The following is a 57299-nucleotide window of genomic DNA, read 5'->3' on the forward strand; positions in this document are numbered from 1 at the left end:
GAATTAAAATTAAGAGCAAGTTGGGGTTATACAGGTAATAATATTATTGAGCCATATTCTACAACAAATTTATTAACCGATCAATATTATTATGATTTTAATGGAACTGTAGCAAATGGTTGGTTACCAGGAAAAATCGCAAATCCTTACTTAACATGGGAAAAAACAAGAGAATTTAACGTTGGATTAGATTACGGATTCTTTAAAAACAGAATTACAGGATCGATTGATATTTATGATAAATTATCAGATTACTTGTTAATGAAACAACAATTACCTTACGAAACAGGATGGACATATATTAATGGAAACATCGGATCTGTAAGTAATAAAGGGGTTGAAGTTGCATTAACAGCAAAAATTATCCAAACTAAAAAAGTAAGTTGGGAAACGACATTTACATTCTCTAAAAATGTCAACAAAATCAAATCAATATATGGTCAAAACACAGTGGATGATATTGGAAACAATTTATTCATTGGAGAATCTATTCATTCGTATTACAATTATGTGTTTGATGGCGTTTGGCAACCAGATCAAGAAGCTGAGGCGAAGAAATATGGTCAAACAGTTGGTCAAGCAAAAGTAAAAGACATTAATGGAGATGGAAAAATAACGGTTGATGACCGCGTTATTTTGGGATCATCAGATCCGGATTGGTCAGGAAGTATTTTCACAACGTTAAAAGTTGGACAATTTGATTTGTCTGCTTCTTTAATTACAAATCAAGGTGTTTTAGCATATTCTCCTTTCCACGAAAACTTTACAAACGTGTATGACAGAGGTCGATCTAAAATTGATATGGACTGGTTTGTTCCAACAAATGACGCTGGATTACCTGCTCAATTCTCTAATACCGCTCCGCAACCATATAATGAAGGTACTTATTGGAAAAACAATAAAGTTGGCTATTATAGAGATGCTTCTTTTGTGAAGGTGAAAAATATCGCCTTAGGATACACATTTGACAAAAATACTTTATCTAAAATTGGATTATTCAATTCTCTAAGAGTTTATGCTAATGTAATTAATCCATTCGTTTTCACCGACTATAATGGTTATGATCCTGAGTGGGCTACAGCAAATTTTGGAATTGGACGCGTAAGTTCTGTTACTTATCAATTGGGATTAAATGTTAAATTTTAAGAAGTTTTAAAGATGAAAAAAATCGTTATATTATTACTAGCTTTAAGCACAACATATTCTTGCAGTGATTTTTTAGAAGAAGAAAACCTTTCTAACGTAGCTGCAGAACAATACTATACAACCGCAGAAGGATTTACTTCATTGGTTAATGCAAATTATGCTCAATTAAAAAATATTTATGGAAAAGAGCCTTGGCTTTTTGTCGCAGGAACAGATTTATATGCAAGAGGAAGAACAGCTGAACCACCAGGTTTAAGTCAATACACAGAACTTAATGCTTCGTCAGAAGGAGTAGATCATCTTTATAAAAATTGCTATACGGCTATTCAAGCTGCAAATATGGCATTGTATTATTCAGATAAAACAGCAGCTTCTTCTAACTTAAACAAGCAAATTGGAGAATTAAAATACCTAAGAGCAAACGCCTATTTCTTGTTGGTACAAACCTATGGAGATGTAAGTTTGGTTACAGAATATATTAATACACCACAATTAAGTTTTGATAGAACTTCTTCAAAAGACGTTTATCAATTTATTATCAAAGAATTAGAAGAGTCATTAAAATTAGTTGGAAATACGGCTTACAATGGGCATGTTAATACAAAAGCTGTTCAGCATTTATTAGCATTAGTTCACTTAACACGCGGTTACGAAACTTTTGGAACAAATGATGATTTTACAACAGCAGCTCAATATGCAGATAACGTTATTGCTGGGCAAGCTCTTTCACTTTCGTTCGAACAATTGTGGAAACCTGGCAACGAAATCAATGCAGAAACTATTTTTTCTGTTCAATACAGCGCAGCTTCAACAAGTACAGATCCTTTTAATTTAGGTCATGCACAAAGTAGTTATTTTGGACCATATCATGGTGGATCAGAAGTTGCAGGTAAAGCTCCTTATCGTACATATAGCTTATGCCCTACTCAGTTTGCACTTGATTTATACACTCAAGATGACACACGTTGGAACGCAACTTTTATGGGTGAAGTATATGATCGTTATTTTGATTATTTTGATGTAAGCGATCATTCAACTTTAACTGTAAAGCATTATTACGAACCTAAGTGGTTTGCAAAAAATGATACATATAAGGCAAACTATATTGCAAAAAATCCAGGTGTAGAATATCATAGTTATGGAACTTATGCTGCAGAAAGCAATCCTAATTTTGATTATCAAACGATTCCTGTAAAGAAATTTGATGATCCAAAAGCTCCATTTGGAAAATTTACAAACACGAGAGACATTATTCTTTCAAGATTGGCCGATACTTATCTTATTGCTTCCGAAGCATATCTAAAAGCAGGAAATATATCTACAGCATTACAACGAATCAATGAAGTTCGTAAGCGAGCTGGTGTACAAAATGTAACTGCATCAAACATGAATATTGATTTTATTTTAGATGAAAGAGCGAGAGAAATGTTAGGTGAATATAACCGTTGGTTTGATTTAAAACGTACAGGAAAATTAGTTGAACGTGCTTCAAAATATAATTTCTTGATTAAACAATCTAATTTTAATGGAAATAATGGTCAACTTAAAATACTAAGACCTATTCCTCAGGCTGCAATTGACTTAAATCAAAATTCAAATTTCAAACAAAATCCGGCATATTAATACTATATCCGTAAAATAATGATGTTCTTTTACAAAAAAGAGCATCATTTTATCAATAACAAATTATTTTTATAATTTTTATTTTATTATTAATAATAATAATTTTACTTTAGTGTTTTCTATACACCTTTATATTTAATAATGTAATCGATTACGCTAAAAATTATTTAGTTTAACAGAAGAAACACAAAACCACACATATGAGGATATCTAAAATTAAGTTATTCACGCTTTTGCTTCTACCAATTGCGAGTTTTGCGCAAGAAGAAATAAAAGTTTCCGGAACAGTTAAATCATCTATTAATAATTCACCTCTTAATGGAGTTGACATTTATGTAGATGGGACAACGTACGAAACAATTACAGATGAAAATGGATTTTATGAAATTGTTGTTCCAGATAACTCGACTTTAACCATTACCTATGATGGTTATGAAATACAGACTATTCCTGTTAATAAGAAAGGAACAATCGATATAAAACTGAAAGATCTTGTTGCAACAGAGCAACAAAATCTAAATGAAGTTGTTGTAATTGGATATACAACTGTAACACGTGATGAATTAACAGGTTCTGTGGCAAGTGTAAATGCTGATCAGATAAAAGATATGGCAGTAAATTCTGCTGCTGAAGCTATACAAGGTCGATTAGCTGGTGTACAAGTTAGTATGTCCGAAGGTGCACCAGGAGCTGATGTTACAATTAAAGTTCGTGGAGGCACATCGATTACACAAGACAACAGCCCTCTGTATATCGTGGATGGAATACAAGTAGAAAATGCCTTATCTATTTTATCTCCACAAGAAATTGCAAGTATTGATGTTTTAAAAGATGCAGCTTCTACTGCTATTTATGGTGCGAGAGGTGCAAACGGTGTTGTGCTTATTACGACAAAAAGTGGTTTCAACATGCCTACACAAGTTACTTATTCTAATTATACTGGATTTAGAGAAATTCAGAATAAGTTAGAAGTAATGACTCCGTATGAATTTGTACGTTATCAGTATGAATTGTATAATATTAATAATGATGAGCAATTAGCAGATTCTTTCAGAAAAAGATATGGAGATTTTAACGATATAGATATCTATAAAAGTATGGAAGCGAGAGATTGGCAAGAAGAAGTTTTTGGTAGAAAAGCTTTTTCTCAAAATCATAACGTTTCGATTGTTGGTGGAAATAAATCGACTGATTTCAGTTTAAATTTAAATCACATCAACGAAGATGGAATTATGCTGAATTCTAGTTACAAAAGAAATTTAGCAAACTTCAAATTAAATCATAAAATCAGCGACAAAGTAAAAACGGGAGTTAGTTTTAGATATAGTAAAGATAAAATCATGGGAGCTGGTACTTCAAATACAGGTTCTCAATCAAATAACAGACTTCGTAATTCAGTGAGATATCAACCTTTTGCTGCTCCAGGAAACGAATCGTATGTTGATTTCTTCGATCCAGATTATTATGCACAAACAAACCTTACAAGTCCTGTTTTGCTAGCGAATAATGAAGTAAGAGAAGACGAAAGACAAAACCTTTTGATGAATGGTTACTTGTCTTGGCAAATTGTCAAAGGGTTAACCTTCAAATCTGTTTTTGGTTATGTACAAACAGATCGCAATGACAATAGTTTTTACGGAAATATCACAAGTGTTGCAATGGCAAATGCTAATCTTCCTGTGGTTGATATGCGTGCAAGTCAAACAAGAAGAATTTCAAATTCAAATACATTACAATATTCACCAAGATTAGGTTCTACTCATAAACTAGATGTAATGATTGGACAGGAAATTGTAAAAACAGACGGAGAAACATCAAGAACGTATATCAAATGGTTACCAAAAAATATTTCGGCTAATCAAGCATTTTCTAATTTGCAAAGTGCGGTTCCTCCAGCAGGAATGGTACAAGATCCAGTTTCAACATCAGTAAATGTGGATCGATTGGCTTCGTTTTTTGGACAAGTTAATTATTCGTTCAATAAAAAATATATGTTAACACTTTCTGTCAGAACAGACGGATCGAGTGTATTCTCTCCTGATAATCGTTATGCTACCTTCCCTTCTGCTTCATTTGCTTGGAATGTTGCAAGAGAAAATTTCTTAAAAGATTCTTCTTGGATTGACGAACTAAAATTACGTTTAAGCTATGGTACTTCGGGTAATAACCGCATTGAGCCATTCTTATATTCAACATTCTTTAGTAGTTCAAGTAACTGGGGATATTCATTTGATAATGCTGTAGTTCCAGGTTTAGCTCCTAATGAAAGGTTGGCAAATTCGGGTGCAAAATGGGAAAAAACAATTTCTAAAAACATTGGATTAGATTATACTTTATTCAATAAACGTGTTTATGGTAGTATCGATGCTTATGTAACAAATACAAAAGATTTATTATTATTGGCTAAAATTCCGCAAACAGGCGGATACGAATACCAATATCAAAACTCTGGTGAAACGGAAAACAAAGGAATTGAATTTACAATAGGTGCTGATATTGCGAAATCTAAAAACTTTAAATGGAATGTAAACTTCAATATTTCTCATAATCAAAATGTTATCAAATCTTTAGGAAAAGATGTAACTGGTGATGGTCTACAATACTATTATCAATCATCTGGATGGGTAAATAATTTGCAAGATTTCAAAGTTGAAGTAGGTAAACCTATCGGACAATTCTATGGTTATGTAACAGACGGATGGTACAAAGTGAGCGATTTCGATTACAATCCATCAACTCAAAAATATACATTAAAAGCTGGTGTTGCAAGCAATTCTGCTGCGGCATTAGGTTCAAAAGATGTGCGTCCTGGAGATTTAAAATTGAAAGATTTAAATAACGATGGAATAATTGATGATAATGATAAAACAGTTTTAGGAAATGCTCAACCTAAATTCTATGGTGGATTTAATCAACAATTTCAATGGAAAAATATCGACCTAAGTATGTTCTTCACTTATTCTGTTGGTAATAAAGTTTACAATGCCAATAAAGTTGAGTTTACAACACAATATTTATACCGCGACAACAATATGTTAAAAGCAGTTGCTGGAGCTTGGAGAAATTTTGACGATAACGGAAATCGAGTAACAGATCCTACACAATTAGAAGCTCTAAACGCAAATGCTACATTTTGGTCACCTCCTTCTGGAAATTATATTTTACATTCTTATGCCATCGAAGATGGATCTTATTTAAGATTAAGCAACGTTACAGTTGGTTATTCTTTACCAGAAGATATGTTAGCAAAAACGAAATTTATTAGCAAAGTAAGAATCTACGCAACAATCAATAATTTATTTACAATTACTGGTTATTCTGGTTATGATCCTGAAGCAAATACAAGACGCACAAGTCCTTTAACTCCTGGAGTTGATTACGCTGCCTATCCACGAAGCAGATTTTTCTTAACAGGTATTAATGTTACTTTCTAATCTCAAAACACATCAAAAATGAAAACAAAAACAATTATAAAAATATTAGGCGTTAGCATCGTTTTATTAACAACAACATCATGCGATGATTATTTGGATGTTAGTAGCCCTTCCAATACTTCCGAAATAGAGGTTTACAACGATGCAAGTTACACTTACTCTGCTTTGGTTGGCGTATATAATCAATTGGCTGGTGATAATGGTTACGGAAACAGAATTTCTTCTATCATTGGACAAGCTGCAGATGATTTCAAAACATCAGGTGATTACAATTGTAACGATCGTCGTGGAATTAGTATGTACAATGCATGTCCTACAAATCCAGAATTAGACAAACCTTTCCGTCAATTATACACAGGAATCGAAAGAGCAAATTTATTAATTTATAATATTCCGACATCTGATGTCTACAAATCTGGAAGTGATAGTGACAAAAAGTTAATGGATAGATATTACGGAGAAGCATTGACGTTAAGAGCGCAATATTATTACGAATTAATCAGAAACTTTGGTGATGTTCCATTTCAAGATAAACCATCTTCTCAGTACGAACATATTTTCCTTCCAAAAACTGATCGTGATGAAGTGTATGAAGTTTTATTAAATGATTTAGAAACTGCTTCAAAAGTTATTCCATGGAGAGCCGAATCTGGAGATCCTACAACACGAATTACAAAAGCTTTTGTGAAAGGCTTACGTGCTCGTATTGCACTTGCTAGAGCTGGATATTCGTTGAGAAGACAGCCTGTACAGATGGTTAAAGGAACAAATCCAGAAAAATATTACCAAATTGCTCGCAACGAAACGTTTGACATTATGCAACAACGTGGAAGTCATAATATCAATCCAAATTACGAAGATGTTTTCCGTGCTATTCACGAAGGTCGCATGGATAATACAAACGAAATGATTTTTCAAGTAGGTGCTTTTGGCGGAAATGCGCGAACTGATAGTAAACTTGGTTATTACAACGGATTACGTCATAATGCAGCTTCTAAATGGAATGGTGGTGGCGGAATAAATGCTTTACCAACTTATTTTTATGAATTTGATAAATATGATCAAAGACGAGATGTCACAATCAATGCGTTCGAAATTAATGCTGATGATTTAACACAAGTGGTTAAAATTGACGCTTTAACAGACGGAAAATTCAGAAAGTCTTGGACAAAAGTAACAGGTCCTTCTCAAAATGTTGGAATCAATTGGCCAATTATGCGTTTTGCAGATGTTTTATTAATGTTTGCTGAGGCAGAAAATGAATTAAACGGTGGACCAACGGCTGCTGCAATAGATGCTTTGAGAGAAGTTAGAGCAAGAGCTTATGCAAACAATCCTGATAAAATGCCTGCAGTTACAGCGAATGGCTACCAAGGCTTTTTTGAGCAAATTGTACACGAAAGATTATTGGAATTTGGTGGAGAATCTATCCGAAAATATGACTTAATCAGATGGAATCTTTTAGGTCAAGTAGTAACAGAAACTCGTGCTAAATTGCAAAATTTATTAGATGGAACGGGAGAATATGCCAATGTACCTAAATACATCTATTATAAAATTGGGAAATACGATCCAACACAGACAGCCCAAAAAACTGTTTTGAGTTTAGATACTTATTTTGTTGGAAATGATAAAACAGAATTGTTCTACACTCCTTCTGTTGCTTCTACTCCAACGGGATATACACGCATAAACTGGCAAACAGGAATGGTTGCGACAATGATTAACGACGAACGAAAAGGTTGGTTACAATATTACAAACCAAATCATTCAGAATTGTTGCCAATCTATCAAGATATCATCAATACAAATTATAATTTAACACAAGATTACGGATACTAAAACACAATTATTATGAAAAAAACTTTTTATAAAATATTGATTATAGGAACAGTATTACTTACTGCAAATGCTGTAATCTCTTGTAATGATGATGAATTTCAGTCAGAATCTAACGATCCAATGAGAATGTTTACACCATTGTCTTTATCTGCCGAAAATTTTGAAACAGAAACTAAAGTCACATGGTCACCTTCTCTGTATACTAATAATATTGACGAAACTTATACAACAGAAGTTTCAAGCGATTCGTTATTTACAAATCCAAAAGATATCATTTTAACAAAAAAAACAGATTCTGCTGGAGTTGTTATTACGGATCAAGAAATTCCCGTGAGAAAAAATTTCTTTATACGTGTTAAAACAAATGCTTACGAAAACAGACCAGAATCTCACTGGTCTGTTAGTAAGCGAATTAAAATTATTGGAATCCAAATTTTGCATCCTATTTATGATCCAAATATTCTGGAGAATCAAGCAACGGTTAGTTGGGATGTAACTGCTGGAGTAACTGAATTGAGATTTCAAGCATATACACAAGTTTCTGGTCAGGATCCTGTTTATGTTAGCGATCCTATTATAAGTCAAATTACAAGTAGCGAAGCTACTGCTGGACTTAAAACAACAAAAGGGCTTAATCCAAGTACACGATATACAGTCGAAATTTATAAAGGAAATACAAGCGTTGGTTCTCAGAATTTCACGACTAAATCGTCTACAAGTTATAGTGTTATTGCTAATTCTGGCGATGATTTAATCACCTTGATTAACAATGCAAAAGATGGTGATATCATTGGATTAAATCCTGGTAAATATGATTCTGGAGATAAATTGTTTGCAATTAATGCGAAGAAAATTTCATTGATTGGAATTTCTGGAAATCCAGAAGATACAAAAGTTTCTTTCAAAGAATTTACGTTAAATGATACTGGGGCTGGTTTACATCTAAAGAATATCGAATTAGATGGAAGCGCAAATACGGCAGATTATTTAATCAATTTGACAAGCAGCAGCAGCAATGGTGCGAAGGCTAATTTTGCAAATGTATTGATTGAAAACTGTATTGTAAGTAGTGTTAAAACCTCAGCTTTCAGAGCAAATAGAGGTCCAAATAGCGGATATGTAATGGATAAATTTGAGATTAAACATTCTTTCTTCAAGAATTTCCCAGCTTCATCTTACGGATTTTTACATTTAGACAAATTAGTTTTTAACGAAGTTAATATCGAAAATTCAACATTTACAGAAGTTGGAGATTTATTTATTCGATACAGAGAAAGTATTACTACGCCATCTGCTAACGCAACAATTAATGTCAACAATTGTACAATTAATAGTTTTGGACAAAGTTCTTCTTTTCCACTATTAGACAATAATAACGTGCCGATCAAAGCTAATTTTACCAATAATATTATTGCAAATTCGCCAAGAGTTGGAGGAAGTTTATCGAGTAATAATTTAATTCGTTTAGCTACTTCAAGTACAGCTGTTTTTACGTTCAACAATTTCTATAATTTGACGAATGGTAAAGCAGCTGATTTACAAAAACTTGTTTTTCCTACTGGAGGAGTAACTTCTACGAATAATCAAGACAATGCTCTAAATTGGACAAACACAACAATTGATTTTACATTACCAGTCAATTCTCCATTAAGAACTGCATCTTCTACAGGTGCTGCGATTGGAGATCCAAGATGGTGGAATTAATTAAACGATAAAAAATGAAATCACACATCGCAATTACATTTATATTTTTAATTCATTCATGTTTATTTGCACAGAATTTACCTGCTTTTCCTTCTGCCGAAGGATATGGCAGGGACAGNNATGGCAGGTACAGTTCTGGTGGACGAGGTGGAGAAGTCTATATTGTCACAAATCTCAACGATTCTGGTAAAGGAAGTTTACGATACGGAATTCAAAAAAAATTGAGCAGAACAATCGTTTTTGCTGTTTCTGGAAACATTATATTGCAATCTCCTTTGGATATTAATTACGGAAATATTTCTATTCTTGGACAAACTGCTCCTGGAGATGGTATTACGGTTTCTAATTATCCTGTAACCATCAAATCTGACAATGTAATTATTCGTTACATGAGATTTCGTTTAGGCGATTTAGCAAAAGTAGAAGGTGATGCTTTGGGTGGTCGAAATGCACAAAATATAATCATAGATCATTGTTCGGTAAGTTGGGCTACAGATGAAAACATCTCGTTTTATCGTGTCAAAAATCTTACAATTCAATGGTCTATCATATCAGAAGCTCTTAATAAATCTGTTCATATAAAAGGAGCGCATGGTTATGGTGGAATTTGGGGTGGTGAGCCTGCAAGTTTCCACCACAATCTAATTATGAGTAACAATAGTCGAAATCCTCGTTTTAGTGGGTCAGAATCAACGGTAAATCCTGAAGATGAAATGGTTGATTTTCGTAATAATGTAATTTTTAATTGGGGCGCAAATTCTATTTATGGCGGAGAAAAAGGAAAATATAATTTGATTAATAATTATTTCAAATCTGGACCAGCCACAAAACATAAAAATAGAATTGTAAATCCTTCTATTCCATATGGTAAATTTTATGTCAACGGAAATTTTGTAAAAGGTTATGCTGATATAACAGCAAATAACTGGAATGGCGGTGTACAAGCCGATGAACCTTTAAAAGCAAAAGCTGAAACTGAATTTGGTAAAAATGAAATTATCACTCATTCTACTGAAAATGCCTACAAAATGGTTCAAGCACATGCGGGAGCAAGTTTAAAACGCGATGAAGTTGATAATCGATTAATTGGTTATTTAACAAACGGATATCCAAAAAATATGACCGGAATTATTGATAGTCAAACAGAAGTTGGTGGATTTCCTACGTTAAAAACATACAATATTCCTACAGATACAGATCAAGATGGAATGGACGATGAATGGGAAAAAAGAAATAATTTGAAAGTTGGTATTAATGATGCAAACGGTTACAATTTATCAAGTCAATATACCAATTTAGAAGTTTATGCAGAATCGTTAGTTTCAGAAAAGATTAATTCAGCGAATAACAAAGTCAAAGATTATGATTTTATTGTAGCGAAAGATGGTTCTGGTCAATTCAAAACTATTCAAGAATTAATTGCTGCACTACCCGATTTTAGTCGAGTTCCTGTAAAAGTTTTGATCAAAAATGGAGTTTATAAAGAAAAAATTACCTTACCTCCTTCTAAAACGATGATTAATTTTATTGGCGAAGATCAACACAAAACCATTTTGACGTATGATGATTACGCATCAAAATTAAATAATATTGGTCAAGAAATTGGAACATCTGGTTCGGCTTCATTTTTTATTTTTGGAGACAATTTTTCAGCCGAAAATATAACATTCGAAAATAGTGCAGGCGAAGTTGGACAAGCTGTTGCTGTTCGTGTTGATGCAGATAAAATAAAATTTACAAATTGTCGGTTTTTAGGAAATCAAGATACATTGTATTTGGTAAAAAGCGGAAGCAGACAATATTTTAACAACTGTTACATCGAAGGTACAGTCGATTACATTTTCGGAGCAGGAACCGCTTATTTTGAGAACTGTCAGCTAAATAATAAAGGGAAAGGATACATTACAGCGGCATCAACGACAGAAGATCAGAAATACGGTTTCGTTTTCGAGAATTGTAAAATTTCAGGAAACAATCAAGATTCTCATCATTTGGGAAGACCTTGGCGACCTTTTGCTCAAACTGCTTTTATCAATTGCGACATAGATTTGTCTGTTAAAGCGGAAGGTTGGAACAATTGGGGAAAAGTTGCAAATGAATCTACAGCTCGCTACTCCGAATATAAATCTACAGGTAAACATATCGCAAATAAAAGAGTTAAATGGAGTCGTCAATTAACTGCTCAAGAAGCTTTAGCATTCTCTAAAAATAATGTTTTGGGTGATTGGATCGTCAATTAAACTCCTCACTAATTTTAAAAATTAATACGTATGAAAAAAATTATTGCCACAATAACAACATTAATCCTTGTCACTTCTTGTAGTAACAGATTGGTTCAACATGAAAACAATGGATTTACCTATTCCGAAATTTCTATAAAAGAAGGTGGAAAATGGGTAGATGGAAAAAGAGGTCATAAAGAATATGAAGGCGGAACATTTCGAAATGTACAAGAACATACGCTTGATCCACAACATACCGATCATGCTTTCGATATTCGATACGAAGGTCCAGGTTGGGAAAATCAAAATGTTGGTTATCGCTTGTATTTGGATTGGAGAAATGCGGTTGATATTTTCGGGAAAAAGGTAAAAACACAAGTTTTGCAAGATGTTGGACAAGATGGTTTTGATTCTTATCACGAACCTCTTCCTTGGGGACAAGATATCTTGAAAGCTGGGAAATCGCTTGGAATTGGTGGTTTTGGGCGATTAGTGAATGATACAGTTGCGCATTTGCATCAAGTTGAGAATACATATGTCAAAGTAAAAAACAGTAAAAATGTTTCGAGTTTTGAAATTGATTATTCTAAATGGAAAACTGCGGATCACACAACAGATGTAAAAGCAAAAGTTTCGATTTATCCTTATGATCGTTTTTCTAAATTTGAATTGAAAACTTCTGTCTTAACGAATGGTTTAACAACTGGTTTGGTAAAATTCAAAAATATTCCGTTGCAGCAAAAGAAAAGCGCAAATGGAAGTTGGGGATATATCTCAACTTACGGAAAACAAACTTTAGTTGACAAAAATGATTTGCTTGGAATGGCAATTTTCTATAAATCGGATGAGGTAGAAAAATTAGTAGACGGAAAAGATGATCATTTAATTGTTTTCAAACCGACAACCAAAACAATGACATATTATATTTTGGCAGCTTGGGCACAAGAGCCAAATGGACTTAAAAACGAAACTGAATTCTACAATGATTTGAATTCGAAATTAGTTCAATTAGAAAAGTCTAATCGTTTATAAATAGTTGATAATGAAAAATATTTTAAAAACAACGGTTTGTGGTTTGATGATAATCTCGAGTACGTCTTGTATCAGTCAGAAAAAAAATACAGAAGATATTCTTGTCAATCCAAAGTTAAAATGGTCAGAACGAATGGCAATTTCAGAAACTATTCGTTTCCCTGATCCTACACTTTTAGATTTTCAAAACAAGCCACGTTGGAGTTATACAAATGGATTGGTTTTAGACGCTATGTACAAAGTATATGAGCAAACAAATAACCAAACTGTCTATAATTATATCTACGATTATGCAAATAGAATGATTGATTCGAACGGAAAAATTGATACGTATAAGTTCGAGAATTATAATTTAGATATGATCAAATCTGGTGACGCAATTTTTGATTTATACGAAAAAACAAAAGAAAAGCGTTTCAAAATTGCAATGGAAACGTTGGATAAGCAATTAGAACAACAACCAACAACAACGGAAGGCGGATATTGGCACAAAAAAATCTACCCAAATCAAATGTGGTTAGATGGTGTTTACATGGCCGAACCTTTTCATGCAAAATATGCAACAAAATTTCAGAGCGCTACTGATGCGAAGAAATCTTATGATAAAATTGTTTTACAATTTGACTTAATCGAAAAATATAACCGCGATCCAAAAACTGGTTTATATTATCACGGTTGGGACGAAAGTAGAAAAGAAAAATGGTCAAATAGTACAACAGGTCTTTCTCAACATTTCTGGTCGAGAGGAATGGGTTGGTACGGAATGGCTTTGGTCGATGTATTAGATTATTTGCCAAAAGATTATCAAGGTCGTGATAAATTAATCAAATACCTTAATCAATATGCGGAAGCGATTGTGAAGGTTCAACATTCTTCAGGGACTTGGTATCAAGTTTTGGATCAAGGAAATAGAACAGGAAATTATTTGGAAGCTACAGGTACTTCAATGTACGTTTATACGTTAGCAAAAGGTGTTAACAAAGGTTATTTGCCAAAATCATACATGAAAAATGCCAAAAATGGATTTGATGGAATTTTAAAAGAATTTATTCAAGTCGATGAAAAAGGTATTGTAAGTTTAGAAAAATGCTGTGCTGTTGCAGGTTTAGGAGGAAATCCTTATCGCGATGGTTCTTACGAATATTACATTAGTGAAGAAATAAGAGCAAATGATCCAAAAGGAACTGGACCATTTATATTAGCTGCATTAGAATTAAATCGTTAATCGCCATGAAATCAACATTAATTCTCCTATCATTATTAGGATTAAATTTCTTGCCAATACACGCTCAAAAATCAAATGTTTGGGTATCAGATTTAGGAAATGGGACGTATAAAAATCCTGTTTTACATGCAGATTATTCTGATCCTGATGCAATTCGTGTCGGTGATGATTTTTTCATGACAGCTTCCAGTTTTAATGAAGCGCCAGGTTTACCAATTTTACATTCAACTGATATGATTAATTGGAAATTGGTCAATCATGCCCTACCCGATGTTTTTCCTATCAAACATTTTAGTACACCAAAAAGAGGCGATGGTGTTTGGGCGCCAAGTATCCGATTTCACAACAACGAATATTATATTTATTGGGGCGATCCAGATTTCGGAATTTATATGGTTAAAACCAAAAATCCTTTCGGGAAATGGGAAGATCCAATTTTAGTTGAAGAAGGAAAAGGTATTATTGATACATGTCCGTTTTGGGATGAGGACGGAAATGCCTATATCGTGCATGGTTGGGCAGGAAGTCGCGCTGGCGTAAAAAGCCTTTTGACAATCAAAAAAATGAATGCGGAAGGAACAAAAGTCTTAGATAAAGGAAAACACATTTTCGATGGACACGAAAATCACCCAACTGTCGAAGGACCAAAAGTTTATAAACGCAACGGTTTTTATTATATTTTTGCTCCTGCAGGTGGTGTAGCTACTGGTAGGCAATTGGTTTTACGTTCAAAAAATATTTATGGACCTTATGATGAAAAAATTGTTTTAGAACAAGGAAAATCAACTATCAATGGACCTCATCAAGGTGCTTGGGTGGATACAAAAAATGGAGAAGATTGGTTCTATCATTTTCAAGATGCAGATACGTATGGACGAATTGTTCATCTTCAACCAATGAAGTGGATCAACGATTGGCCGTTTATTGGTGTAGATCAAGATAAAAATGGAATTGGAGAACCTGTTTTGACATATAAAAAACCTACAATTTCGAATAAATCTGAAATTATAAATCCTTCGGAAACGGATGATTTTAAAGGAAATGATATTGGATTACAATGGCAATGGAGTGCAAATCCTTCAATTGTTTGGTACAGTAAGTTAGCAAATCAAAATTTTCTTCGTCTTTTCTCGATCAAAGTTCCTGAAAATTCGAATAATCTTTGGACGGTTCCTAATTTGTTAACGCAGAAATTTCCTGCACCAAATTTCACAGCTTCAACAAAAGTAAAACTTACGCCTGAAGATGCTACAGAAGGGAAAACTGCTGGTTTATTAATCATGGGAACAGATTATCAATCTTTAGTTATCACAAATAAAAAAGATGGATATTATTTACAATTGATTCGTGCAGAAAAAGCAGAGAAAAATAATCCCGAAAAAATTCTATCCGAAGTAAAATTATCAACTAATGAAGTTTTCTTGAAAGTAAAAGTGAGCGAACCAAACGGAATTTGTCAATTTAGTTTTAGTGAAAACGGAAAAAAATATACATCAATCGGAGAACCATTTCAAGCTAAACCAGGAAAATGGATTGGAGCAAAAGTTGGTATATATAGTATGAGTTCTCAAGATGCGAAACGTGGTGGTTATGCTGATTTTGATTGGTTCAGAATAGATAAAAACGAGAAATAATGAAGACAAAACAATTTTTATATACTTTAATTTGCTTCATTACTATGTCAATTTTTTGTCATGCACAAAAAGGAAAATCAATCACAATTTTCTTAATAGGAGATTCAACTGTTGCAGATTATACAGGCGATTATGATCCTGGTAAAAACTATATGAAAAACAGATATCCAATTGCTGGTTGGGGACAAGAATTTCAACCATTTTTTGCAAAAGATAGCGTACAAGATGTGAAACATTTAGCGAATAAAAATATCATCGTCAAGGATAAAGCAAAAGGTGGTCGAAGTACGCGTACTTTTTTTCAAGAAGGTAGATGGCGAGAGGTCTATTCACAACTAAAAGAAGGTGATTACGTGTTGATTCAATTTGGACATAATGATGCCGCCGAAGATAAACCAGAACGATTTGTAAATTTAGAAGGTTACAAGGAATTTTTGAGATTATATGTGGATCAAACAAGAGAAAAAGGTGCAATTCCGATTATTCTAAGTCCCGTTGCAAGAAATTATCCTTGGAAAAATGGAAAGCTAGAAAATGTACATGGCGAATATCCATTTGTCGCTAAAGAAATTGCAAAAGAAAAAAATGTTGCATTCTTAGATTTGAATCAATTATCAATGGATTTTTTTAGCCAAAAAGGACAAGAATATGTAACAAAAACCTATTTCATGAATTTTGGAGCGAATTTGTACGATGCTTATCCAAATGGACAAAAAGATAACACACATTTTCAAATTGCAGGCGCAAAAGCTGTCGCATCAATTGTTTTCAAAGAATTCAAAACTATCATTCAAAACAAAAACATTAAATAATGAAAAAATACATAAAACTACTTACAGTTGCGTTAGCAATTGTTTGTTCTACTCATTTATCAGCTCAAGTTGATGAGAATATTTACAAGGATATTGAGTTTAATATGCCGAAAGTAAAAGAAACTTCGTTCCCAAATCGTATTGTTTCAATTGCTCAATATGGCGCAAAATCGGACGGAATTTTCAAAAATACAGAAGCAATCAACAAAGCTATTTCAGAAACAAGCGCGAAAGGTGGAGGAAAAGTTGTTATTCCGCGCGGAATTTGGTTGAGTGGTCCTATCGAAATTAAAAGTAATATCAATTTACATTTAGAAGATGGCGCTTTATTGATTTTTAGTAAAGATTTCAACGATTATCCTTTGGTTGAAACAAGCTTCGAAGGTCTAAATACAACGCGTACAGCTTCTCCTATTTCTGCTAAAAATGCGCAGAATATTGCGATTACAGGAAATGGAACAATCGATGGAAATGGTGATGCGTGGCGTTTTGTAAAGAAGGGTAAAATGACAGATTCTCAATGGAAAAATCTAGTTGCGTCTGGCGGAGTTTTATCAGATGATAAAAAAACGTGGTTTCCAAGTGAAGGCTCTAAATTAGGTTATATCAGCAGTTCTAATTTTAATGTTCCTGATAAAATCAACAAAGAAGATTTAATTAAAGTAAGAGATTTTTTACGCCCAGTAATGGTTAGCATTGTCAATTCGGATCGTGTACTTTTAGATGGTCCAACGTTTCAAAATTCACCTGCATGGAATATTCATCCATTAATGAGTTCGAATATTATCATTCGAAATTTGAATGTTAGAAATCCTTGGTATTCGCAAAATGGAGATGGATTGGATTTAGAATCTTGTAAAAATGTGTTGATTTACAACAATACGTTTGATGTTGGTGATGATGCAATTTGTATCAAATCTGGAAAAGATAAAGATGGTCGCGATCGTGGAATTCCTACTGAAAATGTAATTATCAAAAATAACACAGTTTATCATGCGCACGGCGGATTTGTGATTGGTAGCGAAATGTCTGGTGGCGTTCGTAATGTTCATGTTTCTGGTGCAACTTTTATCGGAACAGATATTGGTTTAAGATTCAAAACGACTCGTGGACGTGGTGGATTAATCGAAAATATTTATATCTCTAATATTGATATGATTAATATTCCTGCGCAAGCAATTGGTTTTAACATGTTTTACGAAGGAAATTCTCCAATTGTAGAAGATGATCAAAATGCAGATGACGAAAAAAGGAATGATAAAAAAGTTCCTGTAACAGAGGAAACCCCAACAATTCGAAATATATTTTTCAAAAACATTAATGTTGTAAGTTCTCACGAAGCTTTGTTTATCATGGGACTTGCAGAAATGAATATTAAAAATATTGTGGTTGAAAATTCTACTTTCGACACAAAAAAAGCTTTAAGTATTATTGATGCTGATGGAATTCAACTGAAAAATGTAAAATTCAATTACAAAGACGGAAAAGCGGTTACAATTTTTAATAGTAAAAATGTTGATTTAAGCACTACTGAATTCAAGTCTGCTACAACTCCAGAAATTAAGATTATTGGTAATGAATCTGATAAAATTAAGTTACCAAAAGCATTTGATAAGAAGAATGTAACAAGTTCTAAAGAAGTCAAAAAGAATGCAGTTATCAATTAAAAAGATTTTGTTTGTTTTTATGATGCATATGGTGATAGCCTTCGGTCAAGTTGAGAGACCGAAGGCTTCGCCTTATACAATCGAAACGACTTACAAAAAATTAAAGAAAAATTACCCTTTTATTACGCCGATTTCTTCGAAAAACTTTGAAAATATAAATGCTTTTGAGGATATAATTTATCAAGAAAAACATCAATTAAAAGCTGATATTTATCAACCAAAAAATCAAACTAAACCCTCTATAGCAATTGTTCTTGTACATGGTGGAGGTTGGATTTCGGGTAGCAAAGAGAATCAAAAACCAATGGCTCAAGCGTTGACTTCAGCTGGTTTTGTAACAATGGCGATAAATTATAGATTAAGTGATGTTGCAAAATATCCAGCTCCTTTAGAAGATATGGATGATGCAGTTAATTATTTGATAAATAATCGTAAAAAATACAAACTCGATCAATCTAAAATCGTTATTCTTGGCGCTTCTGCTGGTGCTCAATTGGCAACACTTTACGGCGTAAAATCAAAGAAAATTGCTGCAATTATAAATGTTGATGGAATTGTTTCTTTTATTCATCCCGAAGCTGAAGAAGGTACTTATGCCATTTATTTTTTCGGTTATACGAAACAAGATAATTTTGAACTTTGGAAAGAAGCTTCTCCTTTAGAATATGTTACTTCTAAAACGCCTCCTACTCTATTTATCAATAGTTCACAACCGAGATTTCGAGCTGGTAGAGATGATATGATGAAAAAATTAAATGATTATCATATTCTAAATGAAGCATACGAAATTAAGAATTCGCCCCATTCTTTTTGGTTGATGAACCCTTGGTTTGATGAAACGAAACACTACATTATTGATTTTTTAACGAAACGATTTAACAAATGAAAATCATTCAATTCATTTTTATAGTTTGTTTACATTTCATCTTTATCAATGTAAATGCTCAGTACAAAACAATTACTGTTGCAAAAGATCAACAAGCAGATTTTACATCTATTCAAGAAGCTATTAATTCTTTGAGAGATTTAGGACCTGATCAAGCTTTAATTCTTGTTAAAAATGGTGTTTATCACGAAAAAATTAGAATTCCTTCTTGGAAACATAAAATAACGATAAAAGGTGAAGATTCGGAGAAAACTATTATTACTAATAATGATTTTTCTGGAAAAATAGATGGTTTAACAAATCAAAAAATGACAACCTATAATTCCTACACTTTTTTGGTTGAAGCAGATGATATTCAGTTAGAAAATCTTACGATTCAAAACGAAAGTTGTAACCAAGGACAAGCTGTTGCGTTGCATGTGGAAGGCGATAAATTTGTGGCAAAAAATATTCGATTATTAGGATGTCAAGACACATTGTATACTGCAACAAACAGAAGTCGTCAATATTATCAAAATTGTTATATCGAAGGAACGACAGATTTTATTTTTGGTGAAGCAATTGCTGTTTTTGAGAATTGTACCATAAAAAGTTTGGCTAATTCTTATATTACAGCTGCGGCAACACATCAAGAGCAAGAATTTGGTTATGTTTTTTTCAATTGTAGTCTTATTGCAGAAGACAATTTGACAAAAGTTTATTTGGGAAGACCTTGGCGTCCTTTTGCCAAAACAGTTTTTATACATACCGAAATGGGAAAACATATTCTTCCTATTGGCTGGAACGAATGGAAAGGTGATGCAATGTTTCCAGATAAAGAAAAAACAGCTTATTATGCAGAATATAAAAGTAAAGGTTTAGGAAATAATCCTCAAAAAAGAGCAAGTTGGTCGCATCAATTAACCGAAAAAGAAATACAAAAATATACCATCGAGAATATTTTTAACGGATGGAATCCAAAGCAAAATTAACATGAAAAAAATAATTTTATCAACGATATTATGCTTGTTTTTTAGCATATCATTCGCCCAAAAAAGAACCCTATTTCTTGTTGGAGATTCGACAATGGCGAATAAAGAAAATCCAACTAAAAATCCTGAACATGGCTGGGGACAACTTTTGCCTGAGTTAATGAATTCTGATTTAGAAATTCAGAATCATGCGACAAATGGAAGAAGTTCTAAGAGTTTTAGAATAGAAGGAAGATGGAAAAAAGTTCAGAGTCAATTGAAAAAAGGTGATTATGTAATCATTCAATTTGGGCATAACGATCAAAAAATTGAAGATTCTGTTCGTTACACAAATCCTGTCACTCAATATCGCGCAAATTTGGAACAATATGTTACAGAAGCTCGTGCAAAAGGTGCTATTCCAATTTTAATGACTTCTATTGTTCGTCGAAATTTTAATGAAAAAGGCGTTTTGGTTGATACACATGGTTTATATCCTTTGATTGTGAGAAATGTTGCAAAAGATTTGGATGTTCCGTTTGTTGATATGCAATATTTAACAGAGAAATTGGAAATAAAATATGGTCCAGAAAACTCTAAAAAATTGCATTTACATTATCAACCAAATGAAATTGATTATTATCCAAAAGGCAAAGACGATGATACACATCTATCAAAACTTGGAGCCGAAGAAGTTTCGAAATTAGCGGTTAAAGAACTGATCAAGCTAAATATTGGCTTAGAGAAGTATGTTAAAAAATAAGTTTTTAGTTTTTATTTTAAATCAATACCCCTCAACAAAAAATTTTGAAGAGGGGTATTTTTATATTTTTTTTTAAAAAATTATTAGTCAACAATTATTCGATTATTTACTTTTTTATTTCCAATTATTGATTGATTAATAAAATTGAAAACTTCATCCAAATATTGTTTTCTCAATCCAGACCATTCATGTTTTCCTGAATTAGAGAAAATAGCAAAAGATGCTTGACTATATTTTCTATTTAAATCCTCTAAAGTAGCAGAACCATTTAAAGGAAAAAAACCTGGTTGATTATCCAAACAACTTCTGTGCGGCGCATTGTAAGCTGGTACTACATCATCGCTTAAACCATGTACATAAACTGTTGGCAAAACACTCGATTTTGTAACATAACGGTCGTCTACAATCGCTCCGGCATAACTTACTAATCCATCAATTTTAACTTGATTGAATTGATTTCCGTACCATAAATCTCTCAAATAATAAGCATTTAGAATAGTTTCTGCTCCTGCACTACTTCCTCCTAAAATTAATTTATTAATCGAAAATTTAAGTTCTTTTGAATTATTTTGAATAAAATTTAGCGCAGTTAAAACATCAAAAGAGGCTTCTTTAAAAATCATCAACTTTTCTTGTTTTGGTAAATCACACCCAAAACCAGCCGAAGAATTTGCCAATAATCTATACGAGATAGAAACAGCTATGAAACCTCTTTCTTGAGCATCTTTCATTCGTTCAATTTCTTCTTTATCCGCTCTTGTTCCTCCTGAAAATCCTCCTCCGTGTACCCAAGCAAATACATTATAGGATTGATTCTCTTTATAGTTTTTCGGATAATAAATATCAAACGCTAAATTATTTTTTTTATCATATACTATCGTTTTCTGCGCATATGTATAACTTATCATTAAAAATAAGGCAACTAAATATTTCATTTTTCTTCTATTTTAAATAAAAATTGCTTGACTTTAACTTCTTACGTCGTCAATTTGTCAAGCAATTTACTATAAATAATTTTCCCTTTAATTATTCTATTTTTTTACGAAATAATGATTGTGCTAATCGAATGTTCTTGCGAATTTACCTCAACAGCTTCTCCTTCTATCCATAAATTATATTGATATGGTTTATCTGTTTGATTCATCACAACCACCACAACTTTTCCGTCTTTGTTTACAAAAGAAGTCGTCATTAAATCTGAACGATTAGACGATGCTGCAATTCTTTGCGCACCTGGACGAATAAATTTTGAGAATTGACCTATGTAATAAAACGAATTTGTATATGTAACTTGTCCATTTCTAGTGTCTCCATGAATTGGTGCAAAACAGAAATTTCCTACGTGATTTGGTCCTCCTTTTTCATCCAACAAAACATTCCAATCTGTCCAAGCAACTGTACCTGAGTTAAAATCATTCATCATATTGTAACCATATTTTTCACCCAACGCCCAATTTCCCATTTGATTGTAATCAAATTGTTCTTTACAACCTTCTGTAAAAATTAAATTAACATTTGGAAAAGCTTCGTGAGTTAACGCTACATTATTGAATAAGTTTACACTTCCGTTCCATGTTTCATACCAGTGAAAACCAACTCCCCAAACATATTTAGCAGCTTCAGGATCATTCAAAATAGTTGAAGCACGTTGATAAATTAAATCACGGTTATGATCCCAAACAATAATTTTTTTATCTTTTAATCCCTTTTGGTGGAAAGTCGGACCTAAATTCTTTTTCAAGAAATCACGTTCTTCTTCAGCTGTATAAATACAAGATTCCCACGTTTGCGTCGCCATTGGTTCGTTCTGAATAGAAACTCCCCAAATTGGTAAACCAATTTTCTCATAATTCTCGATGAATTTCACAAAATAGTTAGCCCAAGTTTGGTAATATTCAGGTTTCAAAGAACCTCCTTTCAACATACTGTTATTCGTTTTCATCCAAGCTGGCGGACTCCAAGGACTTGCATATAAACGATAAGCGTCTTTCATTTCCGCTTTTGCCATTTTTATCATCGGAATTTTATAATTCAGATCATGTCCAATGTCAAAAGTTTTCAACTCTTTATCATTGTCTTTTACATACGTGTAACTATCGCTCGAAAAATCACTCGAATTTATTGTTGTTCTAATCAATGAATAACCAATTCCTTCTTTTTCGCTATAATAAGCTTTGATAATTTCTTGTTGAGTTTTCTTTGGCAATTTTGCTAAAACTTCCGCAGAAGCATCTGTGATTGCACCTCCAATTCCTTCAAATTTTTGGAATTTACGTTTTGGATCAATAAAAATCGCAATATCCGTTTCTTTTGGTTGCGGAAATTTTTTGACTGCTACTTTATCTGTTGATTTTGTAATTCGTTGATTAGTATTTTTTGCAGTTGTATATATTTCGATTTTCTTATTCGATAATTTAAAATCTTGCGCATTTACGGCAAAATAATTTAACAGCAAACCTGCAATAACAGGATATTTCAAATGTGATTTTGTCATAATTATTATTGAATTAAAAATTTGGCTAAAATTGGTAAATGATCTGATGGATATTTGAAATCATAGAAATCATCAATCGTATTGAAACTTTTACACGTTACTTTTGCATTCTTTTTGTAAAAAATGTAATCTAAAATTTCCGTTCCTTTTACATTGAATTTGAAATCTTCCCATGTAAAATCTGGTCCATAAACCGTTTGCGCATTAAGGCGAGTATCTAAATATTTATTTTGAATATATTTTACAGAAGCATCATCATGATTCATGTTAAAGTCTCCCATAAAAAATGCTGGATAATCTTTTTTACTTGTTAAATCATGAATTAATTGATCGATTAATTCTAACGATTTTTGACGCGCAACTTTTCCAACGTGATCAAAATGAGTATTGATTACCCAAAATTTCTTCTTTGTTTTCTTGTCTTGAAATAATCCATAAGTGATAATTCTGTTGTATGCTGCATCCCAACCTTTTGATTCTTTTTCTGGCGTTTCTGACAACCACATTGTTTTTTGTTCTAAAACTTTGTATTGATCTTTTTTATAAAAAATCGCCGAATATTCAGCATTTTTATCACTTGAACGAGGTTCTCCGATAAAATCTAATTGTGAATCATTTTGTTTGATAAAATCTAGTTGAGGAACTTGAGCTTCTTGTACACCAACAAAATCAGCGTCATAATATTTGATTAAATCAACCAATTTTTGTTTGCGAATATTCCAATGATTTGCGCCATCATCAACAGAGGCTAATCTAATGTTGTAAGACATAATTGATAAATTTTGTTGAGCAAAACCTATCATTGTCATGATTAAAACTAAACTTAAACTAATATATTTTTTCATGTGTGAATTTTTGTAAAAATCCAAGTAAGCACTTACATACTTACTTGGTTGAGAAATAAAACTAAATTTCTAACTATATATGAGGAATTTAATCAACTAAAGTAAAACTTGTTTTAAGTGAAGCGTTAGAATCTCCTCCAACAAAAATGTCGAAATCTCCTGCTTCTGCAACATAGTTCATATTGATATCGTGGAATTTTAAATCTTCTGGAGTTAATGTAAACGTAATTGTTTTTGTTTCTCCTTTCTTAATCATGACTTTATCAAAACCTTTCAATTCACGAACTGGACGCGTTACACTTCCTACTAAATCACGAACATATAATTGTACCACTTCTTCTCCATCGTAGTTTCCTGTATTTTTAACATTTACAGTTACTTTGATTTCATCTTTTCCATTTTTCATTGTTGATTTGTTCACTTTTAAATTACTATAATCAAACGTTGTATAACTTAAACCGTAACCAAATGGATATAAAGGCGAATTTGGAGAATCTGTGTAACGAGATTTATATTTTTGCTCTGCATCACTTTCTCCTAAATAAGGACGACCTGTATTTTTTTGATTGTAATGAATTGGAATTTGACCAACAGAACGAGGAAATGTCATAGGTGTCTTAGCCGAAGGATTATATTTACCGTATAAAACATCTGTAATCGCTAAACCTCCCATTGTTCCTGGATACCATGCATATAAAATTGCATCCATATTATCATTCTCCCAAGAAATTGTCATTGGACGACCAGACATTAAAACTAAAACAATTGGCTTACCAAGTTTCTTTAATTCTTTTAATAATTCTTTTTGATTTCCTGGTAAATCTATATTTGTTTGAGAAGCCGCTTCACCTGTTTGGTTTTCGTTTTCTCCCATAACCGCAACAATTACATCTGAGTTTTTCGCTATATTAATTGCTTCTTGGAAACCATCAGTTTTAGACGAATTAAGTTCTGTTCCTTGTGCATAAGTAATTTTTGCATTTTTACCTAAAACATCATTCAAACCTTCCCAAACAGACCATGCTTTTCCATAACGATCTCCACGTGCAGCCCAGTTTCCAATGATATTTTTCTCATCTTTTACTAATGGACCAATAACTGCAACTTTTTGAGATTCCTTTAATGGTAAAATTTGTTTATCATTCTTTAATAAAACCATTGATTTACGTGCAACATCACGAGCTTCATTTAAAAACTCTTGTTTCATTACCGTTTCTTTCTCACGTTTTGAATTTGAATATCGATATGGATCTTCGAAAAGTCCTAAGTCATATTTTGCTTCCAAAATTCTACGAACTGCAGTGTCAATCACATCTTGTTTTACTTTTCCTTCTTTTACCAATTTCGGTAAATGATTAAGAAAAGCACCACTCATCATATCCATTTCAATACCTGCTTCAACCGATTTTAGAGTTGCTTCTTCCAAATCTTTTGCAATTCCATGAGGAACTAATTCCTGAATCGCAGTATAATCTGTTACAACAAAGCCTTTATAATTCCATTCTTTACGTAAAATTTGATCGTACAAATATTTACTTGCTGTAGAAGGAACTCCTCCAATTTCGTTGAAAGACGTCATAAAAGATCCAGCACCAGCATCAACAGTAGCCTTGAAAGGAGGTAAAATATAATCTCTTAAGAATCGATCCGAAATTTCTACCGTTCCATAATCACGTCCAGCCTGCGCCAAAGCATATCCTGCAAAGTGTTTTGTACACGCTAAAACGGTATTCAAATCATATAAACTTTTACCTTGAAAACCATTAACACGCGCAATTGCAATTTTACTTCCTAAGAAAGTATCTTCACCAGCACCTTCAGAAACACGCCCCCAACGAGGATCAAAACCGATATCAACCATCGGGGCAAAAGTCCAATGAACTCCACCAGCAGCTGTTTCTTCAGCAGCAATTCGAGCCGATTTTTCAATAGCTTTTAAATCCCAAGAAGAAGCTTCTCCAAGTGGAATTGGAAAAATTGTTTCGTATCCATGAATCACATCATATCCAAAAATTAATGGAACCCCAAGACGTGTTTCTTCAACAGCTATTTTTTGTAACTTTTTGGTAATATCTGTTGTCGTTGCGTTAAACACAGACCCCATCATACCTTGTTTCGTGTATTTTATATAATTTTTATCAATTGCAGATCCTGTAACATCACCTCCGTCATAGGTATATTGTACCATCTGCCCTACTTTGTCATCAATTGTCATTTGAGCCATTACGTAATCAATAAATTCTGATTTCGATTTTGATTTATCAAACTTTATTTTTTGCGCATAAGTATTGAATGCTAATCCTAAGAAAGCAATTGAATAAATTAGTTTTTTCATTTTTTTGATTTTAATTCGAGGCTGTCGTTTTGAATTTCAGTTTATCTAAACCTCTTTGTACATCTTCATTTTGCATAAACAATTTCCACAATAATCCAGAGCGATAATTCTCTATCATTGGTGTAATTGTTCCTTGATCTATCGCCAAATATTTTGTAATCACTCGATCATTTTTTACATCAACCGCATCATACGGACCTGCTACTCCAATCAAGCTTTTGTTTTGTTTTTCATAAATAAACTTCAAGAAATCCATAGATTCTTTTGGTGTATATGGAAAAGATGATAATGCTGCTGTAGGAGTAATTACATTATTGTCATTTAATGGAGAATGAGCTGTATAACCTTCTGTTCCATCTGGATTGAAGGTATAACTTGCTGTTAATCCCCACATATTTTTTTCGTACTTCTTGAAACTCTCCGTTTTTTGTTGATTGTAGATGTAATGAATCTTTGCTTGATTTTTCACCACTTTTCCATAATCAATACCAATTCCATCTATCAAATTGTTCGGATTAAGTCCAATAAAAGAATATTGTGCCCAAAATAATGGACCTACATTTTTATCAGCTCCATTATGCTTTACAATCAATGGAACTCCGTATGCAGAATCATTTGATTTTATATCTCCATTTCTCGTCCAACCTTTATAATAAACTTCTGAATTGATAGAATAATTTGGTGAAGCCGCAGCAATAACATACGTAATCATGGTTTCATCAAATCCTTTTAATGGAAAATTAATTTTCCATTCGTAATTTGGTGACCAATGCCAATACAACACATTTTCTCCACGTGTATAAAAATTGAAATCGATTTCTTTCCAAAGTTGATCAGCTAATTGCGAAATCTCTATTTCTTTCTCATTTTTAGAATCTTTGAAATATTCTTTCAAACAAATTAAACCCTGAGCAAGAAATGCAGTTTCTACCAAATCACCTCCGTTATCGTAAGTACTAAAAGCTTTTACTTTACCTGTTCCGCCATTCAACCAATGTGGCCAAGCACCATGAAAACGATCTGCTTTTTGTAAAAATTTCAATCCTGTTAAAATTCGTTCAGTTGCTTCTTTTCTTGGAATAAATTCGCGATCAATCCCAACAATTAAACTCATTAATCCAAATCCTGTTCCTCCTGTTGTAATGATGTTTGAATCATTTTCTGGATAAAAACCATCAGGATGAAAACGTTCTCGAGCTAATTTTGAATGAGGTTCAGCATAATCCCAAAAATATTGAATCGTCTGTTTCTGAACTTTATCTAACAGCTTATTTTCTTGTTTTGTTTGAGCAAAAGCACTTGCGCCACATAAAAGAGCGCAAGTAACTATTGTTTTATTTAATTTAACCATTACCAACCTGGGTTTTGAGTCATTGTTGGAGTTTGAATAATTTGTCCATTTGGAATTGGAAACAATTCGTGTTTTCCAGTAACGAAAGTTTTACCATTTTTCGCCATCATTTCTTTTGCTTGACCAGTACGAACTAAATCAAACCAACGATCATGCTCAAATGCTAATTCTAAACGTCTTTCATTCCAGATTTTTAATCGTAATTGATCTTTAGACATACTTGCTACTGGAGCTAACTTAACACGTGTTCTAACGCGATTAAGAGGTGTTAAAGCGTCTTGACCAATCTCGTTTGCTGCTTCAGCTTGAATTAATAAAACTTCAGAAAAACGAATTACACGGATATTTTTGTCACCATCAGCAGAACCAAGATTCGCACTTGAATATGCTTTTTCGTTATACATCGGGTTTTCTACAGAAGTTGGAACTAAACGACCGTCATATAAAGTTTCACCTCTAAAAATGATTGTTGCATCACGACGAATAGCATCTCCTTCAGCATTAAAAGCATCTAATAAATTTTGAGAAGGAACATTGAATCCCCATCCCCAACCTCCAGTACCACGAGCACCTTGAGTTTCTGAATATTGTTGAACACCATGCGCAACAGCATCTCCACGAGCTTGAATTTCAAATAAAGATTCTTTACCGTTCTCAGTTTCTTTTCTCCAAGTTGTTGCGTAATCACTTTCTAAATCGTAAATACTAGAATTAACAACAGTTGTAGCCATATCGTATGCTTGTTGATTTTTTCCTTGGTATAAATATACTTTTGCTAATAAAGCTTGAGCAGCTCCTTTTGTTGCACGTCCTAAATCTTTTGCAGCATACTCATTTTTAGTAGGAAGTTTTGATATTGCATCTAATAAATCTGCTTCAATGTATGCATAAACTTCTGCTTTTGGTTTACGTAGTGCATAAGATGCTGGTACATCTAATTCTTGTATCACAGTATCTCCAAACATACGAACCAAATAGAAATAAGAAACAGCTCTCAAAAATTTTGCTTCCCCAATTAATCTATTTTTTTCTGCATCTGTAATTGATGATTCTGTCGTATATTTTATTGAATATGACGCTCTACCAATTGTTTTATAAAAACGTTTCCACATTGCTTCAATAGAACCTGTTGTAGAACTATGTAATAATTCGTCTAAATCTCGTTTATCTCCACCATTATCTGTAGAAGAACTTCCTTTATCTGCATTATCAGAAATCATTTCAGTAACTCCTAACCAAGAGAATGCATAATCCCAATCTGTAAACATTCCGTAAATACCATTCACATATTTTTCTGGAGATTGAGAAGCTTGATCATCAATTGCAATATTTTCTTGAGAATCAACATTCAAAAAATCACTTGTACAAGAACTTAATGTTCCGATTGAAAGAATAGAAGCTAATGTTACTATTTTAAATATATTTTTTTTCATTTTTTTAAAATTTTCTAGATTAGAATTCTACGTTTAATCCAACTAAAAATGTTCTAACATTTGGATATGCAGAGAAATCCATTCCTGTTGTTCCATAAGGACTTCCATCGTAACGTTTTCCTTTTACATTATCTAAAGTTAATTCCGGTGTAAATCCTGAATACTTCGTAATCATGAATACATTTTGAGCACTAACATATAATCTTAAGTTTCTGATAAAATCAATTTTATCTCTAAAATTATATCCTATTGTCATGTTACTTAATTTGAAGTAATTACCTTTCTCTAAATAATAAGAAGAAGCAACTTGATCACGCTCCGCTCCAGGATGAGAATTTGTACTACCAGCTCCTGTCCAACGATCATTGAACATATCAACTGTTATATTTTCTCCTCCTAAACGTGTGTTTTTGATACCATTGTAAATCTTATTACCACCAGCTCCATAACCACTAATCGTTAAATCGAAGTTTTTATATTCTAAACTAACATTAATTCCGTAGTTATATTTTGGAATATATGATCCCATAAATTTTTTATCACGATCATCAATAACTCCATCTCCATTTTGGTCTTTGTAACGTAAATGTCCTGGGCGAGCACTTGATAAATGAGCATTGCTATTTATTTCATCTTGTGTTTGCCAAACACCTTCTACTTCATATAACCAGAAAGAACCCAGTGGTTGACCAGCTTCTAAACGTTTTGCAATTTGTCCATTTCCTAAAGAACCCCCTGTCATTCCAGAATATCCTTCTTTAACAGACTTCACTTCATTTTCGTTGTAGTTGAAGTTACCACCAATCGAATATCTTAATCCTCCAGCTGTTTCATTACGATAATTTAAAGCAATTTCAAAACCTTGATTTACTACTTTTGCTGCATGATCATAAAAATCTTTTTCATAAGGAGATGAACCTATCTGTTTAATATTTAAGATGGCATTTTTCGTTGTCTTATTGTAATAATCTAAACTTCCTGATAATTTACCTTTCAATAACTCGAAATCTAGGCCAGCACTCCATTCATCTACAATTTCCCATGAAATATCATAAGCAGGCGAACCGATATAAGCTCCATAAATTAAATCTTGACCTGGTCCAAATACATAATTCGCATTATCACTACCTGTAGAAGTTGTAATTGTTGTATAGTTGTATGGCACATCTGCATTACCTAAACGTCCCCAACCTCCACGAAGTTTTAAGAAAGAAATTACATTACTATCTTTTAAGAACTCTTCATTAGAAATATTCCAAGCAGCAGAAACAGAAGGGAAAGTTCCCCAATATTTTTCGTTTTGTTTAAACTGGCTTGAACCATCTCTACGAATAATTCCAGAAACGTAGTATTTATTTGCGTAATTATATTGTAAACGAGCAAAATAAGAAGCATAAGCAATTGGAGTATAATTATTTTGATCCATTGCAGCTTTGTATTGTCCAGAAGCATGATGAGCAGACCAATATTGTTCTTTATCAGGAACATCATATACTGTGATATCTGAATATTGACCAATACCCATTTTTTCAGCAGATACTCCAGCAACAACATTGAACGAATGATCTCCAAATTTGCGATCAAATGTTACGAAGTTTTCCCATGACCATCTAAATGTTTCTACATTATTTAGATTTAGAGAGTTATTCATATAAGTTGAACTCGCAGGATTCTTCGCTTTTAAACCTTCAAACTCAGCAGCAGTTCTAATTGGGTTACCAGCAATCCATCTTTCTTTAATTGGATTAAATTCTCTGTATTTGTACCAATATTTTGTTCCTCCAGCACGAGAAGTTACTGTTAACCCTTTTGTAAGTTTCAACTCTGCTTCTATATTTCCTTGAAGTGTAGTAGAATTAGCTTTTTGATTATCATAATACAATGTTGACATTGGGTTACCATGAGAGTTCAAATTACTTGTCACCTCTCCAGGTTTTGCAACATATGTTACTTCTCCTGTTGTTGTATTAAAAATTGGTAAACCCCATCTTCCGTTATCATATTTTACAGGAACCAATGGTGATTGACGGTAAGCTACATCAAATGCTCCATATGGTTTAGGATTCTCTCTAGAAAAAGTAGCACTAACATTTTGTTTAATCTTTAAGATTCCATCAAACAATTTATAGTCATTATTACTACGAACAGTTGTTCTTTTGAAGTTATTTCCTTCTAAGATTCCTTTCTCTTCGAAATTATTAATACTGAACATGTAATTAATATTTTCTCCAGCGCCAGCTAACGAAACATTATTACTAATTAATTGTCCTGTGGTTAACATTTCATCAAACCAATTCGTGTTATATTTTTGATTTGTAGAAATCAAAGAACCTCCTGTTGCTTTTCTTTGTTCATTAAAATAAGTTATGTACTGATTAGCATCAGCCATATCTACCATATTCATAGTATTTCTTACTCCAATATATGAATCATAATTAACTCTAATCTTTCCTGTTTTACCACGTTTAGTTGTTACAACAACTACACCGTTTGCACCACGAACTCCATAAATAGCTGAAGATGCTGCATCTTTTAAAACATCAATTTTTTCAATGTCATTTGGATTAATATTGTTAATATTTGGAACAATTAATCCATCCACAACATATAAAGGAGCCTTCCCTCCTAGGGCTGTACCCATTCCACGAACCAAAACAGTTGGTGTACCACCTGGAGTATCCGTATTAATGATATTAACACCAGCTAATTTCCCCTGCAAAGACTGCATGGCAGTTGTACTTGCAATTTGCGTAATGTCTTTAGCATTAGCTGATGACACAGCTGATGTAAGATCTGATTTCTTAACAGTACCATATCCAACCACAACGGCTTGATCTAGTATAATAGAATCACTTTCGAAAGGATCTCCTATCTGTATAGAATCGTTAGTAACTTGGGCATTTACACAGAAAGACCCGAGAATAAATAATGGAAGAAAATATTTTTTCATTCTATTTCAATAAATGGTTATTTCAAAAATAGAATGTTTTAACACTTGATTAACAAGTAATAATTTCAGCTAGAATAACTTTCTGAAAAAATAAAACATATAACACTAAATATCAAATAATTATGTAGTATTATATTTACAATATGATGTAGTTATGATGTAATTTATTTTCCGATATTTAAAAATTAATCATATATTTATTTAGGTTTATTTCAGAAGGAATTTGCATTTTTTTGCGTAATCTATATCGTTGTAGTTCTACCGATCGATAATTAAGGTGCATTAAAGGAGCAATCTCTTTGGTTGATAAATTCATTCGAAGGAAAACACACAGTTTTAAGTCTTTTGCTGTTAAATTAGAATATTTCTCAGCTAATCTCTTAATAAAATCTTGGTGAATTTCCTGAATATTTAATTCGAAATTTTGCCATTCATTTCTGTTGTAACTATATTCCGAAAACGTTTTCTCAAATTTCTTTTTTAATTTTTTATTGATTTCATTCATTTCCAATTGAGAAAACAATTGATTAATTTCTAAGATCATAGCACGTTGATTAGCTAATTTCAAAGCTTGTCCTGCCAATTCTGTAGATTTCGTTTGTAAAGAAGTTTCTAAATATTGTTTTTCTTTATGATGATTCAATTCTTTTAACTCTTGTTGATGCTTCATTTCCATCAAATTCAATTCATATTCAAATTGCTTTTGTTTAATTCTGAAACTTTGTTTCAACTTCATTCTGTTATATTTATAAATAGCCAAAATCGATCCAACAATTAATAAAATATAAAATAATATCATCAAATTTGATAAATACCAAATCTTCTTAACCCGAAAATCAAAATGATTCAACTCCACAAAATTTCCATCTTTTAGAGCATAAATAGACAATTGATATGAACCGCTTTCTAATTGTTTATAATTAATTATAGGCTGATTAAGCGGTTGAATTTTAGAGTTATTTAATTGATAATACAATTGATAATTTGCAAAATCATCATTCAAAATTGAAACATAAAAATCTATATAATTATTTGAATACTCAATATTAGGTTCATTATTCAAAACCGTTTGATTGATTTTTGCTTTAATTTTTACCTTTGGTAATTCGCGACGTATAGATTTTAAATCATATTTCAATAATCCGTTTTCGAGGTTAATGTATAAAAACTGATCGTTGATTTTAGCCGTTAAATTGTCATCAACCAATTTTCCATCATACAATTTTTTGGGAATTAAATAATGAATCAATTTATTCTGTTCCACTTTAGAATAATACAGAATATTATCCGCTTCAACTAAATAACGATTCTCTTTTAAATAACGAATTCGATTAATATTCTTTAATTTCGAATCTAAATTCTCATCAGAAAATAAGTTTTTATTTATATCATAACGGACTAAATGTTGATCATCAATCAATACAAAAACCTTATTATCTTCGAGAATAGTTTGCGGATTAACTAATTTTTTATGTTGGTAAAATATCTCCTTTCCTGTTCTATTTTTAAGATCAAATAAATATAAACCACCATTTTTTCCTGTTCCTAAAATTTTATTTTCAACAATAATAAAATCAATAATTGGAATAGTTAAACTGGAAACTTTACTAGATTCTTCATGAGAACCTTGTATATATTCATTGATTCCTGTAAAAGATGATTGATATAATTTATTTCCATATTTGATCAATTTAAAACCTCCATTTGTAGAAGAAATCTTATTCAATAGTCCTGAATAAATGTAAGTTCCCCAACTATCCGAAACATAAATTGTATTATCAATATTTGTTACATTCCAAATTAAACCTTTCTCGAGAACTGAATTTGTTTGGTTTAGAGTATTCGAATAATTATAAAATCCGTGATTTGTTCCCAACAAAATATTGTCTTTGTAAAAATCGAACGAAAAAACATTTCCTAAATGACCATTGTAATCATATAATAGTTGAGTTTTGTTTTTCAATTCTATTTTCGAAATACCTTTATCCGTTCCAAGCCAAGCATTTCCTTTAGAATCTATTCTTATATTTTGGATTGTATTACTGATTAACCCAGAGTTTTGATTGTAATTTTTGTAAGAATTAGTTTTTAAATCATATACATAAATCCCATTATTTGAAGTTCCAATGATTAATTTATCTTCTAATCGAATCATTTTTAACACTAAATAATTCTTTAGCATTTTATTGAATTCCACATTGAACTCTTGTAAACCAGCTGTTTTGTTGTACTTGAAAATTCCTTCTGTTAATGTACCAACTAAATAATCATTATCATATTTTTCTATTCCATGAATTACAATTGATTTACCTTTTTCAATTTCAAATAACGGCTCAAAATGTCCATTATTAAATTCGAAAATACCTTTAGAAATAGTGGCTACTAACATTTTACCCTTCACCAGATAAACGTAAGAGGAAAGCGCAGGTAATTTATATCGTTTAACCGTTTTACCATCAAATTGAAAAAGATAATTGAACGATTGAAAATAAATAGAACGATTATGATAAAATATTTTCCAGATTTCTTCTTGTTCTAACCCTTCAAAACTTTTGAATTTATCTGAAATTGAAATATAAACTTTCTTTCCTTCAATCGTTTTCCAATATCCAAAATTATTTAATGCACCTGAATACAATACATTATTCATTGTAAAAACAGAACGTATAATTGTTAAGCTATTTGGCGAATATTTTTCCCAAAAATTACCATCATATTCTAAGATATTTCGATTGTTCGCAAAATATACTTTTCCTTGCTTTTTATTTTCTGTAATATCCCAAATAGGCGATTCGCCCAAATATTCGCTTTTAGAGTAATTCGAAATAATTGGCGCAAACGATTGAGATTTGCTATAAGTGGAAACAAGTAAAAATAGAATAAATAAGCTTCTCATTGTGCAATAAAAAAGACCGTAAAAACGGTCCTTAAAAATAGATTATATTTCTGAATTATCTTATTTAAATTCGACATCAAAAACTTCAGCAAAATGTTTCTTCGTAAACGCTTTTACTTCGTTCATATCTACCTGATGTCCAAGTTCTCTTTCTAATGAAGCTACAGCTTTATCCTGAATTCCGCATGGAACAATGTATTCAAAATAACGCAAATCTGTATTCACATTTAGCGCAAAACCATGCATCGTTACCCAACGGGAAGCCTTAACGCCCATTGCACAAATTTTTCGAGCAAAAGGTCGACCAACATCCAACCAAACGCCAGTTTCTCCTTGCGAACGCTCACCTTTTAGTCCATATTCGGCAATAGTTTTGATAATAACTTCCTCCAAATTGCGCATATACAAATGAATATCTGGCTTGAAAGTATCCAAATCCATAATAGGATAACCAACTAATTGTTGCGGTCCATGATAGGTAATATCTCCACCACGATTCGTTTTCACAAAAGTTGCATTTATTTCATTTAATTTATCACTCGAAGCTAACATATTTTCTAAATGTCCACTTTTCCCAAGCGTGTAAACATGCGGATGTTCTATAAAAAGTAAATGATTTTTAGTGTTTTTAAAATCTGAACTTCCCTCCTTTTCTTGCGCTCTGTTATATTGTTTTACGGCTATATTTTCTGCTAAAAGACTTTCTTGATAATCCCAAATTTCTTGGTAATCTCTGTTAATTCCTAAATCTTGGAATTCGACAATTTGTTTCATTTCACAATGTGTTTCGAATGTCAAATTTACGAATTTTTAAAAGAAATTAATCCTCTAATTCTACTGTGAAATTATTTAATTCAGGTTCATTTAGTAGTAATAATGGTTTTCAGCAATTCATTAATGATTGAATAAAAATCTTTATCTTTGGAATTCTAAGAAATCGATTGAAAAAAATAATCAAATAAAAATGAAGAAACTATTCGTTAAAGGATCTATTTTAATGGCTTTGTTTGCAAACTTTAGCGTTTTTGCACAACAAAGTGGTGGAATGTGGATTCCAACAGAATTGAATGAAAAGGAAATGAAAGACATGGGATTGAAAATCTCATCAAAAGACATTTTCAGTAATGGAGATAAAAGTATCAACAATGCAGTTGCTCACTTTGGTGGCGGTTGTACGTCAGAAGTTATTTCTCCAAATGGTTTATTACTAACTAATCATCACTGTGGTTATGGAGAAATCCAAGCACATTCATCTTTAGAAAATGATTATTTAACAGATGGTTTTTGGGCTAAAGAGTTGAAAGACGAATTACCAAACGAAGGTTTAACAGCGACTTTTATTGTAGATATTAAAGATGTAACTACTGCAATTTTAGCTGGTGTTAATGATAATATGTCGGAGAAAGATCGTAACAAAATCATCAAGAAAAATATTGAAGATTTTAATGCAAAAACTAAGACAGAATCTTATCGTTCAGTATTTATCAAACCTTTTTACAAAGGAAATAAATATTACCAATTTACGACAGAAACATACAAAGATGTTCGTTTAGTTGGTGCGCCACCTTCTGCAATCGGAAAATATGGAAATGACACAGACAACTGGGTTTGGCCACGTCATACAGGAGATTTTTCGATGTTTAGAATTTATGCAGACAAAAATAACAAACCTGCAGATTATTCTCCAGAAAACGTTCCTTATAAACCAAAACATTTCTTACCTATTAATATTTCGGGAATTAGCGAGGATGATTTCACGTTTGTATATGGTTTCCCAGGTACAACAGACGAATATTTACCAGCTTCTTCTATCGAGCAAATAAAAGATGTCATCAATCCTGCGCGTATTAATGTACGTACGATTGCGTTATCTCACATTGATAAAAAAATGCGTGAAGACAATGCAACTCGTATTGCTTATGCTTCTAAACAAGCGCGTATTTCAAATTCACACAAAAAATGGATTGGTGAAGTTTTAGGATTAAATCGTTCGAAAGCTGTAGAAAAACGTCAACAATACGAGCAAGAATTTATGAATCGTATTGCGAAAAATCCTAAATTAAAAGGTGAATATTCGAATATTATTTCTGAATTAAATCAAGTTAATAAAGCAAATCAAGATTATATTTTAGCGTACACAATGTATTCTGAAACGTTTTTCTCAAATTCAGAAACATTCAGAATGGCGTTAACATTGAACAATATTTTGAATGCGGTTGGACAAAAAAATTATGCTGAAACTAAAGCAAAAGCGTTGAATACAGTTGCGTCTATGCACAAGGATTATAATCCTGAATTAGACAAAACTATTTCTTCTGATTTGGCGGATAATTATTTCAAAGTTGTTCCTCAAAATTTATTACCAACTACAACTGCTGCAAATATCAAAACGGCTTTAGGAAATTCGATAATCAACGGAACGAAAAAAATTAACGGTCAATCTATTTTAGGAAATATCAAAGCGTTAGCTGAAAATGATGCTGAGTTTATCAAAGCCTTAAAAGAAGATGCTTTAATTGCTCAAATTCGTTTGATTTTAGATGCAAATCAAACAAAAGTAACGCCTACATATTTAGCGAATCAAGATAAAATCAACAAGTTGATGCGTACGTATATGAAAGCGCAAATGGATGTTTTTACAGACAAAAAAATCTTCCCTGATGCGAATTCTACTTTACGTGTAACTTACGGAAAAGTTGATGGTTACCAACCTCGCGATGCGGTTTATTACGAGCCTGTAACGCACATGGAAGGTGTGATGGAGAAATATATCCCAGGTGATTATGAGTATGATTTACCAAAACAAATGTTGAGTTTATATGACAAAAAAGATTACGGAAAATACGCCGATAAAAACGGAAAATTACCTGTAAACTTTATTGCAACAAACCATACAACTGGTGGTAATTCTGGTTCTCCTGCATTGAATGCAAAAGGAGAATTAATCGGATTGAATTTTGACCGTGTTTGGGAAGGAACAATGTCAGATTTAAATTATGATCCAGAGATTTGTCGTAATATTATGGTGGACTCTCGTTACATTTTATGGGTAGTTGACAAGTATGCTAATGCGCAACGTTTGATTGATGAAATGACCATCGTTGACGAAAGCAAAAATGCAAAGAAAAAATAATATTTTTCACTATATTCTGAAAACCACGTTTTTATAACGTGGTTTTTTTTATTGAAATAAACGTAAGATTCAAATAAAATCTTAAGAAATAAAACTATATTTATACAACTTATCTAAAAAATTGTCAAAATAAAACACTCATAATTATGGAAGTCATTAGAAAATGGCCTTTTTATTTAAAACTAACTTGCACATTATTGTCAATCATTTGTTTAACATTTATTTCAATAATAGGTAAAGGAATTTTAGTTCCATTAATATTAGGCTTCTTAATTTCAATATTATTAGCACCCGTTTGTGCATTTTTTGAAAGATATTTACGCATTCCGCGTGCTATTTCGAGTATCATTACCACCTTGCTTTTTGCAGCATTTATCTTAGGAATTTTCTATTTGATTGCTATACAAATGGCGGAAATAGCAAATGAATGGCCTACATTTCAGAAACAAATCATAGAAGCTTTTATGAATTTGCAAGATTGGATTCATCATACATTTGGTGTTAATTCGCATGCGCAAATGGAATATTTGACAAAGAATGTCAAAACCACTATAGAAACGAGTACAATTGTAATCGAAAAAGTAATTTCGATTGTTTCATCGATGGCTGTTACAGTTTTGTTCACCTTTTTATACATTGTTTTCTTGTTGATTTATCGTCGTCATTTGGTAAAATTTTTATATTACGCATTCAATTCAAATACACACGATCAGGTTTATAATGTCATTACATCTATTCAAAAAATGGTCAAACAATATTTGATTGGCTTATTTTTACAAATGTTAGTCGTATCAATTTTATCTTTTATTGCATTTTCTATTCTTGGACTTAAATACAAATTTGTTTTAGCTATTTTAACTGGCGTTCTAAATGTTGTTCCATATGTAGGAATTGTTATTTCGTTAATTATAACGCTAATAATCACATTTGCTACAATGTCAGCTTCAAAATTGTTCTTTGTTTTAATTGCATTTATTGCAATTCATGCAATTGATGGAAATGTAGTGATGCCAAAAATTGTAGGTTCTAAAGTAAAAATCAATTCATTGATTGTCATTATTGGATTAGTAATTGGAGAAATGACGTGGGGAATTATGGGAATGCTTTTATCGATTCCAATACTTGCGTTGATGAAAATTGTTTTTGATAATGTGACTGAATTAAAACCTTGGGGTTATCTTTTGGGTGATGAAGATTCAACAGAAATTGATGATGATTTAAATTCGTTTTTAGCCAAAAAGAAAGCGAAAAAATCAAAGAAAAAAACAAAGAAGTTGGACGAGAATTTAGAGTAATCTAATTTCTATTTTACATAATTGGATTGCTGTACATTATTTTACCCATTAAAAAAGTCTATAACAAATTGTTATAGACTTTTTTAATTTATACTAATCAAGATGAATTATTCCGAAAAAATCAAAGATAAGTAATAGAAAGGTTAATGTAGAAATCACAAAAAATTCAAAAGCATCTTTATAGCTTTTCAATATTGACATACTATTATAATGTTTTTCTTTTTTTATTTTTCTAATTCCTAAAATCAATGAACCTGCAAATAAAATAGATAAGCAAATCTCTGAATTTATATACATTTAATTCTTCTTCAAATATTTTTTTTCTAAGAAATAATACAATTTCAAGAAAAGAATCGAGAAAAATATTCCGATTAGTGTTCCGAAAAATATATCACCCGTAAAATGTACTCCAACATAAACTCTACTGTAAGCAACCATTAACGCCCAAACAAGTAAGACATAAAGTAACCATTTGTAATAGCGTCTTAGCAATATTCCTATAAAAATTGCAATCGCCATATGATTAGATGCATGTGCCGAAGTAAAACCATATTTACCTCTCCCCTCACAATCTATTGGGCGAAATAATCCTTGAATCGATTCGGTGTAACATGGACGAAAACGTTGAAAAGAATTTTTCAAGATATTTGTAAATTGATCTGCACATGTTATCATCAGTGCTATACAAACTCCAGCTAACAAGGTTTTTTTCCAACCAAGTTTTACATAAAGTAAGATGAGAAAGATGACATACAACGGAATCCATGTTTTTTTATCGGTAACTATTAACCAAAACCAATCCCATTTTTCGTTCCCTAAATTATTGAAATACAAAAATATTTGTACGTCCCAATCAAAATAATCTTGTATCATTATCTACTTACTGATCCGCCTAAACCTAATGCTTCGTCTACAGATTTTGGTTCTACAACAACCGCAGGTTCTTCCACAATTGGCTCAACTACATTCTCTATAACGGGTTCTGTTGTTTCTTGCACATCCAATTCCAAATCCTGTACAGGATCTACAGCTTTCATAGTTGGTGCATCATCTTTCAACGCTGCATTTACTGTATTATCTTGATGAATTGCTTGATGCATTTCATCTACTGGATTACGAACTTCGTCAAATGATTTCTGAAAATCTTCCATTGGATTGATTTTCGCAAAAGAATCTTTGACTTCATTCATTGGATTTAACTCTTTTATGGTATTCTGAATCTCTTTTGTAGGATCAACATCCTGAACAGGATTCATGATTTCTTGCTTGATATCTTCAGATGCTTCTTTTAATTTGCGCACAGCAGTTCCCAAACCACGAGCAATTTCTGGAATTTTATCTGGTCCAAAAATCACTACAGCAACCACCATAATAATCACGACTTCCTGGAAGTCTAAAAACGCTGGGTATATTACTAAACTATTCACTAAACAAATGTATAAAATCTAAATTTAGTAGAAGAAAAAAAGCCATCAAATTTCTTTGATGGCTTTCTTAAAATTTATTTAAAATTTGAATCTTATTTATTCATTTGACCTTTTTTAGTAAAGTCATACAATAAAGGAGATGCAACGAAAATAGACGAGAATGTACCAATTACGATACCGATTAATTTCGCAAACATAAATCCTTTGATTGATTCTCCACCAAATGCAAAGATGATTAATACGATTAAGAACGTTGATAAAGACGTATTGATTGTACGTGATAATGTTTCTGATGTAGAAATATTAATAATATCGTACAAGTTGTGGTTTTTCTCAACTGTTAAATTCTCACGAATACGATCCAAGATNNCATAATAATCGAGTCATTCATCGAATAACCAATTACCGTCAAAATCGCCGCGATAAATGCTTGATCGATCTCCATGTTGAAAGGTAAAATTCCTTTGAATAAAGAGAAAACTCCTAATACAATAATCACGTCATGCGCTAATGCGATGATAGTTGATAATGAGAATTGCCAACGTTTGAACATCACAATTAAGTAGAAGAAAATTGCAACTAATGCTAAAGAAACCGCTATATAAGAAGCTCTTGTTGTATCATCGGCAATTGTAGGACCTACTTTTGCAGAAGACATTAAACCTATTGTAGCATTATCTTCAGAGAAATCTTTTTCAGACATATTCGCTGGTAGATAAGATTTAAGACCTGTATATAATTTATCTTTGATCTCGTCATCTACATTTGTTCCGTCTTCATCAGCTTTGTATGCTGTTGTAATTTTTACTTGATTTTGACCACCATACGTTTTCACCTGTGGCATCATTTTTTCACCTTCTAACACGAAAACATCACCCAAACTTTCAGAAATTTGTTGCGGATCTACGTGTTTATCAAAACGAACTGTATATGTACGTCCACCTTGGAATTCGATACCCATATCAAATCCTTTTGTGAAGATAGAGATTAAAGCAACTACTGTTAAAACAATTGAAATCGCATAAGAGATTTTTCTTGTTTTCAATAAGTCAACTTTAATATTTTGTAACCAGTGCGCTGTAAAATGTGTATAGAAAGGAACAGATTTTCCTTTTGCTAAACGTCCTTCTACAAAGTAGCGTGTAATGAAAATCGCTGTAAATGTTGATGTAAAAATACCAATCATAAACGTTGTTGCGAAACCTACAACAGGACCTTTACCAAAGAAGAATAAAATTAATGCCGTGATAAATGATGTTGAGTTAGCATCGATAATTGCAGAGAAAGCACCTTTCCATGAATAAGCGAAATCTACTGCTTGACGTAATGATTTTCCTTTTCTTAATTCTTCTTTTACACGTTCGTAAATCAAGATATTCGCATCCATTCCTGTTACCAATGTCAAGATAATCCCGGCAATACCTGGTAAAGATAATGTAGCTTTAAGTGATACTAAGAATCCTAATAAGAATAATAAGTTAACGATTAATGCAACGTTAGCATAAATACCTGCACGGCTGTAATAAAACACCATCCAGATTAATACTAATGCAAATGCACAACCAAAAGCGATTAACGAACTGTTGATTGCTTCTTGTCCTAATGATGGACCAACAACCTCAGCAGAAACGATTTTAGATGAAGCTGGTAAAGAACCTGCTTGTAAAATGTTTGCTAAATCTTTTGCTTCGTCAATTGTAAAGTTTCCAGAAATAACAGAATTACCTCCTGTAATTTGATTACTGATGTTTGGCGCAGAATACACCATATTGTCTAATACAATTGCAACACCTTGACCTGGTTGTCCAGGACCTGCAGGTTTCAACTCGTCTGTAATACGAGACCACTCTTGTGCTCCAACTTGATTCATTTGCATTGTAACAACAGGCTCATTTGTAAGAGAACCAGGATTACGTTCACCAGCAGCAGAAACTACTTTATCTCCTTCAATTAATGGTTCTTGCGTTCCATTTTTACCTTTTAAGACATAAAACTCTAATAATTTAGGAGCAGATTTATCATTTGCTTGTTTACCTAAATTCATTGGCTTATTCGCCCAAGAGTATTTGTATCCTCTAATGTTTGCTGGTAATCCAGGTACAAAACCTTTGTCTTGCATCACACGGTTTACAACAGCAGTATCTTTTACATTCACAACAAAACTTGCGTTAGAACCAGCTGGTTGCATAACTTCTGCTAAAGTTTTGATTGTTTGTCCTTTCTCATTTTTTACATTATATTTTTCTGTATTAACGCTAGAAAAATATTGTAAAACTGTAGGATCTTGACGAACAACTTGCCAAAACTCTAATTTTGCTGTAGATTGTAATAATTTTTTTACACGGTCAGTGTCAGAAACACCTGGTAATTCTACCAAGATACGTCCATCACCTTTATCACCTAAACGTTGAATTACTGGCTCAACAACACCAAATTGATTAATACGAGAGCTAATTACATCATAAGCTGTTGCAACTTTAGCTTCGATATCTTTACGGATTACTTCTTTTACCTGATCGTCAGAAGCATTGTACGCAATTTTATCTGCATTGTTTTTGTTTCCAAACAAATCTGCAGCTGCGTATTTTGTTCCTCCTTTTATTTTATCAAACTCTTGAAAAAATAATTCGACATAAGGTACGTTACCGTTTGTTTTTTGAGCTTTATCTGTAGCATCCAAAGCCGTTGCCAACATAGGGTTTTGACTTTTCGCTGATAAATTCTCGATTAAATCTCTTTCAGAAACTTGTAAAATTACGTTGATACCACCTTTCAAATCTAATCCTAAATTGATTTCATTGTTTTTGGCATACCCATAATCGTACTTAATAATTCCCAAATCAAGAGGATGCTGAGCCAAGCTATCTAAAATTCTTGGTTCGTCTTCTGGCTTACTCGCCAAGCGCGCCGCCTCATGCTCCACTTTAGTTGTGTACCAAGTATAACTTAGTTGTCTGATACACAAGAGACTTAAAATAATTGCAAATGCTGCAATGAGCCATCTTCCTCGCATAATGTTTAATTGATAAATAAATTTTGACGGACAAATATAATAGTCTTGAAAATACTTTCACAATTTTTTAAGAATAAATCGAAAATCGATGTCCGTATTTCGAAATTCTTTATTCAAAAAATTAGATTTCCTTTTGGTATTTGTAGATATAAATTGACGCTTTATTAGAGTCATCATCATTATCTTCGCACAAATACAAGGTGTAATTCTTTCCAGATTCTTTATACAACGCTAAACCTTCGATTTTCTTATCATCCGAAATTTTTTGCCAACGTGTAACCTCCATTGTAGCTAAATCTAACTCACCAATAATAGAACCTTTTATTTCTCCATTAAACTGAGTTGTACTTTTAGATTCTACTGTTGCTGTAAACAAAACTTTTCCATCTACTAAAATAGCATCCGAAAAAGTAGTCGTTTCATTATGAATTTTAGGCAAAGTGATTGGAAAAAAATCAATTATTTTCCCTCTCAAATCATTTATCCTACCTCTCACTCTATAAATTCCATTTACACCAGCAGGTCCATTTCCTCTGTTGAAAAAATATGTACAATGTCCATCTGTAATAATTCCTTCGATGTTAAAATCTTTTTTAGATAAATTCGAAACCTTTAAAAATTCATCCAAAAGAAAACTATAATTATCGTTTTGTACCTCTTTAGTTTTGATGTTATATGAAATCAAATCGAAACGATTTTCCTTAGAACCCGAACCAAGAATATACAAATGATTGTCAAATTTTGTAATCGCTTCAAAATCTGGTTTATCTTTTTTGGTGATATGTTTTGATTTTACTTCTGGATTCAAATCAACTTTATCCACTTCTTTTTTCTTTTTATTGTAAACGTACAAATGTGCTTTATCATCGGAAATCGTGTAAACATGGTGTTTGTCAACCACTAATCCAGATGCCGCTCCAAGCCCATTTATAACAATTAAAACCTTAAGAATGAAATTGTAAAACAACATAGATGTAAGATTTGTTTTTAAGAGGTTTCAAAAGTAATCAAAGAATATCAGAAACCTTGATAAATAACCGATTTTTTGTAAAAAAAGAACTTAACTTTGTAGCATTTAAAAAGAAAATTGAGAGATGAAAAAAATTCTAAAAATTTACATTGACGCCTACAGCGGACTTTCGAAAGAATCTTGGATGTTAGCCATCGTAATGTTGTTGAACCGAATGGGTTCGATGGTTTTACCATTTTTAGGAATTTATATGATCTCCGAATTAGGATTTTCTTTGGAAAACTCGGGAATAGTCTTAAGTTGTTTTGGAGTTGGTTCTGTAATTGGTTCTTGGCTTGGAGGTTGGATAACAGATAAAATCGGAAACTTTAAAGTACAAGCCATCAGTTTATTTCTAAGTGCTCCGATGTTTTTGATTTTACCTTATTTTAAAACGGTAGAATCTTTTGCTGTTATTATGCTTGTTTTGAGTATTATTAGCGAAATGTTTCGTCCAGCAAACTCAGTTGCCATCACACGTTATGCTAAGAAAGAAAATATCACTCGTGCTTTTTCGTTGAATAGAATGGCGGTTAATTTAGGTTTTTCAATTGGTCCATCAATGGGAGGTTTTTTATCTAATTATTCGTACGATTTATTATTCTATTGTAATGCAGGAGCCGCTTTGGTTGCTGGAATTGTATTCTTTGTCTTTTTCAATGGAAGAAAAGAACGAAATGCTGCCACAGAAAATATTTCTGATAAAGCCGTAGTCGAAAAAGAACGTAATGCATACACTGATACACCTTTCTTAGTATTCAATCTGTTTTGTGTATTATTCTCTATTGCATTTTTCCAAATCCTAAATACACTTCCATTATTTTATAAAGATGTAGTGCATTTAACACAAACAGAAATTGGATTATTAATGGGATTCAGTGGAATAATCATTGTTGTATTCGAAATGTTGTTGATCCATTATACCGAAAAAAGATTTACAGTTACACAACTTTTAGTTTTCGGTTCATTTATCACAGCAATTAGTTATTTTATCTTCACATTTAGTCACACATTAGGAATGTTGTACTTAGCAATTGGACTGATGTCTATTGGAGAAATGCTTGTTTTACCTTTGATGTCAACGGTTACAGCTTTTCGTTCGCAAAAAAATAACAGAGGAGCTTATATGGGATTAAACGGAATGACAGCAGCAATTGCCTTTATTGTTTCGCCATTTTTAGGAACTCACATAGCTACCGATTACGGTTTTAATACACTTTGGATAATCACTACAGTTATTTTAGTCATCGTAGCTATCGGATATCACTTTTTTACTAAACCACTTTTACCAAAAAATATTTAAGATTTTCTTATCTTCGATAATTATTAGTTGAAATCACATGAAAGTATATACAAAAACAGGAGACAAAGGAACAACAGGTTTATATGGAGGAACACGTGTCTCTAAAAATAGTCTAAAAATTGATTCTTACGGAACAGTTGATGAATTAAATTCTTATTTAGGATTGATTCGTTCTTATGAAATTGATCCAGCATTAGAGGAAGAAATTATCATCATTCAAAAAGGTTTATTCAATCTTGGAGCTGAATTAGCAACACCAGTGGATAAATTATACTTGGCAAATGGTAAACCTCGTATTCCGAAAACTATTTCTGAAGAAGATATTGTACAATTAGAAGAATGGATTGATGATTTGGAAGGACAATTGGAACAATTGACTCATTTTATTCTTCCAGGTGGAAATCAACCAGCTTCTCATGCACATGTTGCGCGTTGTATTTGTCGTCGTGCCGAACGTTTGACAGTTGGTTTGGCCGAAGAAGAAGAAATTCGTCCAGAATTACAAAAATATTTGAATCGTCTTTCTGATTATTTATTTGTTTTAGGTCGAAAAATTGCCACAGACAATAATCACGAAGAAGTAAAATGGATTCCAGGTGAATAAAAAAGCACTTTTATTTTTGAATGGCGAAGTCCCTACTATCCTGCCTGATACATCAAATTATGATATGATTTTTTGTACAGATGGTGCATTTCGTTATTTACAAAAACTACATATAACGCCCGATGTTATTTCGGGCGATTTTGATTCTTTCGAAATCAGTCAATTCCCTTCTGAAATAGAAGTTATTTCTACTCCAGATCAAAATGACACAGATTTTGCAAAAGCATTACAAATCATTTTGGATAAAGGTTTCAAAAACGTTGATGTTTTTGGAGCAAGTGGTCGTCAACAAGATCATTTTATTGGAAATCTAAATGCAGCATATCGATTCAAAGATCAAATCAATATTTTGTTCTACGATAATTATAGCCAATATTTTTTCGCAGAAAAAGAAACGAAATTAGAAGGTTATTTTGGAAGAACAATTTCGCTTCTCCCCTTTCCTGAATGTAAAAATATTATCACAAAAGGTTTGGAATATCCTTTGAATAAAGAAGATTTGAACTTACTTTCTCGTATAGGAACTCGTAACAAAGCCAATGAAGATGTGGTTACAATTGATTATTCAGAAGGTAATTTAATCATCTTTATCATCGATCAAGAATTTCCTATTTTGATTGCTTAATCTCACTATTTTTAGTGAAACGCATCTTTAGTATTTTTTGTACTTTTACTGAAAACCAAATTACTATGAATAAATTTTCAGTTATTGTAGCATCTATTTTAGCCGTTGGACTGATTGCTGCAACATGTATATTAGGGAACACCTACAAATATAAATTCAGAAGTTCTGAATCGATCAATGTTACTGGAAATGCTTTGAAAGATTTTAATGCCGATTTAGTTAAATGGCGTGCAACTTTTAGTCGAAAAGATTATGATTTACGTGTTGCTTCGGATCAATTAAAAGCTGATCAAACGGTTGTCAAAAACTTTTTGATTTCGCAAGGAATCAATCCAAAAGAAATTGTTTTTGAAGCGGTAAATATTTCAAAAGATTTTCAGTACGGAACAGATGCAAACGGAAATTCGATAAGTCAATTTACAGGATATAATCTTTCGCAAGATGCGACAATCGAATCGAAAGAATTGGATAAAATAGAGAAAGCTTCGCGGGAAATATCAACTTTAATTAGCCAAGGCATCGAATTGAGTTCATCTAATCCAAATTATTATTACTCGAAATTAGAAGATTTAAAACTTGAATTGATTGCACAAGCTTCTGAAAATGCAAAACAACGCGCTGAAAATATTGCAACAAAATCTGGTGCTAGTTTAGGAAAATTGAAACAAGCCGATTTGGGTATTTTTCAGATTACAGGAAAAAATGATAATGAGGAATATTCGGCTGGAGGTTCATTGAATACTACATCTCGCCAAAAAACGGCTCAAATTACTGTGAGAGCAAGTTATAACTCAAATTAAAAAATAAATAAAAAAAAGCTTCTTAATATTAAGAAGCTTTTTTTTGTCTATTTAAATACTACTGCAAGTAATATCAAAGCAGATATTACAATAAGTACATCTACAATTTTAATTCTAAAATTACCAATTCCAAAACCTCTTTTTGTAGCATAATTTTTTTTTGATGACATTATAAATCCAATTTCGGATGGAAATACTAAAAGCATGCCAATTATCTAAAGTAGAAAAATTATTTTATCATATTTTTAAATTTTTGCTGGAGCTTGAGCTGTTGCTGTTTTTGTGTTTTTCATATCTACAACTATCTTTTCATTTGTATCAGATAATAAAAGATTTTTTCTATAAATAGCTACGTTTAAAATTAAATCTATACGAGTTTGATCAAATGTAATACCATTATTTGGTTGAAATTTTAATCTCCATGTATTTCCTGATCCAATATATGCTCTAGAAGTATACAACACATTACCATTAATTCTTGTAGATGTTCCAGAAACTGTTTTACTATCTTTCGTTTCACCACTCGCTATACCATAAATTATAAATCCTCCAATCATCACATGATATTTAGAAGCATCTATTTTTGTGTCATATTCTGTTAAACCTGTATTTGGTAATTTATTAAACCTGAACGTTGCATAATTGATTGAAGCGTAACTCATTGTAGAAGGATTGAAAACTTTCATTTTGTTATCATCCTTATCAATTACGGTTAAATAACTATCATTTGATTTTCCTGTATAAATTCCAGGATTCTCAAAAAACCATTTATCAGTACTCCCTTTCGATATTGTTGTTCCATTTACATCTAATGTTCTTTTAGGATTATCGGTATTAATTCCTACTCCTGGAGTATAAGTTTGTCCAAATGTTATGGTTGTAAGTAGTATAATTACTACACTGTATATTTTATTTTTCATTTTAATCAACTATAGGTGTTACTGCATCTCCACTTTTACTATTATTTAAATTATAGGATTTTAAATTCAAGTTTTTGAAAAATCTATTCGGATAAATTAATACATCAAAGTAATAATTAAAAGCATTAGTTGTATTTGCAGGACTTGTTGAAGGGTTTCTAACTTTTACATGCCACATATTATCTGTCCCTACAAAGGCATTGTATTCAAATCTTCCTTTACTTGCTACAGCAGGAAAACCTTGTTTTAAATTATCAACAGCTTCAAAATTTGTGATAGCCACAAAATAATCACTTAATGGAATATTAAGGTTTAAATCATCTAAATCATCACCATTCACATTCTGTATTTCATAAGGCTGAATGATAATTGGTAAAACGTTTTGTTGACCATACATTTCTTTTATTTGTCCACTAACATCTCCTACCAGATTCGGATCTTGAGCAACTACTCTATAGTCTGTATTAACTTCAACATTATTAACTGTCTTTTTTTCAAGTAATTCTTCTAACTTATTTACTTGACCAACTTTATTTGTAATAATTAAATTTCCATTAATTTGTAATTCTTCAGAAGTTAAATCACTATTAGAAACACCTATTCCTATTTGACCGTACGAAATATTTGTTGTAAGTAATAAAATACCTACAATTAAAAATTTTTTCATTTTTATTAATTTAATATTGGAGTGCCTCCTGTATTTAGATTAGTCCCAGAATTATTCATTTCAACAGTTTGTTCTGGGAATATTTTTACATAAGTTTTCGGAAAAATAGAACATGTGATTACCCATTTCTGAGTTCCATTAGTTACAGTTGAATTTAAAGCGGGATAATCTGCATTTAATGTCCATTCATTATTTACTACTTTAGCACCAACCCCAGGTAAAGCACTTATAGTAGTACCTCCTGTAATATTTTCAGAAAAATATCCACTCAATACAACCAAAGCATATTTATTTGCATCAATTCTTGTATTAAAACTTTGAACCCAATCTCCCTCTGGAGCAATAAGCTCAAAAGTAACCAAAGCAGCAATACCTGTATTATCTGTCGTTCTTACATCTAATATTTCAATATTATTTGTAACAGTATTCTGTACTAATAAATTATAAGACTTCTTAATATCTGCCTCAACTGGAGCTAAGTTTTTAGGAAAAATTAATTGATTAGAAACCATATCTCCATTTACTTCTAAATCTCCTCTTGGTGTATCAGTATTAATTCCGACTTGGGCAAACATTGTGGTAGTAGAGAGTAATGTTGTGAGTGAAACTAAAATTGTTTTCATTATATTTAAAATTCAATTATGTATGTCTAATTGACTTTCATATGGATTAGGGAGCGCAAAGTTAGTCTTATCAATTTACCCAAAATAATGTTAAAACATCCATTTTAAGAAATCCAGCCAAAAAGAAAACAACTAAAATACTCGTTAACAAAAGCATACTTCTCTTTTTCTAATAAATTAAAAAAATAAACTTTAACTTTTTTCACAAATCATTAACAATTAAATTATAATTTTCCAACAACATAATATGTTGTAAATTTGCATTATGCTAAACAACGATACAATTTGTGCATTGGCCACTGCCAATGGAATGGGCGCAATAGCGGTTATTCGTATTTCTGGACCAGAAGCAATTTCTAAAGTTGCTCAGATTTATCAATCAAAATTTAATGCCACTAAATCTTTGAATGATGCCGAATCGCATACCATACATTTGGGTTATGTGATGGATGGAGATACCATTGTTGATGAAGCATTGTTCTCAATTTTTAAGAATCCACATTCGTATACAGGTGAAGATGTCGTTGAAATTTCGACACACGGATCGATTTATATTCAGCAAAAAGTTTTAGAACTTTTAAATAAAATAGGTATCAGAAATGCTGATCCGGGTGAATATACTTTCCGTGCATTTTGGAATGGCAAAATGGATTTAACACAGGCAGAAGCTGTAGCAGATTTGATTGCATCGGATTCGAAAGCTTCGCACGAAATTGCGATTAAACAAATGCGTGGAGGATTCTCGAATCAAATCAAAGATTTACGTGATCAAATGATCAATTTCGCAGCTTTGATGGAGTTGGAATTGGATTTCTCTGAAGAAGATGTTGAATTTGCAGATCGTACACAATTCTATGATTTATTGAATAAATTACAATCTATCTTAAAACGTTTAGCTGATTCTTTTGCTTTTGGAAATGTAATTAAAAATGGTGTTCCAGTCGCAATTGTTGGTGCACCGAATGCAGGAAAGTCAACTTTATTGAATGCTTTATTAAACGAAGAACGCGCCATTGTTTCGGATATTGAAGGAACAACACGTGATACGATAGAAGAAACTATTTACATCGACGGCGTTGGGTTCCGTTTTATTGACACAGCTGGTATTCGTGAAGCTGGAGATACGATAGAACGTATAGGAATCGAAAAAACATTTGAAAAAATAGACAATGCTTCGATTATTATCTATTTGTATGATGCCAATATAACTGCTGATAACCAAATTGCCAATCAATTGGATGACTTGCAACGTAGAGGAAAAATCTTGTTTAATGTTGCCAATAAAATTGATGTAACGAATAATGAATCGGCTATCTCAGCTGCTATTAAACAAGAGTTTAAAGATGTTGTTCATTTAGAAATTTCGGCAAAAGATCAATTTAATATTGATGCATTGAAAGAAAATCTAATTCATCAAATCAAATTGAAAGGAACAAATCAGGATGACACAATCGTTACAAACTCTCGTCACTTAGAAGCGTTGCAAAATACACTTTCTCAAATTGGAAAAATCAAACAAGGAATGGACATGGGACTTCCTGGGGATTTGTTAGCCATGGATATCCGTGAAGCTTTAACGTATTTGGGACATATCACAGGTGAAATAGATGTTGATCAAGATATATTAGGGACAATTTTTGGGAAGTTCTGTATCGGCAAATAAGTCTTAAAAAACTATGTTATATAGAAAAAGGTTTTCAATTAAAATATTGAGAACCTTTTTCATTTTTGGTTTTACGATTTCATCTTAAAAACGATCAAAAATTCGTCAAATGTTAGGAAGTCTTTTTTTCTTTTCCGATTAATTGCTTAGCTCTATTGAGTAAGCGAAGACTTTGCCTATATCCTTTTCCTGTAATGATTGATACATCTTTCGGATAAATCACCATTCTTTGTAATTCGTTATTTTTCATTTCTGTAATAATTAAAATTACTTCAATGAAACTTAAATGAATGATTTTAAAATTTACATCAATAAAATAAGATTTCCAAATCTTATTTATAATCAAACACTTAATCTTCGTCGTAAGGGTTGTTTTTCTTATGCAGTAAGTATGATGTTCCATAACTGCATATTGCTCCAACTATTCCCATACAAATCGTATAAACAAGTTGCTCCCATTGAATAGTCGCTACCAAACTTGTCATTGTACCTCCTATCGTTCCAACAATTAACGATGTATTACTATTATTCATCATCATTACTTTGAACTTTGTCGTTTACTGTCAATTGACTTACAGCTGATATTACTCCTCCTGCAACTGTTAGGTAACCTCCTATGGTCACCAATGTTGTTGGTAATGCTACAGGAGCAGCGATCAATATTCCTCCAATTGCAGCTAAGGTTAATCCTATGTTTCGTAATTGTTGGAACAATTTAGGAGTAGGTGCTGTAAAACGATTAATAATTGTCATGTTGTTTACTTTTAATCATTAAAATCACTTTTTGATCACGATCAAGTTTATCATTTACTAATGTTTTAAAATTTGTAAATGCTTTTCTTGATAACTCTCCTCTCCCTTCACCTGTTAATTTGGTTACTGGAGCTATACATCCTTGCAACTCGGTTTTTGCATGATTGGCAGGATAAATTAAGATCATTGAACGATTGGGCACATTTGTAATCAGAAAATGTTCTCCAAATTTTTGTGAGCTTCTCTTTTTTATTGTGTAACATCCTTCTGGTATACATGATTTACGTAGTTTGTTCTCTTTCCATAGTAATTCAATTTTAATGCAAATCAGTTGTTGCTGTAACCAAAGCTGTCCATTGGTTCCGTCAGGTAAATACTTTCTTTTTAAACTAAATCTATCTTTTATTTTTTTATAGTTATTAGTCATTTTATCTGTAGCCTATCTCACTCCACATTCCTCATACCATAACTAACCACTGCATAAACTTTTCATAAAATTCTAATCTCTTTCCATATAAAACAAGTTACTACAAACCATATGTCATTTATAATCAATGAAAAACTTTTTTTTACCTTTTTGTCATACAACACCAATTTTTAGAAAAATAGATCATTTCTAAAAAAATAAAACCATCAACAACAAGCTATTTAATTCGACAACTAAAAAAATAAATGAATAGTGTTTTTCATACTACTCTTTACAACTGAAATCACATCTCTCAATACTAATGTCTCACATATAAAATCTTAAATCATAAAGAAATAAAAAACTCCTACTTTCGATACACGAACACCGAACAAACCATACAGAACGCATATACAATGGATACAGAATGGATACTGCTCGGATACACAACCGATACAGAAAAGTATCATTTTCGATATACACCGATATATGAATTTAACACTTTTTAACACATAATATTTCTAATTCGTAATACATAACTCATAATACGTAAATCTAAATTCTCCCTTAGCCATTCCCATTCATCAACCACCAATTTTGTTCACAGCTCATCAGGTTTGAACTACTTAAAGTCATTCAATCTACATTCGAATTGTTGCTGAACCAAGTCAAAAAAAATTAATTTAAAATCTATTGAAATGGGAATAAGGATGAATTGTTATTTCGAAGTAAATCGTGTATTTACTAAACCTCAAATTCATTAAAAAAACACTTTATCAATAAAACCTTCATTTCGAATGGAATTCTAAAAAGAATTTTGTATCGAGAAAAAGGGTTTCAAATAATCTGGTTAAAATAAGATTACCTTATATAGAACAATTCTAAAACTTCTCAAAAATGAGATGTATTTCAAAAAATGATATCTATTTTTAAAAAACGAGATGCATTAACAAAAAATCGTCTGTTTTATCTAAAAATAAGTATTGACTTGCTCAATAACTTCTCTGAAATTTGTATAACACTAATCCTTAATGTTTTAGCATTAACCGTAAAATACTAAAAGATGAGAAAAATTGCACCGTTTATACAAACGCTCATCTGCTACCTATTTATTGTTTTGTTTATTTATGCAGCGGTGAGTAAACTGATGGATTTTGAAACTTTTCAAACTCAGTTAGGACAATCGCCCTTATTAGCAAGTTATGCGATTCCTATATCGTATGGAATTATTGCTATAGAACTTGTAACAGCAGTTTTCTTGATGTTTGAGCGAACTAGAAAATTAGCCTTACAAATTTCACTTTTTTTAATGGTGATGTTCACTACTTATATTGTAATTATCCTACATTTCACGGCGTTTACTCCTTGTTCTTGTGGTGGAGCTTTAGAAAAGATGGGATGGACGGAACATTTGATTTTTAATATCGTATTTGTAGGTTTAGCTCTAATTGGCATTAGGATAACAAAATCCTCTCAAAGATGGAAAGACTATATCATTCAACAATCCTTTCTTATTTTAATTGGAGTTGTTAGTGTAACCATTATATACGGTTTATCTGAAAAAAAATCTCAATATAATAATGCTTTTACACGTAAATACATTCCGCATTTTGCAGAAAAACTAACTACACTCAATCTAGAATCCACAGGATATTATATAGCAGGTATTGATAGTTGCTATGCTTATTTAGCTCATCCTAATGCTCCTTTATTTCTTAGAACTTATGATTATCATACACAAAATGTGACTAATAATCGGATCAAAATAAAAAATGAGCTACTCCCTTATAAACGAATAATAACATACGTTAACTCCCCTTATTTCTACTTAGGGGATGGAACAGTAGGAATTATAGAAAAAGGAATATTATATGATTACACGACTTCTCTTGAAACTATTGATAATGCTTATTACAATCAATATGTTCCTGGAAAAGATGATCATTTTGGTCTTTCTGTAACAAGTCAAAAAACTAAACAAACAGCACTCGCTTTATTGTATAAAACAGTGGATGGATTTCAACTAAAAATAAACGATACAACTCTAAAAAGCCAACAAAATGGAGCATTTGATTTGGATGGATTACTCATTTGGAATGAACAACATCAGATTTTTTTATATGTCTATTATTATAAAAATGAAATTATCATCCTTGATTCTATGATGAATGAAAAAAATGTTATGAAAAGCATCGATTCTTTAAATGAACCAGAACTTGATGTTGCTTTTTATAAAAAAGACCAAAACTATCGATTAGGTCCAAAGACAATTCGAGTGAATGAAACGATAGCTACCTATGGTGATTATCTCTACATCCACAGCAAACGACTGGGAAATTTTGAAGAAGAACACCAAAGTGCAAGCATCATAGATGTATATGATCTCGTAAACAACCATTATCTCCACAGTTTTTACCTCTATCATAAACCTAAACAACAACTTAGGGATTTTAAAATATACCAAAACTCTGTTTTCGCTGTAATTGATGATGAAATCTATCGTTACCAATTAAAAAAATAAATCGTTGCGCAACGCAGGGGAAGACTGAAAACCTGTATAATAGAGTAAGTCACCACATTAAAATTATACAAAATGAAAACAAATTTTCTAAGAAAAACGCTACCAATTGGGGTAGGAATGATGGCTGTTGCTTTTGCATTTGCCACAGAAGGGAAATCTTCTAACGAATCTACAGGGTATGCAACTGCATATATTTACAATGATTTAGAAGAATGTGAACAGGTAGATGCCACTTGCAATAACATAGGAACTGTAAGTTGTACAATTGGTTCTCAAGAAGTATTTGAATTTAAAAATGGTACTCAATGTAGTCAAAACTTGATGCATTGGCAACCATAATTTAAAGGAAAGGAGCGTAATAGCTCCTTTCTCTTATTTTAAATATGTATTAAACCAACTTAAGATTGAATTATATAACATTTCTTGATTCTCTTTACGAGTTAAATAATGACCATCGTTATTAAATAAAATCAATTTACCTTCTTTATTTAATTTTTTCATTGCCATATACATATATATGCTTTGATACCAATTTATATTATAATCAGATTTACCAGCCCACAACAATAAAGGTGTTTTCATGTTTTCCACCTGATAGAAAGGTGAGTTTCTTATATAGTTATTTTTATCCGTATAATAACTATCTTTCATTCGAAACTGCTGACTTTCTAACCTCCATGCTTGCTCTCTAAACCAACCTTCCCATTGTACATCATGCGACCAAGAAACCAAATCCATCACGCCAGAACCCGCTACAATTGCCTTAAACAAATTGGAATGCGTTGCTATAAATGCCGCTTCATAACCACCAAACGAATGCCCTATTAGTCCTAATCTATTCTTATCAATATAAGATCGACTTGCTAGTTCTTCTACACTATTTTCTATATTCACGACAATTGATTCACCTAAATTTCCTATTTGATAATCTAAATTGGGTAAAAAAACAAAATACCCATCCAATATATAATTAAGAATGTTAAAACCGTCCTCCGTATGTTTTGTTGGACTTGCAAACTGATTTACTTTATACGTCATATTCTCGTATATATAGTAAATAACAGGATATTGCTTGGTAGGATTAAAATTAGTTGGGTAAAGTAAAATCCCTTTCGATTTGTTTCCTTTTATGTTCTTGTATTCTATACTTTCACTTTTACCTAAATCTAACTTTGCCAAATCGGGGTTACTTTGATATACTATCTTTCTTTTTTTCGTAGCCAAATCTATACGTTCGATAACTGGAGATAAGTTATACCTAAACTTCTTAAAAAAACACGTTCGTTTGTTAAT

The 57299-nt window shown here is 31.9% G+C and carries 45 protein-coding genes; 23 read left to right on the forward strand and 22 right to left on the reverse strand.

The window, feature by feature from the left end:
- The 14 genes from B4H69_RS04065 to B4H69_RS04130 all read left to right on the forward strand — a co-directional run.
- Positions 1–1146 (forward strand): TonB-dependent receptor domain-containing protein (locus tag B4H69_RS04065; RefSeq protein ID WP_291092820.1); only part of this gene is annotated, 1146 nt, incomplete at its 5' end.
- 12 nt (positions 1147–1158) lie between these two features.
- The gene (locus B4H69_RS04070) at positions 1159–2769 is read left to right on the forward strand and encodes a RagB/SusD family nutrient uptake outer membrane protein (RefSeq protein ID WP_180906627.1); all 1611 of its coding nucleotides are present in this window, start codon (positions 1159–1161) and stop codon (positions 2767–2769) included.
- 200 nt (positions 2770–2969) lie between these two features.
- Entirely contained in the window at positions 2970–6203 is a 3234-nt protein-coding gene (locus B4H69_RS04075; RefSeq protein ID WP_291076813.1) for a SusC/RagA family TonB-linked outer membrane protein, read from the forward strand.
- A gap of 18 nt (positions 6204–6221) precedes the next feature.
- On the forward strand, positions 6222–8045 hold the full coding sequence (locus B4H69_RS04080; protein ID WP_291067740.1) for a RagB/SusD family nutrient uptake outer membrane protein: 1824 nt from the start codon (positions 6222–6224) through the stop codon (positions 8043–8045).
- A 12-nt stretch (positions 8046–8057) separates the two neighbouring features.
- A complete protein-coding gene (locus tag B4H69_RS04085) occupies positions 8058–9749 on the forward strand; it encodes a DUF4957 domain-containing protein (protein ID WP_180906624.1) in 1692 nt (563 codons plus the stop codon).
- A gap of 1208 nt (positions 9750–10957) precedes the next feature.
- Complete coding sequence (locus B4H69_RS16505) at positions 10958–11989, forward strand: pectinesterase family protein (protein WP_422653362.1); 1032 nt, start codon at positions 10958–10960, stop codon at positions 11987–11989.
- Positions 11990–12019: 30 nt separating this feature from the next.
- Positions 12020–13003, forward strand: a complete 984-nt coding sequence (locus B4H69_RS04095) for a DUF4861 family protein (protein ID WP_180906622.1) — start codon at positions 12020–12022, stop codon at positions 13001–13003.
- Between the two features lie 10 nt (positions 13004–13013).
- Positions 13014–14228 carry a glycoside hydrolase family 88/105 protein gene (locus tag B4H69_RS04100; protein WP_180906621.1) on the forward strand — a complete coding sequence of 405 codons (1215 nt, stop codon included), beginning with the start codon at positions 13014–13016 and terminating at the stop codon, positions 14226–14228.
- Between the two features lie 5 nt (positions 14229–14233).
- Complete coding sequence (locus B4H69_RS04105) at positions 14234–15862, forward strand: glycoside hydrolase 43 family protein (protein WP_180906620.1); 1629 nt, start codon at positions 14234–14236, stop codon at positions 15860–15862.
- A gap of 44 nt (positions 15863–15906) precedes the next feature.
- Entirely contained in the window at positions 15907–16674 is a 768-nt protein-coding gene (locus tag B4H69_RS04110; protein WP_244958043.1) for a rhamnogalacturonan acetylesterase, read from the forward strand.
- Positions 16674–18341 (forward strand): glycoside hydrolase family 28 protein, encoded by a 1668-nt coding sequence (locus B4H69_RS04115; RefSeq protein ID WP_038330453.1) that lies wholly within the window; start codon positions 16674–16676, stop codon positions 18339–18341. Before B4H69_RS04110 ends, B4H69_RS04115 begins: the two co-directional genes overlap by 1 nt.
- Positions 18325–19227 carry an alpha/beta hydrolase gene (locus tag B4H69_RS04120; RefSeq protein ID WP_291092828.1) on the forward strand — a complete coding sequence of 301 codons (903 nt, stop codon included), beginning with the start codon at positions 18325–18327 and terminating at the stop codon, positions 19225–19227. Before B4H69_RS04115 ends, B4H69_RS04120 begins: the two co-directional genes overlap by 17 nt.
- Positions 19224–20198, forward strand: coding sequence for a pectinesterase family protein (locus tag B4H69_RS04125; protein WP_038330450.1), 975 nt, complete (start codon positions 19224–19226; stop codon positions 20196–20198). The genes B4H69_RS04120 and B4H69_RS04125 overlap by 4 nt, the downstream gene beginning before the upstream one ends.
- 1 nt (position 20199) lies before the next feature.
- The gene (locus B4H69_RS04130) at positions 20200–20940 is read left to right on the forward strand and encodes a rhamnogalacturonan acetylesterase (RefSeq protein WP_038330448.1); all 741 of its coding nucleotides are present in this window, start codon (positions 20200–20202) and stop codon (positions 20938–20940) included.
- An 83-nt stretch (positions 20941–21023) separates the two neighbouring features.
- On the opposite strand, the gene B4H69_RS04135 is transcribed toward B4H69_RS04130, so the two are convergent.
- The 9 genes from B4H69_RS04135 to lipB all read right to left on the reverse strand — a co-directional run bounded on the left by B4H69_RS04135 (position 21024) and on the right by lipB (position 36018).
- On the reverse strand, positions 21024–21875 hold the full coding sequence (locus tag B4H69_RS04135) for a carboxylesterase family protein (RefSeq protein WP_052217427.1): 852 nt from the start codon (positions 21873–21875) through the stop codon (positions 21024–21026).
- 104 nt (positions 21876–21979) lie between these two features.
- Positions 21980–23434, reverse strand: coding sequence for a glycoside hydrolase family 30 protein (locus tag B4H69_RS04140; protein ID WP_038330446.1), 1455 nt, complete (start codon positions 23432–23434; stop codon positions 21980–21982).
- A 5-nt stretch (positions 23435–23439) separates the two neighbouring features.
- Positions 23440–24279 carry an endonuclease/exonuclease/phosphatase family protein gene (locus tag B4H69_RS04145; RefSeq protein WP_038330443.1) on the reverse strand — a complete coding sequence of 280 codons (840 nt, stop codon included), beginning with the start codon at positions 24277–24279 and terminating at the stop codon, positions 23440–23442.
- 88 nt (positions 24280–24367) lie between these two features.
- A complete protein-coding gene (locus B4H69_RS04150; protein WP_291092832.1) occupies positions 24368–26614 on the reverse strand; it encodes a glycoside hydrolase family 3 N-terminal domain-containing protein in 2247 nt (748 codons plus the stop codon).
- A 10-nt stretch (positions 26615–26624) separates the two neighbouring features.
- The gene (locus B4H69_RS04155; RefSeq protein ID WP_038330439.1) at positions 26625–27965 is read right to left on the reverse strand and encodes a glucoamylase family protein; all 1341 of its coding nucleotides are present in this window, start codon (positions 27963–27965) and stop codon (positions 26625–26627) included.
- On the reverse strand, positions 27965–29398 hold the full coding sequence (locus B4H69_RS04160) for a RagB/SusD family nutrient uptake outer membrane protein (protein ID WP_038330437.1): 1434 nt from the start codon (positions 29396–29398) through the stop codon (positions 27965–27967). The genes B4H69_RS04155 and B4H69_RS04160 overlap by 1 nt, the downstream gene beginning before the upstream one ends.
- 19 nt (positions 29399–29417) lie before the next feature.
- Positions 29418–32348, reverse strand: coding sequence for a SusC/RagA family TonB-linked outer membrane protein (locus tag B4H69_RS04165; RefSeq protein WP_180906617.1), 2931 nt, complete (start codon positions 32346–32348; stop codon positions 29418–29420).
- A gap of 178 nt (positions 32349–32526) precedes the next feature.
- Complete coding sequence (locus tag B4H69_RS04170; protein ID WP_038330432.1) at positions 32527–35244, reverse strand: helix-turn-helix and ligand-binding sensor domain-containing protein; 2718 nt, start codon at positions 35242–35244, stop codon at positions 32527–32529.
- Between the two features lie 60 nt (positions 35245–35304).
- Positions 35305–36018, reverse strand: a complete 714-nt coding sequence (gene lipB, locus B4H69_RS04175; protein ID WP_291092835.1) for a lipoyl(octanoyl) transferase LipB — start codon at positions 36016–36018, stop codon at positions 35305–35307.
- Between the two features lie 190 nt (positions 36019–36208).
- On the opposite strand from lipB, the gene B4H69_RS04180 reads away from it, so the two are divergent.
- Both B4H69_RS04180 and B4H69_RS04185 read left to right on the forward strand, forming a co-directional pair.
- Positions 36209–38377, forward strand: a complete 2169-nt coding sequence (locus tag B4H69_RS04180) for a S46 family peptidase (RefSeq protein ID WP_291092837.1) — start codon at positions 36209–36211, stop codon at positions 38375–38377.
- 146 nt (positions 38378–38523) lie between these two features.
- A complete protein-coding gene (locus tag B4H69_RS04185; protein WP_084106808.1) occupies positions 38524–39672 on the forward strand; it encodes an AI-2E family transporter in 1149 nt (382 codons plus the stop codon).
- Between the two features lie 297 nt (positions 39673–39969).
- Here the strand turns inward: B4H69_RS04185 and B4H69_RS04190 are convergent, their stop codons facing one another.
- The 5 genes from B4H69_RS04190 to B4H69_RS04210 all read right to left on the reverse strand — a co-directional run bounded on the left by B4H69_RS04190 (position 39970) and on the right by B4H69_RS04210 (position 45082).
- Positions 39970–40545, reverse strand: a complete 576-nt coding sequence (locus tag B4H69_RS04190; protein ID WP_038330424.1) for a phosphatase PAP2 family protein — start codon at positions 40543–40545, stop codon at positions 39970–39972.
- Positions 40545–41099, reverse strand: coding sequence for a twin-arginine translocase TatA/TatE family subunit (locus B4H69_RS04195; protein ID WP_236688155.1), 555 nt, complete (start codon positions 41097–41099; stop codon positions 40545–40547). The genes B4H69_RS04190 and B4H69_RS04195 overlap by 1 nt, the downstream gene beginning before the upstream one ends.
- Positions 41100–41191: 92 nt before the next feature.
- A complete protein-coding gene (locus B4H69_RS04200; protein WP_291092840.1) occupies positions 41192–41419 on the reverse strand; it encodes a hypothetical protein in 228 nt (75 codons plus the stop codon).
- Between the two features lie 20 nt (positions 41420–41439).
- Positions 41440–44112, reverse strand: a complete 2673-nt coding sequence (gene secD, locus B4H69_RS04205) for a protein translocase subunit SecD (RefSeq protein ID WP_291092842.1) — start codon at positions 44110–44112, stop codon at positions 41440–41442.
- Positions 44113–44233: 121 nt separating this feature from the next.
- Positions 44234–45082, reverse strand: a complete 849-nt coding sequence (locus B4H69_RS04210; RefSeq protein WP_038330421.1) for a DUF6929 family protein — start codon at positions 45080–45082, stop codon at positions 44234–44236.
- Between the two features lie 124 nt (positions 45083–45206).
- Between B4H69_RS04210 and B4H69_RS04215 the strand changes: the two genes are divergently transcribed.
- The 4 genes from B4H69_RS04215 (at position 45207) to B4H69_RS04230 (ending at position 48453) form a co-directional block, all read left to right on the forward strand.
- Positions 45207–46424, forward strand: coding sequence for an MDR family MFS transporter (locus B4H69_RS04215; RefSeq protein WP_038330420.1), 1218 nt, complete (start codon positions 45207–45209; stop codon positions 46422–46424).
- A gap of 37 nt (positions 46425–46461) precedes the next feature.
- Positions 46462–47028: a cob(I)yrinic acid a,c-diamide adenosyltransferase gene (locus B4H69_RS04220; protein WP_038330418.1), complete on the forward strand. Its 567-nt coding sequence runs from the start codon at positions 46462–46464 to the stop codon at positions 47026–47028.
- Entirely contained in the window at positions 47021–47653 is a 633-nt protein-coding gene (locus tag B4H69_RS04225) for a thiamine diphosphokinase (RefSeq protein WP_038330416.1), read from the forward strand. The genes B4H69_RS04220 and B4H69_RS04225 overlap by 8 nt, the downstream gene beginning before the upstream one ends.
- A gap of 65 nt (positions 47654–47718) precedes the next feature.
- Positions 47719–48453, forward strand: a complete 735-nt coding sequence (locus B4H69_RS04230) for an SIMPL domain-containing protein (RefSeq protein ID WP_180906616.1) — start codon at positions 47719–47721, stop codon at positions 48451–48453.
- Positions 48454–48698: 245 nt separating this feature from the next.
- Here B4H69_RS04230 and B4H69_RS04235 read toward each other — a convergent pair whose 3' ends face one another.
- From B4H69_RS04235 to B4H69_RS04245, 3 genes are read right to left on the reverse strand one after another with little or no spacing between them, the layout of a single operon-like run.
- A complete protein-coding gene (locus tag B4H69_RS04235; protein WP_038330413.1) occupies positions 48699–49373 on the reverse strand; it encodes a hypothetical protein in 675 nt (224 codons plus the stop codon).
- A 1-nt stretch (position 49374) separates the two neighbouring features.
- On the reverse strand, positions 49375–50040 hold the full coding sequence (locus tag B4H69_RS04240; RefSeq protein WP_038330412.1) for a hypothetical protein: 666 nt from the start codon (positions 50038–50040) through the stop codon (positions 49375–49377).
- A 5-nt stretch (positions 50041–50045) separates the two neighbouring features.
- Positions 50046–50663 (reverse strand): hypothetical protein, encoded by a 618-nt coding sequence (locus tag B4H69_RS04245; RefSeq protein WP_180906615.1) that lies wholly within the window; start codon positions 50661–50663, stop codon positions 50046–50048.
- A gap of 265 nt (positions 50664–50928) precedes the next feature.
- Between B4H69_RS04245 and mnmE the strand changes: the two genes are divergently transcribed.
- Entirely contained in the window at positions 50929–52326 is a 1398-nt protein-coding gene (gene mnmE / locus B4H69_RS04250) for a tRNA uridine-5-carboxymethylaminomethyl(34) synthesis GTPase MnmE (protein WP_038330407.1), read from the forward strand.
- 112 nt (positions 52327–52438) lie between these two features.
- On the opposite strand, the gene B4H69_RS04255 is transcribed toward mnmE, so the two are convergent.
- The 4 genes from B4H69_RS04255 to B4H69_RS04270 are packed head-to-tail and all read right to left on the reverse strand — an operon-like array spanning position 52439 to position 53506.
- Positions 52439–52672, reverse strand: coding sequence for a hypothetical protein (locus B4H69_RS04255; RefSeq protein ID WP_291092847.1), 234 nt, complete (start codon positions 52670–52672; stop codon positions 52439–52441).
- 4 nt (positions 52673–52676) lie between these two features.
- Positions 52677–52859 carry a hypothetical protein gene (locus B4H69_RS04260; protein WP_181816305.1) on the reverse strand — a complete coding sequence of 61 codons (183 nt, stop codon included), beginning with the start codon at positions 52857–52859 and terminating at the stop codon, positions 52677–52679.
- Positions 52852–53079, reverse strand: a complete 228-nt coding sequence (locus B4H69_RS04265; protein WP_038330403.1) for a hypothetical protein — start codon at positions 53077–53079, stop codon at positions 52852–52854. The genes B4H69_RS04260 and B4H69_RS04265 overlap by 8 nt, the downstream gene beginning before the upstream one ends.
- Positions 53066–53506 (reverse strand): DUF5675 family protein, encoded by a 441-nt coding sequence (locus tag B4H69_RS04270; protein ID WP_052217425.1) that lies wholly within the window; start codon positions 53504–53506, stop codon positions 53066–53068. Before B4H69_RS04270 ends, B4H69_RS04265 begins: the two co-directional genes overlap by 14 nt.
- Positions 53507–54548: 1042 nt before the next feature.
- Here B4H69_RS04270 and B4H69_RS04275 point away from each other — a divergent pair.
- Positions 54549–56006 (forward strand): MauE/DoxX family redox-associated membrane protein, encoded by a 1458-nt coding sequence (locus tag B4H69_RS04275; RefSeq protein ID WP_115000478.1) that lies wholly within the window; start codon positions 54549–54551, stop codon positions 56004–56006.
- Positions 56007–56078: 72 nt separating this feature from the next.
- Positions 56079–56345 carry a DUF6520 family protein gene (locus B4H69_RS04280; protein ID WP_147279993.1) on the forward strand — a complete coding sequence of 89 codons (267 nt, stop codon included), beginning with the start codon at positions 56079–56081 and terminating at the stop codon, positions 56343–56345.
- A 33-nt stretch (positions 56346–56378) separates the two neighbouring features.
- Here the strand turns inward: B4H69_RS04280 and B4H69_RS04285 are convergent.
- The coding region (locus B4H69_RS04285) for an alpha/beta hydrolase family protein (protein WP_291092853.1) at positions 56379–57299 on the reverse strand (921 nt) is incomplete at its 5' end.

The sequence above is a fragment of the Empedobacter sp. UBA6745 genome, from assembly GCF_002453775.1.
Taxonomy (GTDB): Bacteria; Bacteroidota; Bacteroidia; order Flavobacteriales; family Weeksellaceae; genus Empedobacter; species Empedobacter falsenii_C.

Excerpts from the sequence above, each read along its gene's own strand:
- B4H69_RS04110 (WP_244958043.1), top strand. The coding sequence starts at position 15,907 with ATGTCAATTTTTTGTCATGCACAAAAAGGAAAATCAATCACAATTTTC.
- B4H69_RS04230 (WP_180906616.1), top strand. The coding sequence starts at position 47,719 with ATGAATAAATTTTCAGTTATTGTAGCATCTATTTTAGCCGTTGGACTG.
- B4H69_RS04135 (WP_052217427.1), bottom strand. The coding sequence starts at position 21,875 with ATGAAATATTTAGTTGCCTTATTTTTAATGATAAGTTATACATATGCG.
- lipB (WP_291092835.1), bottom strand. The coding sequence starts at position 36,018 with ATGAAACAAATTGTCGAATTCCAAGATTTAGGAATTAACAGAGATTAC.
- B4H69_RS04170 (WP_038330432.1), bottom strand. The coding sequence starts at position 35,244 with ATGAGAAGCTTATTTATTCTATTTTTACTTGTTTCCACTTATAGCAAA.
- B4H69_RS04265 (WP_038330403.1), bottom strand. The coding sequence starts at position 53,079 with ATGACAATTATTAATCGTTTTACAGCACCTACTCCTAAATTGTTCCAA.
- B4H69_RS04125 (WP_038330450.1), top strand. The coding sequence starts at position 19,224 with ATGAAAATCATTCAATTCATTTTTATAGTTTGTTTACATTTCATCTTT.
- B4H69_RS04145 (WP_038330443.1), bottom strand. The coding sequence starts at position 24,279 with ATGAAAAAATATATTAGTTTAAGTTTAGTTTTAATCATGACAATGATA.
- B4H69_RS04155 (WP_038330439.1), bottom strand. The coding sequence starts at position 27,965 with ATGGTTAAATTAAATAAAACAATAGTTACTTGCGCTCTTTTATGTGGC.
- B4H69_RS04070 (WP_180906627.1), top strand. The coding sequence starts at position 1,159 with ATGAAAAAAATCGTTATATTATTACTAGCTTTAAGCACAACATATTCT.
- B4H69_RS04275 (WP_115000478.1), top strand. The coding sequence starts at position 54,549 with ATGAGAAAAATTGCACCGTTTATACAAACGCTCATCTGCTACCTATTT.
- B4H69_RS04270 (WP_052217425.1), bottom strand. The coding sequence starts at position 53,506 with ATGACTAATAACTATAAAAAAATAAAAGATAGATTTAGTTTAAAAAGA.
- B4H69_RS04115 (WP_038330453.1), top strand. The coding sequence starts at position 16,674 with ATGAAAAAATACATAAAACTACTTACAGTTGCGTTAGCAATTGTTTGT.
- B4H69_RS04210 (WP_038330421.1), bottom strand. The coding sequence starts at position 45,082 with ATGTTGTTTTACAATTTCATTCTTAAGGTTTTAATTGTTATAAATGGG.
- B4H69_RS04160 (WP_038330437.1), bottom strand. The coding sequence starts at position 29,398 with ATGAAAAAAAATATATTTAAAATAGTAACATTAGCTTCTATTCTTTCA.
- B4H69_RS04120 (WP_291092828.1), top strand. The coding sequence starts at position 18,325 with ATGCAGTTATCAATTAAAAAGATTTTGTTTGTTTTTATGATGCATATG.
- B4H69_RS04280 (WP_147279993.1), top strand. The coding sequence starts at position 56,079 with ATGAAAACAAATTTTCTAAGAAAAACGCTACCAATTGGGGTAGGAATG.
- B4H69_RS04085 (WP_180906624.1), top strand. The coding sequence starts at position 8,058 with ATGAAAAAAACTTTTTATAAAATATTGATTATAGGAACAGTATTACTT.
- B4H69_RS04260 (WP_181816305.1), bottom strand. The coding sequence starts at position 52,859 with ATGAATAATAGTAATACATCGTTAATTGTTGGAACGATAGGAGGTACA.
- B4H69_RS04080 (WP_291067740.1), top strand. The coding sequence starts at position 6,222 with ATGAAAACAAAAACAATTATAAAAATATTAGGCGTTAGCATCGTTTTA.
- B4H69_RS16505 (WP_422653362.1), top strand. The coding sequence starts at position 10,958 with ATGGACGATGAATGGGAAAAAAGAAATAATTTGAAAGTTGGTATTAAT.
- B4H69_RS04130 (WP_038330448.1), top strand. The coding sequence starts at position 20,200 with ATGAAAAAAATAATTTTATCAACGATATTATGCTTGTTTTTTAGCATA.
- B4H69_RS04100 (WP_180906621.1), top strand. The coding sequence starts at position 13,014 with ATGAAAAATATTTTAAAAACAACGGTTTGTGGTTTGATGATAATCTCG.
- B4H69_RS04165 (WP_180906617.1), bottom strand. The coding sequence starts at position 32,348 with ATGAAAAAATATTTTCTTCCATTATTTATTCTCGGGTCTTTCTGTGTA.
- B4H69_RS04105 (WP_180906620.1), top strand. The coding sequence starts at position 14,234 with ATGAAATCAACATTAATTCTCCTATCATTATTAGGATTAAATTTCTTG.
- B4H69_RS04215 (WP_038330420.1), top strand. The coding sequence starts at position 45,207 with ATGAAAAAAATTCTAAAAATTTACATTGACGCCTACAGCGGACTTTCG.
- B4H69_RS04095 (WP_180906622.1), top strand. The coding sequence starts at position 12,020 with ATGAAAAAAATTATTGCCACAATAACAACATTAATCCTTGTCACTTCT.
- mnmE (WP_038330407.1), top strand. The coding sequence starts at position 50,929 with ATGCTAAACAACGATACAATTTGTGCATTGGCCACTGCCAATGGAATG.
- B4H69_RS04235 (WP_038330413.1), bottom strand. The coding sequence starts at position 49,373 with ATGAAAAATAAAATATACAGTGTAGTAATTATACTACTTACAACCATA.
- B4H69_RS04180 (WP_291092837.1), top strand. The coding sequence starts at position 36,209 with ATGAAGAAACTATTCGTTAAAGGATCTATTTTAATGGCTTTGTTTGCA.
- B4H69_RS04075 (WP_291076813.1), top strand. The coding sequence starts at position 2,970 with ATGAGGATATCTAAAATTAAGTTATTCACGCTTTTGCTTCTACCAATT.
- B4H69_RS04245 (WP_180906615.1), bottom strand. The coding sequence starts at position 50,663 with ATGAAAACAATTTTAGTTTCACTCACAACATTACTCTCTACTACCACA.
- B4H69_RS04150 (WP_291092832.1), bottom strand. The coding sequence starts at position 26,614 with ATGAAAAAACTAATTTATTCAATTGCTTTCTTAGGATTAGCATTCAAT.
- B4H69_RS04220 (WP_038330418.1), top strand. The coding sequence starts at position 46,462 with ATGAAAGTATATACAAAAACAGGAGACAAAGGAACAACAGGTTTATAT.
- B4H69_RS04140 (WP_038330446.1), bottom strand. The coding sequence starts at position 23,434 with ATGACAAAATCACATTTGAAATATCCTGTTATTGCAGGTTTGCTGTTA.
- B4H69_RS04240 (WP_038330412.1), bottom strand. The coding sequence starts at position 50,040 with ATGAAAAAATTTTTAATTGTAGGTATTTTATTACTTACAACAAATATT.
- B4H69_RS04190 (WP_038330424.1), bottom strand. The coding sequence starts at position 40,545 with ATGATACAAGATTATTTTGATTGGGACGTACAAATATTTTTGTATTTC.
- B4H69_RS04185 (WP_084106808.1), top strand. The coding sequence starts at position 38,524 with ATGGAAGTCATTAGAAAATGGCCTTTTTATTTAAAACTAACTTGCACA.